The 57,467-nt window shown below is 63.1% G+C and carries 51 protein-coding genes and 1 pseudogene (2 of these 52 running past the window's edge); 33 read left to right on the plus strand and 19 right to left on the minus strand.

Translation table 11 applies throughout. The features are described 5' to 3' along the window. The 7 genes in view from tagH to ABIA96_RS11640 are tightly spaced (at most 48 nt apart) and all read left to right on the plus strand, a layout consistent with a single transcriptional unit that may run on beyond the window. A protein-coding gene (gene tagH, locus ABIA96_RS11610; protein WP_354137189.1) for a type VI secretion system-associated FHA domain protein TagH crosses the window boundary here: on the plus strand, positions 1–1,043 show its 3' portion. Its footprint begins 322 nt before the window's first position; the window shows 1,043 of its 1,365 coding nt (coding positions 323–1,365); the start codon falls outside the window, past its left edge; it ends in the stop codon at positions 1,041–1,043. A 48-nt stretch (positions 1,044–1,091) separates the two neighbouring features. After that, complete coding sequence (gene tssK, locus ABIA96_RS11615) at positions 1,092–2,429, plus strand: type VI secretion system baseplate subunit TssK (RefSeq protein WP_354137190.1); 1,338 nt, start codon at positions 1,092–1,094, stop codon at positions 2,427–2,429. Then, positions 2,426–3,955 (plus strand): type VI secretion system protein TssL, long form, encoded by a 1,530-nt coding sequence (gene tssL, locus ABIA96_RS11620; protein ID WP_354137191.1) that lies wholly within the window; start codon positions 2,426–2,428, stop codon positions 3,953–3,955. Before tssK ends, tssL begins: the two co-directional genes overlap by 4 nt. 41 nt (positions 3,956–3,996) lie before the next feature. Next, on the plus strand, positions 3,997–7,542 hold the full coding sequence (tssM, locus tag ABIA96_RS11625; RefSeq protein WP_354137192.1) for a type VI secretion system membrane subunit TssM: 3,546 nt from the start codon (positions 3,997–3,999) through the stop codon (positions 7,540–7,542). Beyond that, positions 7,539–8,240 (plus strand): type VI secretion system-associated protein TagF, encoded by a 702-nt coding sequence (tagF, locus tag ABIA96_RS11630; protein WP_354137193.1) that lies wholly within the window; start codon positions 7,539–7,541, stop codon positions 8,238–8,240. Before tssM ends, tagF begins: the two co-directional genes overlap by 4 nt. Before the next feature lie 6 nt (positions 8,241–8,246). Then, a complete protein-coding gene (locus tag ABIA96_RS11635) occupies positions 8,247–9,023 on the plus strand; it encodes a PP2C family protein-serine/threonine phosphatase (RefSeq protein ID WP_354137194.1) in 777 nt (258 codons plus the stop codon). After that, entirely contained in the window at positions 9,020–10,825 is a 1,806-nt protein-coding gene (locus tag ABIA96_RS11640) for a serine/threonine-protein kinase (protein ID WP_354137195.1), read from the plus strand. The genes ABIA96_RS11635 and ABIA96_RS11640 overlap by 4 nt, the downstream gene beginning before the upstream one ends. A gap of 111 nt (positions 10,826–10,936) precedes the next feature. Here ABIA96_RS11640 and ABIA96_RS11645 read toward each other — a convergent pair whose 3' ends face one another. Then, a complete protein-coding gene (locus tag ABIA96_RS11645) occupies positions 10,937–11,965 on the minus strand; it encodes a DUF4424 domain-containing protein (RefSeq protein WP_354137196.1) in 1,029 nt (342 codons plus the stop codon). A 51-nt stretch (positions 11,966–12,016) separates the two neighbouring features. Continuing rightward, complete coding sequence (locus ABIA96_RS11650) at positions 12,017–12,298, minus strand: hypothetical protein (protein WP_354137197.1); 282 nt, start codon at positions 12,296–12,298, stop codon at positions 12,017–12,019. 158 nt (positions 12,299–12,456) lie between these two features. Here ABIA96_RS11650 and ABIA96_RS11655 point away from each other — a divergent pair, with 158 nt between their 5' ends. From ABIA96_RS11655 to ABIA96_RS11665, 3 genes are all read left to right on the plus strand, one after another. Further along, a complete protein-coding gene (locus ABIA96_RS11655; protein WP_354137198.1) occupies positions 12,457–14,220 on the plus strand; it encodes a hypothetical protein in 1,764 nt (587 codons plus the stop codon). 140 nt (positions 14,221–14,360) lie between these two features. After that, the gene (locus tag ABIA96_RS11660) at positions 14,361–16,163 is read left to right on the plus strand and encodes a caspase family protein (protein ID WP_354137199.1); all 1,803 of its coding nucleotides are present in this window, start codon (positions 14,361–14,363) and stop codon (positions 16,161–16,163) included. A 100-nt stretch (positions 16,164–16,263) separates the two neighbouring features. Next, positions 16,264–16,842: a DUF4384 domain-containing protein gene (locus ABIA96_RS11665; protein WP_354137200.1), complete on the plus strand. Its 579-nt coding sequence runs from the start codon at positions 16,264–16,266 to the stop codon at positions 16,840–16,842. Positions 16,843–16,861: 19 nt separating this feature from the next. Here the strand turns inward: ABIA96_RS11665 and ABIA96_RS11670 are convergent, their stop codons facing one another. The 4 genes from ABIA96_RS11670 to ABIA96_RS11685 form a co-directional block, all read right to left on the minus strand. Continuing rightward, positions 16,862–18,040, minus strand: coding sequence for a hypothetical protein (locus ABIA96_RS11670; protein WP_354137201.1), 1,179 nt, complete (start codon positions 18,038–18,040; stop codon positions 16,862–16,864). A 92-nt stretch (positions 18,041–18,132) separates the two neighbouring features. Then, on the minus strand, positions 18,133–19,161 hold the full coding sequence (locus ABIA96_RS11675; protein ID WP_354137202.1) for a hypothetical protein: 1,029 nt from the start codon (positions 19,159–19,161) through the stop codon (positions 18,133–18,135). A 38-nt stretch (positions 19,162–19,199) separates the two neighbouring features. Beyond that, complete coding sequence (locus tag ABIA96_RS11680) at positions 19,200–21,083, minus strand: caspase family protein (RefSeq protein ID WP_354137203.1); 1,884 nt, start codon at positions 21,081–21,083, stop codon at positions 19,200–19,202. A gap of 353 nt (positions 21,084–21,436) precedes the next feature. After that, positions 21,437–22,198: a methyltransferase family protein gene (locus ABIA96_RS11685; RefSeq protein WP_354137204.1), complete on the minus strand. Its 762-nt coding sequence runs from the start codon at positions 22,196–22,198 to the stop codon at positions 21,437–21,439. A 188-nt stretch (positions 22,199–22,386) separates the two neighbouring features. On the opposite strand from ABIA96_RS11685, the gene ABIA96_RS11690 reads away from it, so the two are divergent. The 3 genes from ABIA96_RS11690 to tenA all read left to right on the plus strand — a co-directional run bounded on the left by ABIA96_RS11690 (position 22,387) and on the right by tenA (position 25,809). Beyond that, positions 22,387–24,189, plus strand: a complete 1,803-nt coding sequence (locus tag ABIA96_RS11690; protein ID WP_354137665.1) for a caspase family protein — start codon at positions 22,387–22,389, stop codon at positions 24,187–24,189. A 20-nt stretch (positions 24,190–24,209) separates the two neighbouring features. Then, entirely contained in the window at positions 24,210–24,770 is a 561-nt protein-coding gene (locus ABIA96_RS11695; RefSeq protein WP_354137205.1) for a hypothetical protein, read from the plus strand. A 364-nt stretch (positions 24,771–25,134) separates the two neighbouring features. Further along, a complete protein-coding gene (tenA, locus tag ABIA96_RS11700) occupies positions 25,135–25,809 on the plus strand; it encodes a thiaminase II (RefSeq protein WP_354137666.1) in 675 nt (224 codons plus the stop codon). A gap of 894 nt (positions 25,810–26,703) precedes the next feature. Here the strand turns inward: tenA and ABIA96_RS11705 are convergent. From ABIA96_RS11705 to ABIA96_RS11735, 7 genes are all read right to left on the minus strand, one after another. Next, complete coding sequence (locus ABIA96_RS11705; protein ID WP_354137206.1) at positions 26,704–27,501, minus strand: carbohydrate ABC transporter permease; 798 nt, start codon at positions 27,499–27,501, stop codon at positions 26,704–26,706. After that, positions 27,498–28,376 (minus strand): carbohydrate ABC transporter permease, encoded by an 879-nt coding sequence (locus ABIA96_RS11710; protein ID WP_354137667.1) that lies wholly within the window; start codon positions 28,374–28,376, stop codon positions 27,498–27,500. The genes ABIA96_RS11705 and ABIA96_RS11710 overlap by 4 nt, the downstream gene beginning before the upstream one ends. 149 nt (positions 28,377–28,525) lie before the next feature. Continuing rightward, the gene (locus tag ABIA96_RS11715; RefSeq protein ID WP_354137207.1) at positions 28,526–28,876 is read right to left on the minus strand and encodes a hypothetical protein; all 351 of its coding nucleotides are present in this window, start codon (positions 28,874–28,876) and stop codon (positions 28,526–28,528) included. Between the two features lie 28 nt (positions 28,877–28,904). After that, positions 28,905–29,375 (minus strand): DUF302 domain-containing protein, encoded by a 471-nt coding sequence (locus tag ABIA96_RS11720; RefSeq protein WP_354137208.1) that lies wholly within the window; start codon positions 29,373–29,375, stop codon positions 28,905–28,907. A 10-nt stretch (positions 29,376–29,385) separates the two neighbouring features. Then, positions 29,386–29,934, minus strand: a complete 549-nt coding sequence (locus ABIA96_RS11725) for a c-type cytochrome (RefSeq protein WP_354137209.1) — start codon at positions 29,932–29,934, stop codon at positions 29,386–29,388. After that, on the minus strand, positions 29,921–31,147 hold the full coding sequence (gene soxC, locus ABIA96_RS11730) for a sulfite dehydrogenase (protein WP_354137210.1): 1,227 nt from the start codon (positions 31,145–31,147) through the stop codon (positions 29,921–29,923). The genes ABIA96_RS11725 and soxC overlap by 14 nt, the downstream gene beginning before the upstream one ends. A 174-nt stretch (positions 31,148–31,321) precedes the next feature. Then, the gene (locus ABIA96_RS11735; protein WP_354137211.1) at positions 31,322–31,660 is read right to left on the minus strand and encodes a carboxymuconolactone decarboxylase family protein; all 339 of its coding nucleotides are present in this window, start codon (positions 31,658–31,660) and stop codon (positions 31,322–31,324) included. A gap of 104 nt (positions 31,661–31,764) precedes the next feature. Here ABIA96_RS11735 and ABIA96_RS11740 point away from each other — a divergent pair, with 104 nt between their 5' ends. Continuing rightward, on the plus strand, positions 31,765–32,700 hold the full coding sequence (locus tag ABIA96_RS11740; RefSeq protein WP_354137212.1) for an AraC family transcriptional regulator: 936 nt from the start codon (positions 31,765–31,767) through the stop codon (positions 32,698–32,700). 78 nt (positions 32,701–32,778) lie between these two features. Here the strand turns inward: ABIA96_RS11740 and ABIA96_RS11745 are convergent, their stop codons facing one another. Beyond that, positions 32,779–34,569 (minus strand): peptide ABC transporter substrate-binding protein, encoded by a 1,791-nt coding sequence (locus tag ABIA96_RS11745; RefSeq protein ID WP_354137213.1) that lies wholly within the window; start codon positions 34,567–34,569, stop codon positions 32,779–32,781. Between the two features lie 102 nt (positions 34,570–34,671). Here ABIA96_RS11745 and ABIA96_RS11750 point away from each other — a divergent pair, with 102 nt between their 5' ends. Then, the gene (locus tag ABIA96_RS11750) at positions 34,672–35,451 is read left to right on the plus strand and encodes a hypothetical protein (RefSeq protein ID WP_354137214.1); all 780 of its coding nucleotides are present in this window, start codon (positions 34,672–34,674) and stop codon (positions 35,449–35,451) included. Positions 35,452–35,632: 181 nt separating this feature from the next. After that, complete coding sequence (locus ABIA96_RS11755) at positions 35,633–37,954, plus strand: molybdopterin guanine dinucleotide-containing S/N-oxide reductase (RefSeq protein ID WP_354137215.1); 2,322 nt, start codon at positions 35,633–35,635, stop codon at positions 37,952–37,954. A 20-nt stretch (positions 37,955–37,974) separates the two neighbouring features. Here the strand turns inward: ABIA96_RS11755 and ABIA96_RS11760 are convergent, their stop codons facing one another. From ABIA96_RS11760 to ABIA96_RS11775, 4 genes are read right to left on the minus strand one after another with little or no spacing between them, the layout of a single operon-like run. Further along, positions 37,975–38,859: a polysaccharide deacetylase family protein gene (locus tag ABIA96_RS11760; protein WP_354137216.1), complete on the minus strand. Its 885-nt coding sequence runs from the start codon at positions 38,857–38,859 to the stop codon at positions 37,975–37,977. A gap of 30 nt (positions 38,860–38,889) precedes the next feature. Next, positions 38,890–39,975: an LLM class flavin-dependent oxidoreductase gene (locus ABIA96_RS11765; RefSeq protein WP_354137217.1), complete on the minus strand. Its 1,086-nt coding sequence runs from the start codon at positions 39,973–39,975 to the stop codon at positions 38,890–38,892. Next, positions 39,972–40,613 (minus strand): FadR/GntR family transcriptional regulator, encoded by a 642-nt coding sequence (locus ABIA96_RS11770; RefSeq protein ID WP_354137218.1) that lies wholly within the window; start codon positions 40,611–40,613, stop codon positions 39,972–39,974. Before ABIA96_RS11770 ends, ABIA96_RS11765 begins: the two co-directional genes overlap by 4 nt. A gap of 27 nt (positions 40,614–40,640) precedes the next feature. Then, on the minus strand, positions 40,641–40,838 hold the full coding sequence (locus tag ABIA96_RS11775; protein WP_354137219.1) for a hypothetical protein: 198 nt from the start codon (positions 40,836–40,838) through the stop codon (positions 40,641–40,643). On the opposite strand from ABIA96_RS11775, the gene ABIA96_RS11780 reads away from it, so the two are divergent. The 10 genes from ABIA96_RS11780 to ABIA96_RS11825 all read left to right on the plus strand — a co-directional run bounded on the left by ABIA96_RS11780 (position 40,837) and on the right by ABIA96_RS11825 (position 49,486). After that, positions 40,837–41,964 (plus strand): zinc-dependent alcohol dehydrogenase, encoded by a 1,128-nt coding sequence (locus ABIA96_RS11780; RefSeq protein WP_354137220.1) that lies wholly within the window; start codon positions 40,837–40,839, stop codon positions 41,962–41,964. The two genes, ABIA96_RS11775 and ABIA96_RS11780, sit on opposite strands and share 2 nt — an antisense overlap. A 39-nt stretch (positions 41,965–42,003) precedes the next feature. Beyond that, positions 42,004–42,447, plus strand: coding sequence for a cupin domain-containing protein (locus ABIA96_RS11785; protein WP_354137221.1), 444 nt, complete (start codon positions 42,004–42,006; stop codon positions 42,445–42,447). Between the two features lie 31 nt (positions 42,448–42,478). After that, complete coding sequence (locus ABIA96_RS11790) at positions 42,479–43,462, plus strand: quinone oxidoreductase family protein (RefSeq protein WP_354137222.1); 984 nt, start codon at positions 42,479–42,481, stop codon at positions 43,460–43,462. 104 nt (positions 43,463–43,566) lie between these two features. Next, a complete protein-coding gene (locus ABIA96_RS11795; RefSeq protein WP_354137223.1) occupies positions 43,567–44,445 on the plus strand; it encodes a branched-chain amino acid ABC transporter permease in 879 nt (292 codons plus the stop codon). Continuing rightward, entirely contained in the window at positions 44,445–45,443 is a 999-nt protein-coding gene (locus ABIA96_RS11800) for a branched-chain amino acid ABC transporter permease (RefSeq protein WP_354137224.1), read from the plus strand. Before ABIA96_RS11795 ends, ABIA96_RS11800 begins: the two co-directional genes overlap by 1 nt. Beyond that, positions 45,440–46,204 carry an ABC transporter ATP-binding protein gene (locus ABIA96_RS11805; protein ID WP_354137225.1) on the plus strand — a complete coding sequence of 255 codons (765 nt, stop codon included), beginning with the start codon at positions 45,440–45,442 and terminating at the stop codon, positions 46,202–46,204. Before ABIA96_RS11800 ends, ABIA96_RS11805 begins: the two co-directional genes overlap by 4 nt. Then, positions 46,194–46,925: an ABC transporter ATP-binding protein gene (locus ABIA96_RS11810; protein ID WP_354137226.1), complete on the plus strand. Its 732-nt coding sequence runs from the start codon at positions 46,194–46,196 to the stop codon at positions 46,923–46,925. The genes ABIA96_RS11805 and ABIA96_RS11810 overlap by 11 nt, the downstream gene beginning before the upstream one ends. Positions 46,926–46,954: 29 nt before the next feature. Continuing rightward, positions 46,955–48,235 (plus strand): amino acid ABC transporter substrate-binding protein, encoded by a 1,281-nt coding sequence (locus tag ABIA96_RS11815; protein WP_354137227.1) that lies wholly within the window; start codon positions 46,955–46,957, stop codon positions 48,233–48,235. Positions 48,236–48,267: 32 nt separating this feature from the next. Then, positions 48,268–49,188 carry an NAD(P)-dependent oxidoreductase gene (locus ABIA96_RS11820; RefSeq protein WP_354137228.1) on the plus strand — a complete coding sequence of 307 codons (921 nt, stop codon included), beginning with the start codon at positions 48,268–48,270 and terminating at the stop codon, positions 49,186–49,188. A gap of 10 nt (positions 49,189–49,198) precedes the next feature. Next, positions 49,199–49,486: a DUF1330 domain-containing protein gene (locus tag ABIA96_RS11825; RefSeq protein WP_354137229.1), complete on the plus strand. Its 288-nt coding sequence runs from the start codon at positions 49,199–49,201 to the stop codon at positions 49,484–49,486. A gap of 44 nt (positions 49,487–49,530) precedes the next feature. Here the strand turns inward: ABIA96_RS11825 and ABIA96_RS11830 are convergent, their stop codons facing one another. Continuing rightward, on the minus strand, positions 49,531–50,106 hold the full coding sequence (locus tag ABIA96_RS11830) for a TetR/AcrR family transcriptional regulator (protein ID WP_354137230.1): 576 nt from the start codon (positions 50,104–50,106) through the stop codon (positions 49,531–49,533). Positions 50,107–50,253: 147 nt separating this feature from the next. Between ABIA96_RS11830 and ABIA96_RS11835 the strand changes: the two genes are divergently transcribed. The 7 genes and pseudogenes from ABIA96_RS11835 to ABIA96_RS11865 all read left to right on the plus strand — a co-directional run. After that, positions 50,254–51,690, plus strand: coding sequence for an MATE family efflux transporter (locus ABIA96_RS11835; protein WP_354137231.1), 1,437 nt, complete (start codon positions 50,254–50,256; stop codon positions 51,688–51,690). Between the two features lie 250 nt (positions 51,691–51,940). Then, positions 51,941–52,109, plus strand: a pseudogene (locus ABIA96_RS11840) (MetQ/NlpA family ABC transporter substrate-binding protein); the annotation flags it as partial. A gap of 135 nt (positions 52,110–52,244) precedes the next feature. Then, the gene (locus tag ABIA96_RS11845; RefSeq protein ID WP_354137232.1) at positions 52,245–53,279 is read left to right on the plus strand and encodes a putative FMN-dependent luciferase-like monooxygenase; all 1,035 of its coding nucleotides are present in this window, start codon (positions 52,245–52,247) and stop codon (positions 53,277–53,279) included. Between the two features lie 31 nt (positions 53,280–53,310). Continuing rightward, complete coding sequence (locus ABIA96_RS11850; protein ID WP_354137233.1) at positions 53,311–53,928, plus strand: CMD domain protein; 618 nt, start codon at positions 53,311–53,313, stop codon at positions 53,926–53,928. Further along, the gene (locus ABIA96_RS11855; protein WP_354137234.1) at positions 53,925–54,503 is read left to right on the plus strand and encodes an alkylhydroperoxidase domain protein; all 579 of its coding nucleotides are present in this window, start codon (positions 53,925–53,927) and stop codon (positions 54,501–54,503) included. Before ABIA96_RS11850 ends, ABIA96_RS11855 begins: the two co-directional genes overlap by 4 nt. 62 nt (positions 54,504–54,565) lie before the next feature. Continuing rightward, complete coding sequence (locus tag ABIA96_RS11860) at positions 54,566–55,723, plus strand: ABC transporter substrate-binding protein (protein ID WP_354137235.1); 1,158 nt, start codon at positions 54,566–54,568, stop codon at positions 55,721–55,723. 51 nt (positions 55,724–55,774) lie between these two features. Further along, positions 55,775–57,467, plus strand: the 5' portion of a protein-coding gene (locus ABIA96_RS11865) for an ABC transporter permease (RefSeq protein WP_354137236.1). The gene runs 131 nt beyond the window's last position; 1,693 of the gene's 1,824 nt are visible here — the first part of the coding sequence; its start codon is at positions 55,775–55,777; the stop codon falls past the right edge of the window.

The raw sequence follows: 57,467 nt of genomic DNA on the forward strand, positions 1-57,467 counted from the left end.
CGGGCGGGCATCCGCCGGACCGCGAGGCACAGCAGCACGCTCCTCTCGTACAGCAACATGCCGATTATCAGGAATTGTGGGCGGCCGATCGCGACGTACCGCCGCCCATCGATCCGCAGCAATTGAAGAAGCCGCGCGAGGCGGCGCGCCCCGTCAATCCGGAGTTTCTGGATTGGGCGGCGAGCGTCCCGTCGCCGGGTGTGGATCCCTTTCGACGTCCACCGCCGACGTCCCCGTACCAGCCTTCCGCGCAGGACGACATGAGCTGGGCCGACGGCCCGGTCGCGGCACCGAAAGCCCCCATCGAACCGCCGCCCGCGATGCCGACCCCGCGCCGGCCTTCGGTGTGGGCCGATGCTGAAGCCGCGCCCGTCCAGCCACCGCCACCACATGCCGAGCCGCCGCGCCCGGCGCAGGTGATGGACGAAGCGCCGGCGCCCGCCATGCCGGCCGGCGGCGCCGACTTCGCACGGCTGGTGGCACGCGCCGCCGGATTGCCCGACAATTTCTTTGCCAACAAGGCCGATGCCGAGCTCGCCGAACAGCTTGGTAGCATCTTGCGCATGACCGTGGACAATCTGATGGCGCTGCTGCAGGCGAGAACTCAGGCCAAGCAGCTGACGCGCAGCACCAGCCAAACCACCGTTCAGGCGATTGAGAACAACCCGCTGAAATTCTCGCCGACCTCGGAAGATGCAATGCGGATTTTGTTCGGGCCGAAGACGCGGAGCTATCTCGACGCGCAACGCGCCTTTGCGCAGGGCTTCAGCGACCTCAAGTCACATCAGTTGAAGACGTACATGGCGATGCAGCACGCTGTTCACGAGCTCATCACCGGCATCGATCCGACCCTCATTGCGCGCGAGCTCGAGCTTCAGCGCGGCGCCAAATCCTGGCTCGGCTCGAACAAGAGCAAATTGTGGGACGAGTTCATGACGCGCTGGAAGGCGCATCTCGGCCGCGACAACAGCGCGCCGATCGATACCTTTATGCTGCATTTCTCCGACTATTACGACCGCTCCGACAAGGGCGGTGCAAAGTGAACTTGCGGCGGCCGTGCGGTCGCCGACATTGCTAAAGTGGATGTAGGGATGTCTTGGTACAGCAAGGTTTTTTGGTCGGAAGGTCTGTTTCTGCGGCCGCACCATTTGCAGCAGAATGATCGCTATGTCGAACACTTGCTGGAAAAGCGCGTTCGCTACACGACGCCATACCCTTGGGGATTTGCCCAGCTCGAGATCGACACGGACCTCACTGAACAGAGTAAATTTGCGGTGCGCAACGCCTCCGGCGTCATGCCGGATGGCACGCCATTCGACATCCCAGCGGACAGCCCGATCCCGGACGCGATCGAGGTGCCGGATTCGGCTGCCGGCCAGATCGTCTGGCTGATGATGCCCATCGCCGCACCCAACACCCGCGAAGTGGACGAAGATCGGACCGACAGCGCCAGCCGCTATGTTCGCACTTCGGAGACTTTCATCGACTCGACCTCCATGCTGCGCATCGAGGAAGAGATCGACATCGCCTATCCGCGGTTGTCATTCGAATTGCGCAAGACCAGCAAGCCAGGATACATGGGCCTCGGCATCGCGCGCATTCTGGAGGTGCGCGACAAGAACGTGCTGTTCGACGACAAGTTCGTGCCGCCGATGCTGGTCTGCGCCGCACATCCGATCATCGACGGCTGGCTCAATCGCATCATTGGCTGGGTCGAAACCAAGCTCGATGAGCTCGCACGCTACGCGGTCGATCCATCGTCTGGTGGCGGATTGCAGAGCGTGGACTATCTGGTGCTGCAGGTCCTCAACCGCACCATTCCCGTGCTGACCCATTTCCAGCGCTCCGGAAGTGTCCATCCCGAACGGCTGTACGAGGAGTTGCTGAGGTTCGCCGGTGAGCTTGCGACGTTTGCCACGCCGGAACGCCGTGCACGCAACTATCGGGCATACGATCATGATGACCTCGAGAACATTTTCACCCCCCTGGTAAGCGACATTCAGGACTTCCTGAGCGCTCGGCTCGGCCGGAGGGCGATCCGCCTCGAGATCATCGAGCGTGCACAGAACGCATTCGTGTCGCCGATCCGCGATCGGGCGCTATTCCGGAATGCAACCTTGGTGCTCGAAGTTGCAGCACGGCGGCCGCTCGTGGAAATCCAGAACGATTTCCCGCATCTGTTCAAGGTCGGCCCGAACACCAAGATGAACGAGATCGTGCACGCCAACCTGCCGGGGTTGACATTGGTGCACTTGCCGACCCCGCCGCCGCACATCCGGGCAATCACCGATCACGTCTATTTCTATCTCGATCGCAAGTCGCCGCTGTGGCCCGAGTTCAGCACGGCGGCCTCGATCGGGATGCACTTCTCCGGCGACTGGCCGGAGCTTGAGCTGTACCTTTGGGCGATCCTGGAAGATAGGCCATGAGCGACAGGGACAAGCCGGTCAATCCTTTCGGTCGGGGCGAGCGGACGATCATCCGTCCCAATCCCGGCGGGAAGTTGCCGCCGGCGCCTGCCGCCCAGCCGCCGGCGGGAGAAGGGCCTGCAGCACGCCCTGCCTATTCGCCGTCGCCCGTGCCGTCTCCCGGCGCCGCGCCGTCGTCATCGTTTTCCCCGGTTCCGCAGGGCCCGAGCTACGCCGCCGCACCAACCAGCCATCCGTCGGAGGAATGGATATCGACCCCGACGCAACCCTCCGCGCAGCAAGCGATGCTGCCGCCCGGACCGCCTTTACGCATCGACGATCTGGTCGCGCCGAACGCCAATCCGGTGATGCGCGCCGCAGGGCCCTTGCTGCAACTGCTCGGCCGCTTGCGGGTGGCGCTCATGCGCGCATCATTCGCAAGTTTGATGGAACAAGTGGCCGATGCCATAAAATTCTTCGAGAAGGACATCCGTTCGGCGGGCATCTCCGAGCACCAGGCCAATACGGCGAAATATATCCTGTGCGCCACCGCCGACGATATCGTGCAGCATATCCCGACCGAGGAGCGCCACGTCTGGACGCAATACTCGATGTTGAGCCGGTTCTTTGGCGAGCGAGTGGGCGGTGTCCGCTTCTTCGAGATCCTGGACCATTTGAAGGTTGATCCGCTGGTCAATTATCCGGTGCTCGAACTGCAGCATGCCTGCCTCGCGCTCGGCTTCCAGGGCATTCACCGCACATCGACGGGTGGGCTTGCCAACCTCCAGGTGATCCAGCGCAACCTGTATGAAACGCTGCGCCGGGTCCGTCCCAAGACGATGAGCGACCTGTCGCCGAACTGGCGGGGGCAGGCGCTGGCGGCTCGCCGGCAGCGCCTCCGTGTTCCGGTTTGGCTGGTAGCCGCCGTGGTCGCCGCGCTGCTGACGGGCTCTTATTTCGTCTTGCGCACACTGCTGGCCGGCCGGTCAGAGAATGCCGCCGAGGTGGCGCTGGCCCTGCATCCCACCGATCCGATCGAGCTCAAACGCAAGGTGATCGCGCCGCCGCCACCGCCACCACCGCCTCCGCCACCACAGCCGGACCGCATCACCCAGTTGCAGCGCATCCGCAACGCGCTCGCCAAGGAGAATACCGCCTGCGCCATGACCGCGGACCAGACCGCGAGTTTCATCGTGATCAGGGTCTGTGACCTCGCACTGTTCTCGTCGGGCCAGGCCACCATCCTCGACGGCTTCAAGCCGATTGCGGTCCGGGTCGCTGCAACCCTCGACAAGGAGCCGGGACGAATCCGGGTTGTCGGCCATACCGACAGTTCGCCGATCCGCACCGTGCGCTTCCCGTCGAACTTCGAATTGTCGGTCGAGCGCGCCAAGGCGGTCGCCGCGGCGCTGAAGCCGGGCCTGGCCGATGGTTCACGTGTCGACGTCGAGGGCAAGGGCGCGGACGCGCCGATCGCTCCCAATACGACACCTGAAGGACGCGCCAAGAACCGGCGTGTCGAAATCTTTATTGAACGCAGCGAATAGCTGCCACCACAGCTCACGCTGTTTGCGACAGGTACCGGTCAATGCTCGCCAAGGATATTATCCGCATCATTCTTTACGGAGTTGGGCTCAGCTCGCTCGGCTGCGTGATCTATTTCGCCGGTCCCTTCATCGCATTTGGCGACTGGCACCCACTCGAGAACCACATTATCCGCCAAATCGCAATTCTGCTGCTCACCACGGCGGCGGCTGGCATCGGCGGCTTCAGCTACTTCAAGCGACGCAAGAACGCCGAGAAGATCGCCGACGGGATCAGCGCGTCCGATCAGCCTGTCAGCGACGAACCGGTGCTCAAAGAGCGCATGAAGGATGCACTCGCGACGCTGAAGACCGCAAGCGGAAACAAGTCGGGCTACCTCTACGATCTGCCCTGGTACGTCATCATCGGCCCCCCCGGCGCCGGCAAGACCACAGCGCTGGTGAATTCCGGGCTCAAATTTCCGCTCGCACGCGGAGCAACGCCGGCGGCGATCGCGGGGGTCGGCGGTACCCGCTACTGCGATTGGTGGTTTACCGAAGAGGCCGTGCTGATCGACACCGCCGGCCGCTACACGACCCAGGACTCCAACAGCAAGGCTGACAAGGAAAGCTGGCTGGCTTTTCTCGACATCCTGAAGAAGAGCAGGTCGCGCCAGCCGATCAACGGCGTTCTCGTCGCCATCAGTGTCGAGGATGTGCTGACGCTGCCGAAGCAGGAACTCGCGCTTCACGCCGACGCCGTCAGGATGCGCCTCCTCGAACTGCATCAGAGGCTCAAGGTCAGCTTCCCGGTCTATGCCCTCTTTACCAAGACCGATCTGGTTGCCGGCTTCACCGAATATTTCGCCTATCTCGGCGAGGCCGGTCGCCGTCAGGTCTGGGGCGCCACGTTCCAGACCGCCGACAAGACGCAGAATCTGGTGGGGCAGATTCCGGTCGAGTTTGACCGTCTGCTGGAGCGCCTGAGCGAGGAAACGCTCGATCGTCTGCAGGACGAACCGACGCCGCAACACCGCGTCCAATTGTTTGGCTTCCCCGCGCAGATGGCGCGCCTCAAGCCGCAGATCCACGACTTCCTCAACCAGATATTCGAACCGACGCGCTATCACGTCAATGCGAACCTGCGCGGGTTCTACTTCACCTCGGGTACCCAGCAGGGGACGCCGATCGACCAGTTGATCGGGTCGCTTGCGCGCACGTTCGGCGCCGAGGAGGTCGGTTCCGGATCCTATTCAGGAACGGGCAAGAGCTACTTCCTTGCCGATCTCATTTCCAAAGTCATCATCGGTGAGGCTGACTGGGTCTCGACTGATCGTGCTGCGGTCCGCCGCGCGCTGATCATCAAGACCGCAGCGCTGTCCTTGATCGGCCTTGTCTCGATCGGGCTGATCGCGGCGTGGCTGACGAGCTACAAGCGCAATTCCGACCTGATCGAGCAGAGCCTGCAGGTGGACAACGAATATGCAGCCGCCGGGGCGCCGCTCATCAAGCAGACGCTGATCGACGACCACGATCTCGACAAGGTGTTGCCGCTGCTCTATCGGCTGCGCAACGCGCCCGCAGGCTACGGATTGCGCAACGAGGCGGTGCCCCTGTCGGCCCGCTACGGCCTCAGCCAGCATGAACGCCTGCTGTCGCCCTCCAAGGCCGCCTATCACGCCGCGCTCGAACGCATGTTCCGGCCGCGCCTGCTGTATCGCCTGGAGGAGCAGCTCAATGCGCGCATCAACGAGCCCGCGTTCGTTTACGAGGCGCTCAAGGTCTACCTGATGCTCGGCGGCCTGCAGTCGCCGGACCGCGAGCTGATCCGCTCCTGGATGCAGCGCGACTGGCAGGACAACCTCTATCCCGGCGCAACCAACGCGGAAGGACGGCGCCTGCTCGATGAGAATCTCACCGCGATGTTCGACCTCGAGACGGACCAGCCGCCGCTTGTCCAGCTTGACGGCCGGCTGATCAAGCAGGCGCAGAACTCGCTCGCGCGCCTCAGTGTGTCGCAGCGCGCCTACGAGTTCCTGAAATCCGAGGCGCGGTCATCAACCGCAGGCGACTGGATCGCCGCCCGGCGCGGTGGCCCTGATATGGCCGTCGTGTTCGAAACCACGACGGGGCAGCCGCTGGACGCCGTGCGGGTGCCCCAGTTCTTTACGTATAACGGCTTCCAGCAAAACTTCGTCGCGAAACTGCCGGGATTGTCGGAGCGCATGAAGAAGGAGCGCTGGGTGCTGGGCGATGCCGGCCAGCAATCGGCCATCGACCAGCAGTACGACAACCTCGCCGGCGACCTCTTGAATATTTATTCCAACGAATTTGTCACGACGTGGCGAACCGCACTGGGCAGCTTGCGTCTGAAGAAACTGCTCGCCGACAAGCCGAAATACGAGGTGCTGAGGGCGCTTTCCGCGCCAACCTCACCGATGCGGCAAATCCTGGAATCGGTGCGCGACGAGACGGTGCTGACCAAGGAGCGGCCGAAGCCGGCCAACGCAGCGGCGCCCGCTGCGGCCGCGCCGGCACCGGCTCTTTTCACCAACGCCCAGGATGGACCGCCCGGGGCGACGATCGAAGCACAGTTCAAGCCCTATCATGCGGTGCTGGAGGGCGACAGCACGCACCGGCCGATCGACTCGACCATCGCCAACCTGAACGATATCGCGCAGAACCTGACGCTGATGGTCGAGAATCCACAATTGAACGCGCAGGCGACCGCTTCGCTTCAGACCGAGGTCGCTGCCCTGCGCAATAATGCCTCCCGCATGCCGTCGCCGTTCTCCGACATGCTGCGCGCGGCGGCTGCGGAGTTTGAAGGCAACATCGCAGCCTCGACCGCCGGACAGATTCTGCAGACGTTGCGCGATCAGGTTACGCCGGTTTGCCAGCAGACGGTGACCAATCGCTACCCGTTCGTCCGCGGTAGCAATCAGGAGGTTCCGCTCGCCGACTTCGCCAAGGTGTTCAGTCCGAACGGCGTCATGGACAAGTTCTTCACCCAGTACCTCGCGCCTTACGCCGACACCTCGAAATCGGACTGGGCCTGGCGAAAGGAAAGTCCCGTCGGACGATCGTTCTCCCCCGACACGCTGAAGCAGTTCCAGAATGCGGCCTATATCCGTGATGCTTTCTTCCAGACCGGCGGCAGTGTGCCGGCGGTATCGTTTGCGATCCGGCCGCCGGGCGCATCCGGACCCGGCGTGTCGGTGACGACGGAGATCGGCGGTACTACAATCGCGAGTCCGACCACGCCGGGCGCGCCGACCGCGTCGTCGATGTTCGGCGGCGCGCAACCTCCGCCGCCGCCACCGCAATCGCAAAGCAACCCACCGACCACCGTGCTCTGGCCGGGCCCATCGCCGCGGACCGCGATTTCGGTGAGCAACGATACCGGAGCGCCATCCATTCTCGAGCGCATCGGTCCCTGGTCGTTGTTCCGGATGCTGGAGGCGGGCTCTTTGGCTGTGAAGGCGGAAAGCGCCAGTGCGACTTTCATCGTTGCCGGGCGAGAGCTCAACTATCAGATTTCGACCGGATCGTTGCGCAATCCCCTGAAGCTGTCCGTGCTCCGCGAGTTTCGTTGCCCGACCGGAATATGACCATGCGTTGCGGGCTATTCGGCAAGATCTGCGCCAAACGCGATTTCATCGCGATCGCAACGCCGCGCAGCTTCCTGGAAGCCTGGGAGCCGTGGGTGCAGGCTGGGCTGTCTGCAAGCCGCCATCAGCTTGGCTCGGGCTGGCAGCAGGCCTTCCTCACTGCGCCGGTGTGGCGCTTCTGGCTCGGCGCTGCGATCTGCGGCACCACGGTGACAGGGGCGATCATGCCTTCGCTCGATGGGGTGGGGCGATACTATCCGTTGACGCTGCATGCGGTGAGCGACGAGATCGCCTTGTTGCCGCCGCCGGGCATCGACCCGCAGGATGAATGGTTCGCCAAGGCGGAGGCCTTTCTGCTCTCGACCCTGGATCGCGCCGCGACGTTCGAGCAGATCTCGGATTCGCTGGATCGTCTTGCGCTGCCGCGAGTACAGCCATCGCCCTCCAATGGATCGGACGTGACCGCATTGGGCGCAACGGGGGTGGGAGCGCTTTCAGACGTCGGCGCGTTCGCCCAGTCGTTCACCGCGCTTGCTGCCGCAAATCCGCAGATCCATGCCGCTGCCAGTTTCTGGTGGACCGCCGGTGGGGAGGGCTTTCCGTCAATGGCGCTGGCTTGTCGCGGATTGCCGGATCCGTTTCACTATTCCACGCTGCTGACCGGCGATCTCGGCCGTACAGAACCCGGGACCGGGTGACGCGCGATGGTGCAAGTCGCATCCTTGTTCGATGTTGGCAGCGTCACCCATGCTGGACGGGTGCGGACGCGTAACGAAGATTCCTGCCTGGTCCGGACCGATGTCGGCATGTGGGCGGTCGCAGACGGCATGGGTGGCCACGAGGCCGGCGATCTCGCGAGCCGCATCGTCGTGCAGTCGCTTGATGCAATAGGCATGACGGATTCCGCCGCCGACTTTCTGGCGGAGTGCGAGGAGCGGCTGTTCCGCGCGAACCAGCAGATACTGACGCTCAGCCGGGAACGTCAAGGCGCAACCGTCGGCACCACGGCGGCGGTTCTGCTCGTGCGCGACGGCTATTATGCCTGTATATGGGCAGGCGACAGCCGGGTCTACCTGATCAATCGCGGTGGCATCAACCAGGTGTCCCATGATCACAGCGAGCTGGAGGAACTTATTGCCGGTGGTGCGGTGTCGCGCGAGGACGTCAAGGACTGGCCGAGCAGTGCGATCACCCGGGCCGTCGGCGTCGCCGACGATCCGGAGTTCGAGGTCGTGACAGGTCCGGCCGAGCCGGAAGATGTCTTTGTGATCTGCAGCGACGGCCTGACCAGGCATGTGCAGGACGACGAGATCCTGCAGTATGCAGCCACGCAGCGCGCGCAGGCGGCTTGCGATGATATGCTTGCTTTGGCTCTGGACCGAGGAGGGCACGACAACGTGACGATCGTAGTGGTGCGGCTGCTGATGCCGCGATCCTCGGAGCCAACGAGAACGCCGCTGGATCGGGAGCCGCAAGCATGAACTCCAACGATCCGTTCCGGTCGAACTACCGCAGTGTGCCGCCTGGCACTCGGCTCAACGGTATCTACGAGATCGAAGCGGTGATCGGCGCGGGCGGGATGGGCGAGGTCTACAAGTGCCGTGAGATCCAGACCGGATCGCCGGTTGCGGTGAAGATGCTGTTGCCAGACATGGTCGAAAACGAGGCGGCGCTTGCGCTGTTCCGGCGCGAGGCGGCGGCACTCCACAATCTTCCGCACGATGCGATCGTTCGCTATTTCCTGTTCACGGTAGAGCCAGTACTGCAGCGGCCATATCTCGCGATGGAGTTCGTGAATGGCCGCTCGCTGTCGAACATGCTCGACGAGGGCCCGTTGACCTTCGAGGCGCTCGTGAAGCTGATGCAGCGCGTCGCGTCCGGGCTCGATGCCGCCCACGAGCATGGCATCATCCATCGCGACGTCTCTCCGGACAACATTATCGTCCCGCTCGATGATGTGAGGCGCGCCAAGATCATCGATTTCGGTATCGCGCGATCGACCCAGATGGGTGACAAGACCATCATCGGCTCCGGCTTTGCCGGCAAGGACAATTACGCATCGCCGGAACAGGTCGGGCTGTACGGCAACGAGGTTACCGCCAAATCCGACGTCTACAGCTTTGGCCTCGTGCTGTTTCATGCGCTGACCGGACAGAAGCTCGACATGGGCGGGAGCCAGTTTCAGCTGGTTGAAAAGCGCCGGCGCGTACCCGATCTCGGTGCGGTAGACATGCGCATCAGGCCCTTGCTGGAGCGGATGCTGCAGCCCGATCCGGCGTTGCGTCCAACCATGGCGGAAGTCGCCAACTGGACGCCGACCGGTTTGGCTCGCACATCCACCGCGCCGTTGTCCGGCTTCGATCCGTTGGCGCGGCCCGAAAGTGCCGCGCAGGTCCGACAGGACATGGCGCCATCGACCGCTCCAAGGTGGCGCATCCCCTGGCTCGGTGTGAGCGTGGCAGCGGTGCTGCTTGTGCTCGGCGGGAGCGGGTATGCTTTATTCGAGCTGGTCCGGTCGACGCCCGGCGTGCCGACTTTGCCGCCGCCTCCGAAGCTTTCGGGAACGATGTCGCCGACGAAGGTTGAACCCCCGCCAAAGCCCGAACGTCAGGAGCCGGCGAAGCTATTGCCACCGCCGACGGGGACACCCACTCAGCCCAGTGATGGGCCGGCGCGAGCCGACCGCATCCGCAAATACGTGGCCCAATATTCCGGCGGCGACTGCTTCTTCATCTTGCCGGTTGCGGTTAGTCAAACCGCCGCGGTGATCGAAGGCTTCGGTGCTTCGACGGCTCCGTTCGACACGTTCGACAAAGCGTTCCGGCGGGAGCAGGGATTTGAGGCGTCGGTTGGTGTCAGGCAGGTGACCGAGGCACAGTGCCCTGCCGTCAAGTTCCTGAGCCAGCTCGGGAGCGATCAGACGCGAGTGCCGCGTATCACCCTGTCGGCGACGGAGCTAAAGGGAGGCGAAACCCTCAATGGCACCATCGAGAACTTCGCGAACCGCGTAGTGGAGCTGCTCATGGTTTCGGACCGCGGCGAGGTGCAGAGCCTGTCCTACCTTTTGAGGCCGGGAATCGACTCGCTTTCGTTCACGCTCCCGACACCGCGCGCGAACGGTCCGCAACTGCTATTGGCTGTGGCCACGCCGCAGGTTCTTGACTCGTTGCGCCAGCCGAGACCGACGGCCGCTGATACATTCTTCCTGCAGGCGTTGAGCGATTCCCAGCGCAACCATGTGGCGATCACCGCGGCGGCACGCTACGTGTTGCTCACGAACTGATCAGCGCGCTCGGCGCATGATCCGGAAAAGGTTGAAGCAGTTTTCCGCTGGGATCATGCTCAATCAATGAGCTAAAAGCCGCGATGGCAGTTCATCCCAATTCATCGCGGTTTAGAATTTTCCGATCACCAGGATCTTCAGGTCGGTATCCGGTTTGAAGTCGCTTGCCGTATATTCAGACGTGCGCCCCGCAGGCGATGCCTTGAGCCGACCCTGACAGAAGCTGACCAGGCGGTCGCTGCCGCCGGCGTCGATGGTCAGCTTGAACGATCGGATCGGACCTGCCCAATTCGCGCCGGTCTTGAGCACGTATGATATGCGCCGCTCCTGCAGCTTCGCGCTATTGGCCTGGACGTCGCCTGCGCGCTTATCAAGCTCGGCGAGGAATGCATCCGTGACGCAATATTCCTTCCGATAACGCGCGACCTCCGGACCAAGCGCGCTGCTGCGGCGCAGGCCCGCGCGCAGGATAGTGTCTGCACTGGAGCCGACGCTCGGCCGGTACTGATGTTCAACGACAACGGTGCGCGCGGGCGGGAACACCTGCTGACGTACGGCGGAGGTCCTGGTGACCCAGCCGGGTGCATATTGCTGCCGACCGTTGTCGCTCATGCCGGCGGGCATCAAGAGCCCGTCGTCCACCAGCCGCGTCCGGATTGTTGCGGGCAGGTCGGCCACCCGGATCTCCCGGCTGCCGATGGGCAGCAGCGGCAGCTTGAACTGGCGGAGCTGAGCGCTGACATCCTTGTCGCCAATCATGGCGCGCTGATCGATGGTCAGTGGCGCCGGGCTGCCGTCGACCTTGGTCTCGAAGTCGACGAAGTTCACCGGGTCGTTCGACGGCAGGGCAATATTGTCGGCTTCCGAGAGGTCGATGTCAGGCAGCGGAAAGGCCACAGTCAGCGTAACCGCCTTGTTGGTGATGTTGGCGAATTGATAGCGAACGCTGACCTTGTCGAGCGCGATACGCAGATCCTCGCTCTCCATAGCCACATCGTTGGTGTGAACGAACTGCAGCCCGCCAATCGACAATTCGGCAGCCGAGTCGTTGGCCTGCGCCGGCCAGCCGGTTGCAACCATCAACGCGGCCATCAGGGCCCGTATCCAGAACGAAGGCCGGGGCGGCGGTTCATTCACCATGCTAGTCTCCATATGGCGTGGCAACATGTGCCGGTTCCGCCCGGCAATGGATCAGTCGAGGGCCTGGTAAAGCTCGCCCCATTCGGACTTCCAGACGCCGTCCGGATCCCACACCACGATCGCGAGCTTTACATCATTGGCGAGCCGGATCGCGCCGCGAAAGGCATCCTGGGCCGGCAACGGGGCGCTGACCTGGTCATTTGACAGCCGCCCGCCGCTCGCAGCCGCTGGCATCACGACCGATGCGGTGGCGCCGCCATTGTCGCGTTTCAGGACCAGCGTGATGGCGTCGGGCTGGACTTCGTTGACCTGTTCAAATCTGTTCCTTGTCATGAATTTGCACCGCAAGCTGAAGAATTCGGACTATCACCGTCCAGTGATAGAATTGAACGGGATCGAGATTGCTCACCACTAATTGACGCGCCGCACTAACGGCATCTCGGATTAGTCGGTCCGGCGCGACGATCGGTTCGGGGTACACTGAGGCGAATATGTTTCGTCGATTTTGCTGGACTTGGGTCTTCATCGCCGGTGCCGGCATTTTCGCCACCGCGGCGCACGCCGAGGATACTGTCGTGCGCAACTTCGCCGGCGGTTCGGCGCCCTCGATGGTAGGCATCGTTCCCGCCAGCGAGGACGTGGAACTGGGGGGGCCCCAAGCGCTCAGCGCCGACGGGCAGGGCAACCTGTTCGTGCTCGACCAGATCAACGGCCGCATTCTCCAGTTCGATCCCAAACAACCGAACTCCGCCCCGGACGTCCTGAAGATGCCGAAGGATGTCCAGCCGACCGACCTCGTCGTTCACAACGACGACATCATGGTTTGGGACGGCGGCGTGCGCACGTTGAAGGCAGCGGCGGGGCAGTCCACGCGTGGGCTCGGCGACGAGATCCAGCTCGAGGAGGTCTCAAGCCGCGGCGTGGACGATCAGGTCGCCGTCTCCGCCTTCGCCCAGATGGGGTCGCAGCCGCCAGGCAGTGCAACCGACCTACTCGACCAGAACACGCGCGCGGCCGTCATCAGGAAGGGGCGGCAGCCCGACCGGCAATACATCGCGTCCCGCAAGGGCTCGGTGATCGCCGACGTCATCCCGGACAAGGACAATTCGAGCGTACGGATCGAGATCCAGACCATGGTCACGAACGAGAGCATTGGCGCGCTCGGTCTGCGCGTGCGCGACCAGCTCGGCACGGTCGAATTTCTCGAGATTGACAACAGCGACCGCTTCTATGTGCTGGCCGAGGACATCCCACCGTCGGGGAAGAACGCCTCGACCTTCGTTGCACGCTATGCCGCAAATGGTCGTCTCGAGGGAATCTACGAACTGCCACTCGAGAACACCCCACTGACCAGGCGGTTCGTCACCGTCTCGGGTGATGGCGATGTCTATTTCCTGCGAACCAAGCCGGACGGTGTCGAAGTGGTTGGCGTTGGCTTCAAACCGCTAGGCAACGTGTCGGTCATCGACGTGCGGCCGTCGCGTGCCTCAGCGAAGCCGGCCCCGGGCTCCAACGGCCGACCCAACAACGACGTTAAGTTCAGCGCGACTGCCGCGGTCCGGCCGTCCAATCGTCAGCAGGCGATCGAGACCGCGTTCGCATTCGAAGGCGTGCAGTGGAAGCTGACGCAGGCGAACTATGGCAACGATCCGGATAGCCAGTGCAGCGGATTCAACCGCGTTCGCCGGCCGTGGTATCTACAGGGCAAGGTGAACCAGGAAGTGCGCGGCGTACCCTATTGCTGGGGCTGCCACGGTTCGCTCGCAAACTTCCGGCAGCGGATCGAGAGCGGGACGCTGGCCGGCAACGTCTGCACCCGCAACGCGCCGCGGCCGGACGTGGCGGGCGTTGACTGTTCGGCGTTCGTCAGCGCCGCGTGGGGACTCTCGGTTCACTACACGACCGCCGCCATCCCGGCGATCGCGACGCCCGTGTCGAATCCGTGGGACCTCAAGCCCGGCGATGCGCTCAACAAGCCGGGCTCCCATGTGATGTTATTCCTGCGGTTCACGCCCGATCGCAAGGCGGAGGTGATGGAATCCTCGACCGGTGGATGCAACGGACGCGTCTGCCGCAACGTCTATCCGTTGGCGAGCTTGCTAGCACGTGGCTACAATCCGGTCCGTTTCCGTGCCTTCGCGGATGACCAGGCGACGGTTTCGGCGGATGCCTATCAAGAGGACGATGCGCCGACGGGGCGCAAATCGACGGCTGCCAAAGCCGCGACCAACAAGCCAGCGACCAGGAAGCGCTGAACCCGCGGTGTCCTCGGCGCTACAGATGATTGTGAACTGCTGCCCGCTGGCTGGCGTTTCGAACGCCAGGACGGCGGGCCACCGCCTCGATCCGACAGTCTGGTTCCGGGGCGGCCTGCATGACGTCGAGGTGGATCAGGATGCGAAGCTCCAGAGGATTTGACCACAGGTTCGGCCGCTTGTGCGTCGCCATCGCGCTCGCCGCGATGATCGGCCTGCCGCTGCACCATGCTCGGGCGGCGGAAGCGCTTTCCATCAGCAATCCGGATGGCGGGGCCGTGCGTGCGCTCGTGATCGGCATTGATGATTATCAACACGTCCGCAAGCTGAAGGGGGCGGTCGCCGACGCCGCCGATATCGTGTCCAGCCTGAAGACGATGGGGGTTGGCGACGTCGTCGAGCTGGCCAATGCCCAAGCGGACAGGGCGAGCGTGCTGCGCGAAATCAGCGCGATGGTGGAGCGGACAAGGAACAACGATCTCGTCTTTCTGTCGATCGCTGGCCACGGCACGCAGGAGCCGGAGCGCATCAAGGGCTCGGAGCCGGACGGCATGGAGAACGTGTTCCTGCTGCCAGGCTTCGAAACCACGCCGACTGGATCGGTCGAACGTATTCTGGGGAGCGAGTTCAACCACTTCATCCGGCAGTTCGTACTGCGCGGTGCGAAAGTGATTTTCGTCGCGGACACCTGCCACGGAGGCGGAATGGTGCGCGATATCGATCCGCGGGCTGAGGAGATGAGTTTTCGCCAGGTGCCGCGCTATACGCTGCTGGTCGATGAATTGAAACCGGTGTCGGACAGCAACGATCCGAAGTCCGAGCTCGATCTCGATCACACCGCGTTCCTGGCCGCCGTTGATCGCAATACCAAGGCCCCGGAAGTGCGAATCCCCGGCATCGATGGCCTCCGCGGGGCTCTCAGCTACGCGGTGGCGCGGGCCGTAGAGGGCAGCGCGGACATCAATCACGATGGCAAGGTGACACTCAGGGAGCTCTTCGCCAACGTCCGCCAGGTGGTCTATCAGCTTTCAGACCAGCGCCAGAACATCGTGACGATATCGTCACCCGCGCAGGCGCCGGAGACGGACGTCGCCTTCGAACTGACGCGCGGCGTGGTGCTCATTCAGGGGCCGGCCGCGAGAACCGCCACTGCTCAGGCTACGGTTTCCGCCGATGGGAAGGCGCTCCCCGCACCGGTTGCCACGACCAAGACTCCGACGGCGCCAACCCTTGCCGCCGCGCCCAATTCAGCTCCCGGCAATCCAGTTCCGACCGGCACCGCGCTCGCCGGCACCGCACCGGCGCCCTTCCGCCTTTCAACGCCAATCCGCTTGGCGGCGCTCGACGGCAAGATGAGCTATTTCTCGGGCGTGAGCACGAAGGATGTCACCGTACAGGCGGTTCAGCCGACGGATAATCCCGACTTGATCTGGGACCCCGTGTCTCATGACGTGATCGCCTGGGGCGATGTGGTCGCCTACGGGATGGACGTGGCCAATTTGCCGACAGTCGTGGATCGCACCGCGGCCATCCGCGAGCTCAAGCGAATTGCGACTCGTTCGCCCCAGACGATGCGTATTTGGCCGGACGATCGACAGCAGCGCGCCGGCCAGACCATCGAAGTTGAACTGTCCGACGTCGCGGCGAGGGCGCTGTTGCTGTTCAATGTGTCAGGCGATGGAACCATCCAGATGTTGTATCCCGTGGGTACGGATGCGCCGTTGGCCAAATCGCCGAGCTTGCGGCTGCCGCTCAAGGTGGGCGAGCCTTTTGGCGCCGAACAGATTGTCGCGGTAACCTCGCAGCAGCGCATGTCCGACCTTGAGACCGTCCTGATCCAGCTCAATCGGCGTCGTGCGTCGGGGCAACTGATCAAGAGTCTCGAGCGTTACCTGCCAGCGGACGCGCGGATCGCCTCGATCGGCTTCTTCAGTGCTCCCTGACGGTTTGACCGGGGGAGCCATGTCGCCATCGGAGCCGATCCGCCGCGAGCGAATATACCTTGCGTTGCTGCTCCTGCTGATGGGAGGGCCCGCGCACTCAGTGCCGTTGCCCACAGAATCCCCGCATGCAAGCGCGGCGATCGCTTCATCGCTTTGGCGCATCCAGGTCACGCGCGGACAGACCAGTGCGGTGCAGAGCAATTCCGCGAACGTGTCCCTCGAGATCCTGCCGGGTCCGACGGTCGAGGTCGGCGGCAAGGTATCGTTCGGCGTAACTTCCAGGAAAAAGGGCTATCTCATTCTGGTCGATGTGGATGCGGAAGGACGGATGTCCCAGATCTTTCCGACTCCCGAGTTGGTGGAGCAGTCGGACGAACGCGACATCAATCTTGTCAAGCCCGGCGTCCAGTTCATAGTGCCGACGCCAGCAGCGCGGCAACGTGGCTTCGAGTATGTCGTCGCACCGCCGACCGGCTCGGCTATCATGGTTGCGATCCTCAGTGAGCGGCGTGTGCAGTTGCTCGATTTGCCGGATCTTCCGCGCAAGCTGCAGAGCCAGGCCGACGCCTTGAGCTACCTGGCGGCCTGGACCAGCGAGTTGCGTGTGCCGGATAGCGGCAACGGAAGACTGGTGTCGAACAATTGGTCGCTGGACGTCAAATCCTATTCCATCAAGTAAGCCGGGGCCGTCGACTGGTTCAGAATTTGAAACCGAGCGAGAGCGTGCCGGACGTTTCCATCTTGCCGTCAACCGAGCAGCTGCCGTTGAGCGCGATGCTGACACGCCCGAACTTCGCGACGTCGACGCTGACTCCGACGCGGGAGAAATCGGTTGGCGAACTCGGGATCATGAAGTTCACGTTGTCGAGCGCCCAGAACGGCAGCTTGCCCTGCAAGTCAGTTTTCCAGAGCAGCTCGACAAAAATATGCCGCAGCGCGTCCGGATCGACGATGATGGTACCTTTGCTGTCCCTGACGACAAAGCCCATCTCGTCGATGTGAAAGTTGCAGATCCGCTTCGAGACGGCACAATGCACCGAGGTGAGATCAGGCAGGTTCATTGAATCGCCGAACCGAGCCGATGCCTTGGGATCGATCGCAGGCCCGGTTCGCAGGTCGGTCGTCGCAACCGGTCTTTCCTCCGGAAATGTCTGCCAGATTTGACGAAAGCCGATGCCCTCGGTTGCCAGGAACGAGGCATTGCCGAAGAAATGACCGCGGCCGGATCGTTCTCCACGGAAAAAGACACTGTTGCCGGCGGGATATTTCAGATTCGTCAACACATCGAGAAGCCGGTTGTGATCCTTGGCGACGAAATTGATGCCGTCGAGCACGAGCCGTCCTGCCTCCAGGTGCGAACCGATGTGCTCGTCGAGATCGACACCGAGACCCTCCACCCGCCGGTAGATCTTCCTGAACACCTCGGTGTCTCTCGCGGTAACGACCCGGGCCCGTCGCAGCGCGTCGAGACGCCGCTCATCGTCTTTCTCCAGAATGTAGATCCGGCACAGCCCGGGCCGGTCGATCGCAATGTCGAGATGCACGTGCGGAGCTTTGCCGGTCTGCGTGAAGCCGACGCTCTTGACCCCTGCTTTCAGCCTCGGGTCATAACCTGGCATGTCGATCTGGTCCGAGCCCAGCCGCGGCGCCTTGCCGGCGGCGTCGAGCAATTGCCGCCAGTTGTCGCACATGAAGTCGAAGCCAAGCGGATTCCAGTACGGTACAAGGTCGTGGATCTTGTAGAAGCCGTACAGCTGAATGCCGGCTTCGTGCAGCTTCAGCGCGACCTTGTTCATGTCCGCCCGCATCGCGGCGCGGTCCTGGCCCGTGTTGCCGGCCTTTGGTGCGGTGTTCGGGTCGAAGGGGCTGCCCGTCATCTGCGAAGGTCTCCTCGCGTCACCACGGCGGAAGCTAACAGCTGGCCGGTTGGCCGGCTAGTCCGTGATCGGCCGCAGCCGTTCCCGCAAATCTACAGCTTGCTCAGCCGGCCGTAGAAACCGCCCCGGGCGATCATGTAATGAATGTCTTTCGGAAAAGGAAAAGCGTCGCGAACGTTTGAGATCGCCTTTTTCAGGAATTCACCGTGATGCGAGGCGGGCTTGTGGCCCAGGGGAGCCTGGTCGGCGACCTGCGGAATCATGAAGCGGTCCACGTAAGCTGGATCCAGATCATTGACCCTGACCATCTGCCCGAAGGCTGGAAATGCGTCATAGTGACCCACGCTCACATTGAGGTTCTTGAGAGCAGGGCGCGATGACGGAGCACGATCGCCATCGAGTGTTGCCAGTCCGCGTCCAATCAAATCCAGCTTCACCGATTGCGAAAGCGTCGACGGACCGTAGACGATTTCGAGTGCGCAGGTGCTCTGCCCAGACAACCATTGGTACCAGAACGTCGCGTCATCGGGCTGTGCCATCGCGCCATAGAGGCAGTCAAATCCCCAGCAGGCCGACAGGTTCGGCTGATACTTTCCGAGGCTTCCGACCAGATTGCGCATGCCGTTCCCTCCGCCAGAATGGCAGGCGATGATGAGCTTGCCGATCTGGAACTGGGGTACGGTCTGCGAGCCAGGCTTGGTCCCAAAGCCGGAACTGGTTCCGAGAGCAGGAGCCAGCCACTTGGCAAGAGCCCCGAGTATTTCGTCGAGGTAGCGTTCGCCCCATTTGGCAGAGGCCAGATCCTTGACGCTGTAGTTGCCGGCGAAGCTTTCGCCGACGGCATATTCGTAGCCCAGGAATGGCGCGATAAGCACAACGTCCCTGCCGGAATCCCGGACCTGTTCGCGCAAGCGCGCGGGATCGTTGCGGAACAGGTATTCATGATCCCTGACGTAGAATCCATGCAGCCAGAGCACGACATCGAACTTGGTGGCGGTCGTGAGGTGCTTCGGCGGGAGATAGACCGCCGTCGGCCTCATGCCGGGCGCCTGCCGTTTGGTGAAGAGGGTCACACCTGGAAAGGTGCCGATATCCTTCTGCTCCAGTTCGCACGTTGTCACTCGGATCGCTCCGCTTCGGGCACCTCTTCTGCGGCGCGCTAGTTGCAGACCTCGACATTTCCACCATTGCCGGCGGTACCGCCGTCGCCGCCACGATATTCGATGTGACAGCCACGATTGACCTGACGGCACAGAAGCCGGTCGCAATAGATCTGGCCACTGCTTCCCTTGGCCGTCGCCTGCCGCCGTGGCACGCGAGCCTCCGCGGCCGGAGCGAGCTTTTCGCGGGCCGGCCGATCCGCGCGGGTCGGGCGCTCGTCCGTTCTACGGCTTGCAACGGGTTTCTTGCCGCGCCGTTTCTCGCATTCATTGCTGTCGTTGAGGAACGAACCTTCGGCGCAAGTGATCTTGCTGCACTGGTCGCCGTCGGCTCGGTAGCCGTGGTCGCAGATCATAGGACAGATCCGCGACGGCCGGAGCTTGATCGCGTCGAGCACATCGAGACTGGCAAGCTTGGTGTCGAATTTGGTCCCCGCTTGCCGGTTGAAGAGCGCCAGCGAGCGCTGCGAAGCCGCATTCCATTCCCCATCGACGGCACCCGTGAAGCATCCGACGCGGCTCAACTCGCTCTGTACCGACCTGGCAAGATCGGCTTGAGGGATATCGGCCCTGGCCGGATCGACTTGGTGCGGCCCGTCGGTCAGGGCAGCGATTTTTGCGTTCGTGTCGTTCTGGACGGACTCAGCCGCCGGAGGCGAACCAACTGCGAGGGAATTCTCGGTCGCGGACCTCGGGGTGAGTGCAGCGATGATCGATGCCTCGGAGGCGGCCCGCTTCCGCTCGGCATCAGTCGCTTGCTGCTGCGCCACCTGCTTGGTCGTTTCGGCGGCAATACGGGCGTTCTCCGCAGCCTTCAGGTCTGCGGCCGCCTTTTCCTGGTCGGTGCGCTGGGCGCCTTCGGAAGCCAGCCGAACGCGCTGCTGTTCGGCCTGCCGCGCTTTCTCGGTCGCCGCAATCCGTGCGTCCTCCGCCTCGATCTGGTTGAGCTGAAGCTTTGCCAGACTGGCGTAATACCCGTCGGGATGCTGGCTCAGGAATACGCCCAGGGCGGCCTTGTTGTTGAGTAGCAACGCCAGTTCATAGTCACGGCGGACCTCGGACTGGGGATTAGCCGCCGCAGGCGTCGGTTCCTCTGCCTTGGCACCAGGCACGAGAGCAACGTCCTCGCCGCCCAACGAGCCGTAGACGTAAGGCTCCTGCCGGTTTCCTGTGGCTTGCAGGACGTCGTCGCGGACAAAGCCGAAGACCCTGCGCAGGTCGAGGCCCGGCTTTGCGATGTACTTGACCAGAGCCGCCGCGTACGGGCTGTTCTTGCTGTTGCCGTCGAGCGCCGTCAACCCGGCCTTTGCGGCGAAGGCGATCAGCGTATTGGACACGGTGGGCTCGACCCTGGCGAGCCCGCGGCTGATCGATCGTGAGGCGACCGTTCGCTTCATGGTATCGGCAAAAGGATTGTTGCGGCACGCATCGACGATCACGACCCGTAGCTGTCTCGCAGGCTCGATCGCCAGCAGCACACGGTCGAGCGAGAACGCCTCGTCGTAAATGTCCGTATCGCGTTCGAGCCTTGCATCGGTCGGGATCAGATAGTTTGTGCCATCGATCTCGATCCCGTGGCCTGCGTAGTAGACGAGAGCAATGTCGGCGTCGCGTACTTGATCAGCGAAATCCCTCAAGGCTCGCTTCATGTCTGTCGCGGAGAGATTGAGCCTCGAGTCGACCACGTCAAACCCTGCCGCTTTCAACGTCGCTGCGATGGCGGCGGCGTCGTTGGCGGGGTTGGGAAGCAGGGGTGCGTTTTGATAGGTCGAGTTGCCGATCACCAAGGCCACGCGCTTCGTCGCGGAAGCGGGCTCAGCAGTCAGGACCAGCAAGGCGCCGAGGAGAAGGGCGAATAATCTGATTTGCGTACAAAAGCTCATGGCGCAACGTCCAGCATCAGCCGAGAGGGGAGCGTCAACGAAGATGGCCGCGCAGAATGCTTAAAAAGGAGCTCTCGGCGGCCGCTTGTCTCCGTCCAGGAGCAGTCTCGAGCCCGATCCATTCCTAATGTTGTCGCGTATTTCAGTGAATGCGTTCAAAGGCCTGGGACGATTGTCGGGCCGGGCACGTTGGGCATGGTTGGCGCTTACAGGGGGCGTTTTTGTAATTTAACATACTGATATTTATTGATTTTTCGATCTTCTGCGATGGCTTCGTTGAAGCGCAGGAGGGCTAGGCTTGGCTGGGATCGAAGTTCCGCTGGCGGCACATCAAGCGGAAGTGAAATCCGGTGTTAGACCTGCGGATCGATAGCTTTGGTCGCAAGCTCTTCGCCGGCTTGATTGGCCGATCGCCGAGGTCGTGCAGGGATCAGAAAAGGAGTTGCAGCGGCGTAGGCGGCATATTCCGGAAATGCCTGCCTCAGGATCCGCTCTTCGTTGATCATCCGTCGGCATTGGCTCGTCACGACCATGATGGCGACGAGGACGGCAAGCGGTGAGAGGACCTGGAGTGTCATGCCGACCAGGGCAACCCCCTCGCAAAGATAGAGTGGATGCCGCACAATTCCATAAGGCCCTTCCGTCACCAGGCGCCTGGCCTCGGCCAGGATGCTGAACGATTTACCCAGCCAACGGAGCACCACGATACTGAGCGAGATACCCACCAGGATCAACGTCGTGGACACGGCCGACCAGATCGGTCCCAACTCAGCCTTCGGAAGAAACGCGAGCGCGATGCTCAAGAATGTGCCCAGCAAGGCTGAGACCCGCGTCTCAATGCCCTGCGACTTCATGATCGGCACCAGTCGGGTCACGGTTACCAGTGCGACGAGGCCGAGGAACAGGACGTTGGCAATTCTGGCGGCGACCGTCAGCAGGTCGTGGATATTGTCGGGCGGAAGCAGGCGAGGGACGCTGGCGGCGCCCACGAGCGCAGATCCGCCATAGACGATCACGACGGCTGCCTTGGCGGTCCAATCCGACCAGCGATTGACCTCGCGCCCGGCGATCCGTTTCCCGGCGATCCCAGCCTGGTCGAGTTTCGCGTCAATCACAGGAGTGATCCCGCTCGTTCGAAATCTGCCTCACTAAACGGCAGGCTTGCCGGGAGGTCAATCGACCGGGAGCGCAGTCATGCCGCCCCTTGTGGGTTCCACTTGCTGACAGAGAGGCGGTTTTGAACCGCCTCCATTGTGGCGACACAAATCATAGAGGAAGCTCCATTAGAAACAGTTGTACTGCAATGCATCTGCACGAATCTGTGACATTGCGCCGAATCCTGTTTTTCCTCGCTGTGCTGCTCGCCAGTCAGCCGGCCTGGGCGGAGAGCCGTGTTGCGCTCATTATCGGTAACTCCGCCTACAAAAACGCCGCACCGCTTGCCAATCCTGCCAATGACGCTGCGATCGTCGAGGAGACGCTGAAAAAAGCGGGCTTCGATGTCGTGCAGACCCGCAAGGATCTCCAGGCGACCGAAATGCGTCGGGCTCTGCGCGATTTTGCCGACGTGGCGCGCGACTCGGATGTTGCCCTTGTCTACTACGCCGGTCACGGCATTGAACTGGAGGGTACGAACTACCTGATCCCGACGGATGCGACGCTCGAGCGCGATACGGATGTGTACGACGAAGCCTTTTCGCTCGAGCGGGTGCTGCTGGCAATCGAGCCTGCACGCCAGCTGCGGCTCGTGATCCTCGACGCTTGCCGCAACAATCCTTTCGCCGACAAGATGAAGCGGACGGTCGGCTCGCGGGCCGTGAGCCGGGGCCTCGCCAGAATCGAGCCGGCGACATCGAATACACTCGTTGCCTTCGCCGCCAAGGCGGGTTCGACGGCGTCGGACGGCGGCAGCAAGAACAGCCCCTATGCCTCCGCGCTGGTGAAATATATCGGCGCTCCGGGCATGGATCTGCGCAGGGTCTTCGGCTTCGTCCGCGACGACGTGATGAAGGCCACCGGCAACAAGCAGGAGCCGTATGTGTACGGCACGCTTGGCGGTGACGATGTGCCGCTGGTACCAGGGCCCGCCAAGGAAGCGGTCGCCGCAGCGCCTCAACCAGCCGCGCCGCCGCTGCCCGCAACGCCAGCGCTTTCGGCACGTGCCGAAACTCGGCACGACTATGAACTCGCGCTGCAGATCGGCAATAAGGATGCGTTGAACTACTTCCTCGCCCAGTATCCGGACGGCTATTACGCAAATCTGGCCAAGCTGCAGCTCGCCAAGATCGATGCGGAAGACAAGCGCGTCGCCGCTGCCGAAAAGGCGCGCCAGGCCGAGCAGGAACAGGCGCGGCTTGTCAGTCAGGGTGCCCAGCAGACACAGCTGGCCAAGGCGGCCTCTGACCTGAGGGCAGCGCAGGACGCCCGTATCGAGGCGGAGAAGGCCAAAGAGACCGCTCAACAATTGGCAGCGCAAGCCGAGCAGCGGCGTCAGACTGCTGAAATTGCCGTCGCCGCGAGAATTGGTGCGCCGGCTGCGTCCGACTCGTCGCAAGAGGCCAAGCCGAATCCGGATGCAAAAGTGGCCGCGCTGCCGGCCCCACAGACGTCCGCGCCGACACCGCCACCCACTCCGCCGACGAAGGCCGAGCTTGCAAAATCGGTGCAGGCCGAGTTGCGCCGGGTTGGCTGCTTCAGCGGAGCGGCCGATGGTGACTGGGATCCCGCCTCACGGCGTTCGCTTGAATTGTTCAACAAGAACGCCGGCACCACGCTCGACGCCAAGGCCGCCAGTACTGAGGCGCTCGACGCAATCAAGCTCAAATCGGCGCGGGTTTGCCCGTTGGTTTGCGGATCCGGCCAGAAGCGCGACGGAGACCAATGCGTCAGGATCACCTGCGCTGCGGGTTACTTTCTGAATAACGACGATGAGTGCGAGAAGCAGAAGGCCCGTCAGGCGCCATCCGCAAGGGTCGCGCGCAGGAGCAGAGAACGTGAAGAGGCTCCGGCTCCGGCAAGGCCCTCGCGGCCGCCGAAGGCGGAGGCCAACTCGGGTGGTAGCGGCGGAGGTGGCGGCCCCGGCTTTATGCCGTTCTTCCTGCCCTGAAATATTTGGCAGCCTCGCGCATGTCCGTTCCGCTGAGACTTTATATCACGCCGTTTGCCGATAGAGGCGTTCTCGAGCCTGCGCAATGGGATTGCGACACGGCCAAGAAGGCGCTTGATGTCGTCAATACGATCTGGTCGAAGGCCAAGACCGCATTCGTGATCAGCGATTGCGTGATGGAAAGGCCGCTCGACATGGCAAAGAGCCGGCGCAGCAGCGACGAGGTCCTGCTGGGTGTTCTGGCGTCCCGGCATGACCCCGACAATGCGGTCCACATCTACCTCGTCAATTCTATTCCAAATCTGAATGCCGGCGGAGGCTCGTTTCCGAACGGCGCTCCCGAGCCGACGAGCTTCGTCCAGTGGTATGGCAATGACCACGCCAATGGACGCGCCTGGGCACACGAGCTTGGGCATCTGATGGAGCTCGATCATGTCGAGATCGACTATTCCAACGAGAAGCAGGCGGCGCAGCGCGTCAAGAACCTCATGGTGCCTGGATTGAGTGCGGGCAGCGATTTGACCAGCCAGCAGATCGGCACGGCCCAGGGGTCAAAGCTGGTCAAGAGATTTGGCGGTTAAGCCGCGTCCGAAGCTCCACGATGCAATTGATCCGCGCAGCGTCGTCGCTGTCTAAATCGGATAAGCGGGGCGGCCGCATTCAACGGGAAACGGGCTTGCGGGCAATCGCGCTTTTGGGGAGGCATGTATTGACTGACGTCGTCATGCGACGAATCCCCATTGCGCGAACTTGCGCACGAACGAAAAATGGACGTATCTGGTGCGGTTGTCGCGGTGCGAGCACTCAGGCCCAGCGACGGACGGCGAGCGAATTCCACACGGCATCGTGCCGGCTGATTGCGGTGGCCTGTTGAGATCAGCGTCTCAATGCACGCACATCGGAGGCAAGCAGAAGTGGTTCATGACAAGCCAGGCGGAGCATAACGTGAGTTTCTTGGAGCGTCTAAAGACAGAGGCTTCTGCTGAGTGGCGGGCCTACACTGAGCATCCCTTCACGAACGGACTGGCAGACGGCTCGCTCGCCGAAAGGGCGTTTCGTTGCTATCTCGCCCAGGATTATTTGTTCCTCGTCGAGTTCGCGCGCGCCTACGCGCTCTCGGTCTACAAATCGCCTAAGCTCGCCGACATGCGTGAAGCAGCTTCCGGCCTTTCGGCCATCCTTGATGTCGAGATGAACCTCCATGTGCGGCTCTGTGCCGGTTGGGGTCTGTCTCCGAGCGACCTTGAACAGACCTCTCCGGCGGTCGAGATGCTAGCCTATACTCGCTACGTGCTGGATGCCGGAATGCGCGGCGATCTGCTGGCGCTCAAGGTAGCGCTTGCCCCTTGCGTGATCGGGTACGCTGAGATCGCGAAGCGACTTGCTGCGCGACCCGATGCGAACGCTGCGACGAATCCCTATCGCGTATGGATCGCCGAGTACGCCGGCGCGGCATACCAAGAGGTCGCGGCGAAAGCGGGAGCGCACTTGGAGCGTCTCGCCGACCTCTACGCCACGCCGGCCCGCGAGGCAGAGTTGATTGCCATCTTCAAGGAAGCCAGCCGACTTGAGGCAGATTTCTGGGAGATGGGCTGGCGCGCGGGCCAGCGTGTCGAATAGCCATTTGATAACTGGCAGGCTCATAGCCTGAAGGCGGCCAAGTCGAAAATAATTGTATGTCGACTGGGGCACTTAGTTAGCCCGTCGGGCAAAACACCCTCCACCTCGTCAACCCCTCCTCACAAAAATATTCCACTTTATCGAAATTCGGAAATGGCGTATGTGTTGCCCATCCCGGCTCATCCTTGAGGGGCGATCTCGAGTCGTCTTGTTCGCGAGCCGGGGATGCGGTGGACGCGGCAGCGTTGGGCGCGAGAGGTGCGGGCAGGGCGGGTAGTCCCTGTGAGCCCGAAACCGCGTGTCGACGAGCGGCGCTGTTAGGCTTCGTCTCGCCAGCATTCTCTAGGCAATGTCGACAACGCCTGGAGATAATGCGGCGAACCGGCGGGCCGTGCGTACGGCAAAACCGTGTGGTCCAGGCCGTCGTTGCTACGGTCAAGCTTTCGCGGAGGTGTGGAGCGTCCAACCGGATCAACCACATCGTCAATTCGCGAAGCGAGGGAGGCCAGAAGGAACTCGGCTCCCGGGAGAGCACGGCATAAGCCGTCAAACCACTGCGCAGGGAAGGCCGAGTGATTGGCACCACCTGTATGCTGCTGTGCGGTTTTCCTGCGCTACCTTTCGCGCAGCGGACCGCGGGTGCGAGGTCAGCACCCGGCCTTCCCTGCGCCCTCTTGGTTCTGGAGGGTGGAAGATTGGGCAAAGCTCGGGCGAATTGCGCCGCGAGAATGCGAAGGTGTGTCTGCGATTCAAAAAGAGAACTGGATAAGCGGGGCTGCTGCTTCATACTCCGTCATTGCGAGGAGCCCTTGCGACGAAGCAATCCAGAGCCTCTCCGCGGAAAGACTCTGGATTGCTTCGCTGCGCTCGCAATGACGAGCGGAGAAAGTGTGCTCACGTTCGGATCACAAAACCCTTGGCGAGATGATTCCGCACGAAATAGATCATCGCAATCCCCGGCACGAGCGCAATCACCGTCATGGACATGACGAGGCCGAAATCGGTGCGGAATCCGAACAGCGCGTTGATGGCCATGGTGATCGGCTTGCCGCCGGTCGTGGTCAGGATGCGGGCCAGCACCACCTCCACCCAGGAGAAGATGAAGCAGAAGAATGCGGTGACGCCGATGCCCGGCGCAATCGCGGGAATGAGATGGCGGACAAAGAAGCTGACGAGCGAATGGCCGTCGAGAAATGCCGTCTCGTCGAATTCGCGCGGCACCGAGGCGATAAAGCCCTCCAGGATCCAGATCGAGATCGGAATATTGAAGACGCAGTGAACCAGTGCGATGCCGACCGGATTGTTCTCGAGGCCTATTTGCGCGAACAGCACGAAGATCGGCAGCGACAGCACGACGGTCGGGGTGATGCGGAGCACCAGCAGCACGAAGAACAGCTGACGATCGCCGACGAAACTATAGCGTGCGAACGCGTAAGCCGCCGGCAATCCGACGCCGAGACACAGCGCAACGTTCAACACGACATAGATGATGGAGTTGAGGATCGATTGCTTCAGGACCGGCGAATGCAGGATGTTCTGGTAGTTGACGAGGCTGAAATGCCCTTCCGCAATCCCGGTGCGCGGCAGCGTCGAGACGAAGCTGGTGATGATCGTCTGCGCCAGCGGCACCATGATGAAGGCGCTGACCAATGCAAACAGGGCGATCCGCCCGCCGGATGACAGCGACCTCACACGACCGGCTCCATCGCGACGGGCGCGCGCGTGCTCGTGACAGCCTTGAAGGTCCATGCGACCGTCATGACGATCAGGAAATAGACGATCGAGCGGGCGGCGGACGGGCCGTAGTTGAACGACTGGATTTCCTCGCCGAGGTCGAGGCTGAGAAAGGCGGTGGCGCTATCGGGGCCGCCGGCATTGATGCGGAAGGCCTCGATATAGATCATGAAGCTGTCCATGAAACGAAGCAGAACGGCCATCGACAGCACCGTTTTCATTTTCGGCAGCTGAATGAAGCGAAACACCTGCCATGGCGAGGCGGCGTCGATCGCTGCGGCCTGATAGTAGGCGGGCGGAATGCTGGAGATGCCGGCATAGGCGAGCACGACGACCAGCCCGAGCCAATGCCAGGTGTCCATCACCACCAGCACGATCCAGGTGTGCAGGGCATTGAACTTGTAGTCGAAGCCGACACCCAGCCATCCCAGCATGCGGCCGGCGAGGCCTGCACTGGGATTGATAAAGTTGAGCCAGATTACCGGAATCATGTTCCAGGGCACCACGAGCGGCACGGTGATCAGAACAAGGACGGTGCTGACGACGAAGCGATGCGATCGTTGCAGCAGCAGCGCGATCCAGATGCCGAGCGGCAACTGGATCGACAGCACGATGGCCGAGAACAGGAAGCTTCGCGCGAGACTCGCGTAGAATCGCTCTGAGGTGACGATGTTCCGGTACCAGTCGAGGCCGACCCAATAGGGATTGCTCAGGCTGAACAGGTCCTGGAAGGAATAATTGGTGACGGCGACCAGCGGGAGGATTCCGACGAAGGTCACGATGACCAGCGCAGGAAGGACCAGGAACCAGGCTCTGTTGTCGGTGGGCTTCATCTCGAACGATTGCAACGGGGACAGTCCGGGCACGAAAAAAGGCCTCGATTGACACCGAGGCCTTCCCAGCATTCCGGATCAACGCTCAAATAGCCCGTCAATTGGGTCAAGTCCAAGAGACGGCAGCGCAGCCCAGTTCCGCGCGGCGATCATGTGTCGTTACGCGTCGCCGCGGGTGGGTAGCGCGGGCCGCGTTCGTCGTCCGGCTTGCTCTCCGGGCCGTCCTCCGATTCTGGGATCAGCAACACCGGCTCGTCATAGCCTTTGCGGCTGCTGTAGAACACCAGCGCCATCAGGCCGGCGCCGACGATCAACGAGAACACGACGCCGAACACCAGCGCGATATAGCCCGATGCCGGCACGCTGGTTTCGGTGCTGGTCCAGCCGAGATAGCCGAGAATGCAGGCGGCGGCGAGAAGTGCGCACAGCACCGCGATGACGACCCATCTGGTGAGCTTGCCGTCTCCGGCACTGGATGGCTGATTATCGGTGCTGGTCATGGGCCTCTCCTCGATCGTGCGCGTCGCGCTATGGCATGGTGGCCTTGGTCGCGATCGCATGCAACGCTCCCGTCAGAGCAGCGACGACGGCCTTGCCCGGCTCGCCGATGCCGTGACGGCCCGCGAGATAGGCCGGATCATTGTAGGACAGCCAGGTCGCGCCCTGGTCGTCTTGCCAGACCAGGGCCTTCAGCGGCAGGTCGATGCCGGCAGTCTGCGCCTGCTGCATCAGGGGCGTGCCGCCCTTGGCGTTGCCGAAGATGAGGAGATCAGTCGGCCGCAGCTTCATGTCGACGGCGGCCGCACCCGCGGCGTGATCGACATGGGCAAACACCGTGAGGCCCTTGGCCTTCACCTCGGCCTCGAGCCGCTGCATCGTGTCCGCAGGTCCAAAATTGCTCTTGATGGTGATGAGTCCGTCCGCGGCCATTGCGTGTGCCTCCCATGAACATATCGCTGCAACCAGAGCGATGATCTTGACCAGTGCCGGAAGCCTCATGATCGCGCGCTCAGTGTTTGCCAAACAGCTTCGCCGGATCGAATTCAGGCTCCGGAATGAAGCCGTCGCGATTGGGCATCTTGATCTTCGGCAAGGAGTCCTTGTCGACCTTGCCGTCCGCCGCGACGATGCCGTTGAGGCTCAGGATGTAGGCGGTGACGGCGTAGGTCTCGTCGGTGCTGAGCGAACCCGGCGTCGGATAGGGCATCGCGCGATGGATATAGTCGAACAGCGTCGTCGCATAGGGCCAGAAGCTGCCGACGGTCTTGACCGGCATGTTGGAGGCGAGCGTGCCCTGTCCGCCGGCGAGACGATCCTTGATGCCGCCCTGGCCGTTCTCACCATGACAGGCCGAGCAATAGTCCGAAAACACCTGCTTGCCCTGCGCCACCGTGCCGCTGCCATCGGGCAGGCCCTTGCCATCAGGTCCGACGTCGATGTCCCATAGCTTGATCTCCTCAGGCGTCGCCGGCCGTCCGAAATCGAAGGCAAACGCAGGGGAAGCGAGCACGCCCAGCGCGAGCACGCCTGCGAGAAGAGGCTTGTTATGCGAGGACATTGCGGACCCTCCCGGCCTCGTCGATGCTCCAGGTCTGCTGGGCGTTGTAGTGAAACAGCGCGTTGGTCCCCATCGCGGCGATGAAGGATCGCCGGTCCGGCTGAACATTGCCCTGGTCGTCGGTCGAGCGGCTCACGATCTTGGTCGGCTTGCCGTCCCAGACCCAATCCATCTGGAAACGCACCTGGGCCTTGGACAGCACCGGCTGGCTCAATTGCGCATGCATCCAGGTCTTCGCGCCGTCGGTCGAAATCTCGACCCCGGCGATTTTGCCATGGCCGCTCCAGGCGAGACCGGAGATCCGGTTGTAGCCCGGCTGGATCTGCATCATGCCGGAGGGCTGGGTGATCACGGAGTTGGTGTCCATCCGCAACTGGAACTGACGTGCCTTGCCGTTGGCGAGCAGCTGGGTGTAGCGCGCCGTCTCCCAGCGCGTCATCCAGGGCGCGTTGCCGAATTTGAGGCGGCGCAGCCATTTGATGTTGAGATTGCCTTCGAAGCCCGGCATCACCAGCCGCATCGGAAAACCATGCGCGGGCCGCAACGGTTCGCCGTTTTGGCCATAGGCCACGAAGGCCTCGTTCACGATCTCGTCGGTGAGGGGAATGCTGCGGTCGACGCCGGCGCCGTCGCCGCCTTCGGCCAGCATCCAGGTCGAGCCCTTGTCCTTGGCGACGAGGTCGATCAGGAATTTGAGCGGCACGCCGGTCCATTCATTGGTGCTGACCGAGCCATGCGTGTTCTGCACCGTGATATCGGGATCGGCCTTTTTCCAGTTCTCCCAGCCATTGCCGGTGCACTCGATAAAGACCACGCGCGACACCGATGGCATCCGCTTGAGATCGTCGACGCTGAAAACAAGCGGCTTCGAGACCATGCCGTGGATGAGCAACCGGTGTTGTGCGGGATCGATATCGGGCACGCCGGAATGGCTGCGTTCGTAATGCAGGTCGGTTGGCGTGATGTTGCCGACCAGCTTCTGATGCGGTGTCTTGGAATTGATGGCATCGCCGGGGTCGATGTTGCGCTTGCCGGGTGTGGATTCCGGAATGCGATCGATCTTGGCGAAACGGGATCGTTCGCTGTGAGCGCTCAGATCAGCGCCGGGGCCGCGATCGGGGACGTCAGCCAGCGATTCCGCATTCGCCGCCTCGGTCGCGGCCACGCCCAAAATGCCCGCCGACAGGCCTCCCACGAAGCCACGGCGCGACATATTCGCAGGCCATGGCAATACATCAACTGGCGATTTGGATGTCATGCGATCCCCCGCTGGTAATCGTGTTGTCTGAAAACCTTGGTCGCCTTCATGTCGTGACATTTAGCGAACGCTGCGAAGATTGCTCGTTAGGTTGTGTTAGAAGGAATGAGCGTCAGCCAAAGCGTTCGTTCACGCGTCCCTGAAGGCTTCATGCGCGCGGGTCGAGTAGACCAGTGCGGCGCCGGCGTTGACCGAGATCGCGGTGCCGAGCGCCTCGGCAAGCTCGCCTTCGGTCGCGCCGTGCTTCTTCGCTTCGGCGGCATGGACAGTGATACAGCCGTCGCAACGCAGGCTGATGGCGACCGCGAGCGCGATCAGCTCGCGTGTCTTGGCATCAAGGTGTGCCGTCTTGGCGCCGGCGCCGCTCAGGGTCGCATAGCCCTTGATCGTGTCGGGCGACAGCTTTCCGATTTCGCCGACGCCGGCGACAACCTGGCGGCGGTAGTTGTTCCAGTCAAGCATTGCCATGTTAACCTCCATTGGCGTCTCGCGCTGTAATGTGTCTGCGCCTGCCGATCCGGGAAATGGCCGGGCGGCTCGACGTCATGTCCGGGCGGATCAAGGGGTGCCAAATGTCGGAGGCTGATGCAGCCGAACTGTTGAATGCGATGGTGCCGCTGTTCAGGATCCGCCCCGTGATCGACGATTCCTGCCGATTTGGCGGCAGCTGGGAGTCGCTGCACGCACCGAACGGCAGGGGATGGGCGCAATTCCACATGGTGACGCGCGGCTCCTGCGTGGTCGAGCGGCCGGGCCTGAGCGCGCAAAGGCTGGAGGCCGGCGACATTCTCTTGCTGCCGCACGGAGACAGTCACATGGTGCGAAGCGAGGTGGAGGGTGTTGCGCGAAAAGTCTCGACCGATGTCCGAAACGGCGTCCGCCGGCGCGCGACGATCGATGCTGCGGTCGATACCGAGCTCCTCTGCGGCCGCTTCCTGTTCGAGACCTCGGATGAAAACCCGCTGATCGCAGCCCTTCCCGACGAGATCATCCTGCGCACCGCGGGAGAGCCGCTGCTGGAAAGATTTCGGCGCCTGTTGCTCGACATCCGCGAAGAGCTGGACGCGGCGCGAGTTGGGTCCGAGATGGTCGCTGCCGATCTCGCGAGGGCCCTGTTCGTCATGATGCTTCGCGACCATCTGACGGACCAGGCTTCCGGAAATGGGACGCTCTCGCTCTTGCAGGACCGCGCGACGGCCCGTGTCGTACTGGCGATCCTTGGCGATCTCGCCCGCGACTGGACACTCGACGAGATGGCTGCGGTCGCAATCGCCTCGCGGGCGACGTTGGTGCGCGCCTTTCAGAAGCGCGCAGGAATCGCTCCGATGACGTTCCTGTCCGATCTGAGATTGGCGGTCGCGCGCAAACGGCTGGCTGGTACGTCCGATCCGATCGCGAAGATCGCCGATGAGGTCGGGTACGCGTCTGAAAGTGCCCTCAGCAAAGCCATCATGCGCAAATATGGCATGCGCCCCGGTGCGCTGAGACTAGCGGTACCGGATTCGTAGGATGGGTAGAGCACTTGCGAAACCCATCATGCTTCATCATCGCGAGAGCGCGATGGGTTTCGCTTCGCTCTATCCATCCTACGTGCTCCGATACCAGCTCGCCACATTCCACGTCGTGACATCCCAGCCAGAGATGTCGACCATCAGGTTGTTGACGCTGCCGCCGACGATGTTGCGCGACAGCAGCGGCACCAGGATGTTGGCCTCGCAGAATATCTCGTTGACCTTGATCAGCAGCGCGGCGCGCTTGACCGGATCCAGCTCACCCTGCGCGGCCTTATAGGCCTTGTCGGCCTCCGGATCGGACCAGCGCGAGATGTTGCGTCCCAGCCATTTGTTGTCCTTGGTCGCGATCTCCCACGACACGCACTGGTTCAGGAATCGCTCCGGATCGGGCTGCGGCTGCGTCGTGTTATACATCTCCATATCGGCGTAGAGTTTGGAGTAGGTGTCGAGGTTGCCGACATCGGACGAAAAGAACACCGATGCGACGACGGCTTTGATTTCGATCTCGATGCCGGCCTTCTGGCAGGCCTGCTTGATGATGGCCTGCGTCTTCTGCCGTGGTGCGTTGATCGAGGTCTGGAACACGTATTTGAGCTTCTTTCCGTCCTTCTCGCGGATGCCGTCCGCGCCCGGCTTCCAGCCGGCTTCGTCCAGAATCTTGACCGCCTTATCGATATCGAATGCGTAGTTCAGCTTACTCGATTTGAACTGCGCGGGCTGGTTGACGAAGCTTGCGGTCGCAACGCCGCCGCGGCCGTAGATGAATTTCTGAATGCCGTCGCGGTCGATCAGCAGGTTGAACGCGCGGCGCACGGCCGGATCGGACAGCGTCGGATGCTTGGTCTTGGCATTGGACCGCTCGCCATCGACCTCGGTCCACGGGTCCGTCGTGTTGAGGATGATGAACTCGACATTGCCGGAGAGCGTGACGTCGACCTTGCCCTTGCCGCTGGCCTCCATGCGTTTGAGGACCTCGTCCTCCACCTGCAGATTCCAGGCATAGTCGTATTCGCCGGTCTGCAGCACCGCACGCGCCGCCGAGACGGCGTCGCCGCCGCCCTTGACCTCGAGCGTATCGAAATAGGGCTGGTTCTTGACGTGATAGTCGGGATTGCGCTCGGCCCGGATCATGTCGCCCGGCTTGAACTCGATGAATTTGTACGGGCCGGTGCCCACCGGCTTCAGATTGCCCGGCGCCTCGCGCGACCTTGCGCCGGCATAGTCGCCAAAATGATGCTTTGGCAGGATCTGCCCGACCGAACCGACGAAGGGGTCGGCCCAGAACGGGGTCGGCGCCTTGAAGATCACCTTGACGGTGTGGTCGTCGATCTTCTCGACCCTGATATCCTTGTAGGATCCCGTGGTGTAGGCGGCCGTGGCGAGATCGGCGGCGTAGCTCCAGGTGAAGACCACGTCGTCGGCGGTGAACGGCTTGCCATCATGCCATTTGACGCCCTGCTTTAGTTTCCAGATCACGCTGGTGCCATCCGCCGCGATGCCGCCGTTCTGCTTGGTCGGCACCTCGGCGGCAAGGCATGGGATAAGGTTGCCGTCCGCGTCCCAACCGGCGAGCGGCTCGAAGAAGATGCGCGAGGCAATCTGATCCTTGGTGCCGATCGCGAAATGTGGATTAAGTAGCGTCGGGGCCTGCCATAGCAGGATCTTGAGCGGACCGCCGCCGCCAGCCTTGGTCGGCTTGTACTGCAGCGTTGCGTCCGCCATCGCCACGTCGTTCCAGAGCAGCATCTGGACCGCGACCGGTGCGGTGATTCCGACCGCGGCCATTGTCCGGACGAACGAGCGTCGCGACAGTGTGCCTTGCTTCACATCCACGATTGCCTTGTAAATATCGTTCTCGTTCATCGGATGACCTCCACCACGAAAAGTCGTCACTGGCCCTGACCCATCATGTTTGATCATGGACGAGGGGACAATGCCGGGAGAGGAGGAACAACCTGCGACGAAATGGCGAGCGCGCGTACTGCAAAGCGGCATGCCCATGGTGACCAGGATTTCGCGGTGATGGGCAGCTTCTGCCGGGGCACATTTGCCGGCGTAACCGAGTTACCGACCGGCTTTCTCGATAAGTCATTGATAGCAATGATGCTCTCGGCTGGCACGCTCATTGCTTGCGGAACGTGCGTTCGCAATGACAGTGGAGTTTCGCGTATGAGCGGCGGCAGCATGAGCAGCATCAGTGGTGGAAGCGCGACGAGTTCGTCGTCAGCCACCGGCCAATCGAAATCGGCGGATGGTTCGCAAGGAGACGGCTCGACCTTCGCTTCGCTGATGCATGACGGCACGCCCTACGACGAGGTCAAGGTCAACCTGCCGAACGGCATGTCGGTCGGCATCGTTCACTTCGGTGGCGGCGGCTTCGACAGCAGTGCGCTCAAATCCATCGAGGATTTCGTGCAGAGGATGGCGAGCCAGCAAACGGCCGGAGGGACGTCTGAAACGTCGACCTCCAATACCGATCCATCGCAGAACAACGACACCCCCGACACGATCGGTCTCGACAAGATTCATGTCGACCTCCCGAACGGACTCTCGTTCGACGTGATTCATTCCTCTGGCAATCAGGCATCGGACAGCGCTGCCGTGATGAAGGAGCTCACCGAAGCCGCCGAGGAACTCACCGAGTCCCTCGCGCAGTATTCACCAGCATCGATGGCCACGTCCGCTTATGCCGCGCAACAGGCGGCGTCATCCGATCGCACGAGCCAGGTCGACGCCCGGAGCTGAGCTCGGCGCGCCGGTTGAGGGAAACGCACCGCAGGCCGCCGTGCGATCTGCGGGATGCGGCCATGCGCGCGGTTCCACACGTCGGTAATCCGTTGCCCTGCACGCGCGTGCCTCACTATATTGGCTCCATGATTGCGACCGGGGCCGCCTGCACGGCGCGTCCTGCGATGAGGGCCACGCGATGGATGATACGATTGGATTCCCCGACCCCGGCCTCGATTTGTCAGATGGCTTCAAGCCGCACACCTCGCATTGGGGCGTGTTTTCCGCACGCAGCGGCGAGGCCGGACTGGAGGTGAGGGCCTATGCGGGTGATCCGGATCCGAACGGCATCATCGACAATTTTCCGGGCGCCTTGCGCCATCAGGCGCGCATTGCTCAGCCCGCCATCCGCCGCGGCTGGCTCGAGCGTGGGCCTTGCCCCGATAGCAGGCGCGGCCGCGACGAGTTCGTCACCGTCAGTTGGGAGAAGGCGCTCGACCTGCTCGGCGACGAGCTGGCGCGCATTCGCGATACGCGCGGCCCCGGCGCCGTGTTCGGCGGCTCTTATGGCTGGTCGAGCGCGGGCCGCCTCCATCACGCGCAGAGCCAGGTGCATCGCTTCCTCAACATCGCGATGGGCGGCTATGTCCGCTCGGTGAATTCCTATTCCTCGGGCGCATCCTCGGTGCTGCTCCCGCAGATCATGGCGGGCTACGAGGATATCACCAAGCGCAATGTCACCTGGGAGCAGATCGCGGCCGAGACCGAGATCGTGCTCGCGTTCGGCGGCATGGCGCTGAAGAACTCGATGGTGGCCGGCGGCTCGATCAGCAAGCATGTCGAGCGCGGCGCGATGGAAGCGGCTCGAAAGCGCGGCTGCGAGTTCATCTTGATGAGCCCGCTGCGCGACGACCTACCTGTCGAAGCCGGCGCGGAATGGATGACATGCATCCCCGGTACCGACACCGCGCTGATGCTCGGGATCGTCCACACGTTGGTCGCGGAAGACCTGCACGACCAGGCCTTCCTCGACCGCTACACCGAGGGATGGCCGATGTTCCTGCGCTATCTCACCGGGGAGAGCGACGGACAGGCCAAGGACGCTGCATGGGCCGCCGCGATCTGCGGCGTCGATGCGAATACGATCCGCAAGCTGGCACGGCGCCTGGCCGGCAAGCGCGCGCTCATCACCGTCTCGCATTCGCTGCAGCGCGCCGAACATGGCGAGCAGCCGGTATGGATGGGCATGGTGCTGGCGGCGGCGCTTGGCCAGATCGGTCTTCCCGGCGGCGGCTACGCCTATTCGTTGGGCGCGATCGGCTATTACGGCCGCCGCGTCAACGACGTGCCGGGGCCGACGCTCGGGCAGGGCCGTAACGGCGTCCGTGATTTCATTCCGGTGGCGCGCATTGCCGATATGCTGCTCAATCCCGGTAGCACCTATCGCTACAATGGCGAGACGCGCATCTATCCGGACATCCGCCTGGTCTATTGGGCCGGCGGCAATCCGTTCCACCATCACCAGGACATCAATCGCCTGCGCAAGGCATTCGCGAAAGTCGATACGCTCGTCGTGCACGAGCTCGCCTGGACTGCGACCGCGCGCCACGCCGACATCGTGCTGCCCTCGACCATGACGCTCGAGCGCGAGGATATCGGCTATTCCACCAACGATCCGCTGATGGTTGCGATGCACCGGATCGCCGAGCCGTTTGGGCTCGCGCGCGACGACTACGATATCTTCGCTGACCTCGCCGATCGCCTGGGCGCCCGCGAGCCCTTCACCGAGGGTCGCACCTCGCGAGAGTGGCTGGAGCATCTCTACGAGCCGACCCGCGCCTCACTCGCCAAGCGCGGCCTCGAAGCCCCGAGCTTCGAGGAATTCTGGCAGCGCGGCAGCCTCGTCGTGCCGCAACAGCCCGACGACGGCGGCAGGCTGCGCAGCTTCCGCGACGATCCGGTCGCGCACGCTCTGCCGACGCCGAGCGGGCGCATCGAGATTTACTCCGCGAAGATTGCGGGCCATGGTGATGCGGATTGCCCGGGTCATCCGGTCTGGCTCGAGAAGAGCGATATGCCCAGGCCCGGAGCGCCGTGCTTCCTTGTCGCCAACCAGCCGGTGACGCGCCTGCACAGCCAGCTCGACTTCGGTGGGCACTCGCTCGCAGCAAAACATCGCGGCCGCGAGGTCGCGCGCATGAATCCGCGCGACGCCGATGCCCGCAGCATCGCGGATGGCGACATCATCCGCCTGTTTAACGAACGCGGCGCATGCTTGGCCGCGGTGCATGTTACCGACGGCGTCGCGCCAGGTGTCGTGCAACTACCAACCGGCGCCTGGTACGACCCGATGGACCCGGAAGACGAGGCACCGCTCTGCGTTCACGGCAATCCGAACGTGCTCACCCGCGACATCGGCACCTCATCCTTCGCGCAAGGCTGCACCGGCCAGCTGACGGTGGTGGAGGTGGAGAAGTTCACCGGCAATCTGCCGCCGATCCGGGCGTTCGATCCGGTGTAGCCGACGCAAGTCATTGTCGTCTACCCGCGCGCGATCCGCGTCATCTCCGCGCGATACCAGTCGCCGATCTCGCTCGCGGTCATCAACGCGACGCCATCGTGCCCGATGACATAGTCGAGCAGCTGTTCGAGATATTTGATCCGGTGCGGAACGCCTGTGATGTAGGGATGGATCGAGATCGCCATCACCCGCGCATTGTCGGCGCCTTCGAGATAGAGCCGGTCGAACTGATCGATGCCACGCTTCAGAAACTGGTCGGACGGCAAATGCTGGAGCGCGTGGACGACGATGTCATTGGTCTCGACCGTATAGGGGATCGTCGTGATCATGCCGTGCGGCGTCGCGATGTCCTGTGGCAGATCGTCGATCACCCAATCCGCGACATATTCGATGCCGTTGAGGCGCAGCAGGTCGAGCGTGTCCTCGGTCTCGGTCAGGCCTGGGCTCTCCCACGAGCGTGGCGCGCGCCCGGTGAAGTTTGCAATGGTCTCAACCGCGCGCTTGATCTCATCGGCCTGGTCGGGAAGGCGGTGCATCGGTCCCTGCATGAAGCCGTGGCCCATGAATTCGAACCCGGCCTCGCGCGCGGCGGAGGCAACGCGCGGATAAGCGTTGCAGACATCGGCATTGGCAGCCAGCGTGACCTTCATGTTGCGATCCGTCAGCGCCTTGAACTGGCGCCAGAAGCCGGCCCGCATGCCGTATTCGTGCCAGGACCAGTTCGGCACGTCGGGCAGCAGCGGCTGTCCCATCGGTGGACTCAACACGACGCGCGGCATCGCGTTCTCGATCCGCCATTCCTCGACATTGAGGATCACCCAAACCGCGAGGCGCTTGCCGTTCGGCAGCGTCAGCTTCGGTCGGTCGATCAGAGCCTGATAGGGAATGCGGTCACTGAGGGCCATCGCGAGCCTCCTGTCGGCTGAGAGCTGAAATCATCGTCTGCCTGCGGTGACGCGCGGCATCACCTGCTCGGCCATCAAAATCATCGAGCGGCGTCCGAACTCGCGGTCACGCCAGTCCTTGCCCGCATAGAGCAGCGTGCCGAACTCGCCGACCTCCTCCTGAAACGCCAGGATCCGGTCGGCGACGCTGTCGGGCGTGCCATAGATGATGAGCTTCTCGCAGACGGATTCGAGCGTGACCTCGTCATCCGGCTGGTCGCGCCGCGTCTTGAACAGCTCGATGCGGCCGTTCCGCTTCAGCTTGGTGAAGAGCGAGCGGTAGTAGTACACGTAAGGACTGTCGGGATCGGTGGCGTAAGCCTTGGCGGTCGCCATGTCGTTCGCCACAAACACGCTCTTCGCAACGCGCCAATTGCCGGAATCGACCGTCCTGCCGACACGCTCGCAGCCCTCGACATATTTAGGCCAGTGGCTCTTCACCCACTTCGGCATCAGGAAGTTGGCCGAGATCGGATCCCAGCCGCGCGCGGCCGCCTCGGTGACGCCTTTCGAGAACGGCGCGACGGCGGTGACGACGATCGGCGGATGCGGCCGCTGCAAGGGCTGCGCGATGAAACCCTGACCGATGTCGGCCATCAGCGTCTTCTCCGTCGTGATGTTCCAGAACTGGCCTTGGATATTGTAGGGCGGCTCGCTCGCCCAGATTTGCAGCACCTGGTTGATCGCCTCGAGGAACATGGCGTTGCGGTCGCATTCGAGCGTGCCGAACAACTCCGCGTCCGAAAGCAGGCCGCCCGGGCTGATGCCGAAGATCAGCCGCCCATCGAGCATGTGATCCAGCATCGCGATGGTGGCGGCGACGGTGGCCGGATGGACGTTCGGCATGTTGACGGTGCCGGTGCCGAGCTTGATCTGCTTAGTCGCCGCCGCAATCCAGGCCAGGAAGGCGATGCATGAGGTGATGTTCTCGGCCTGGTCGGTGACGTGCTCGCCGACATAGGCCTCGCTGAAACCGAGCTCGTCGGCGAGCAGGAACGCCTCTCGATCCTCCTGAAGGGACTGTCGCCAGTCCTTGTCCAGCGGATGGATCGGCATCGTGAAGAAGCCCAGTTTCATGGCGTTCCCATCAGCTTGTCCACGGTGGTCCGCAAATGCCGGCGCATCGCCTCCATCGCGCGGATGCGGTCGCGCTGCTCGATCGCATCGATCAGCGTGTCATGCTCGGCAAAGGAAGAGTAGTCCTCCGGCGGACGCTCCGGCCTGGTGTCGAGCCAGCGCCACACCACCGCGCGACGGACATCGTCGACCGTTTGATGGATCGCCGACAGCAGCGGATTTCCGGTCGCCTCCGCGATCAGGCGGTGCAGCCGCCCATCCAGCGTCTCGTAATCCTTCCACGTCTCGGCCTCGCGCATCTGCCGCGCCAGCACGCGCATGCCTTCGATATGCTTGAAGGTTGCGTTGACGGCGGCGAGGCTGGCGATCTCCGGCTCCAGCACGAGCCTCGCCTCCATCGCGTTGCGCGGGCTGGTGCTGTCGCGCAGCGCGTCGAGATTGGCCGAGCCGTTGTCCACGGGCGCACGGATGAATGTGCCGCGGCCGACCTCGCGTGAGAGGCGGCCGTCCAGCTCGAGCCGCGCGAGCGCCTTGCGGATCTCATTGCGCGAAACGCCGAACTGCGCCGCGAGTTGTCGCTCCGGAGGAAGGCGCGTGCCGGGGCCACCCTCAGTCAATCGAGCCAACAAATCGAACACCGGTCTAATCCTCTGCCGCAACCAATATCAACCAATCTCCATTTCACGCGCATTGCGTTCACAAATGCAAGACCAAAACGACAGCGATGAAGATTTGGCGTTGACAGCGCCGGATTTGAACGCGAGGCTACAACCAATCAAAAGGCCAATTGTAAAATTGGTTGACCAATAGGCGAGGATCGTTGCGATGGTCGAGTCTGCCAGCGTTCGCACGTCAACCGACATGCCGATTCCTCCCACGATGAAGGCCTGGGTGCTGGGCGACCCCGGCCATCTGCGCCTCAGCGAAAAGCCGGTGCCGATGCCGAAGCGCGCGGAGGTGCTCGTGCGCATCGATGCAGTTGCCATCTGCGCAACGGATCTGGAGATCATCGAGCACGGCACACCGGCGCTGATCCAGGGCGGACCGCCCTTCAACAAGAACTTTACGCCCGGCCATGAGTACATGGGGACGGTCGCTGCACTCGGCCCCGGCGTCGACGAATACAGGATCGGCGAGCGCGTCACGGTCGAGATCCATGCCGGCTGCGGCCAGTGCAAGCGCTGCCGGCAGGGCATGTACACCTCCTGCCACAACTACGGCCTGAACTACGGCGATGTCGACAAGGGCCATCGCGCCAACGGCTTCACCACCGACGGCGGCTTTGCCGAATATGCCGTCAACCACATCAACACGCTATCGCGCGTGCCCGACGACATGAGCGACGAGGAGGCGACGCTCGTCGTTACCGCCGGCACATCGATGTACGGCCTCACCGAACTCGGCGGCCTCGTCGCCGGCGAGAGCGTGGTCGTCACCGGGCCGGGCCCGATTGGCCTGCTAGCGGTGGCGGTTGCGAAGGCGCTCGGCGCTGATCCGGTGATCCTGTCGGGCACCCGTGACGCACGCCTTGCCATCGGCACCAAGCTCGGCGCCGATCGCGTCGTCAACGTGCGCAACGAGGATCTCGTCACCGTCGTGAAGGATATGACGGGCCGCGGCGCCGACTATGTCGTCGAATGCGCCGGCACCGATACGGCGATCAACGAAGCCGCCAAGATGGTCAATCGCGGCGGCAAGATCTGCCTCGCCGCGTTTCCGCACGAGCCGGTGCTCGCCGACATCGGCGCGCTCGTGAAGAACAATATTTACGTCTACGGCATTCGCGGCGAAGGCAAGAGCGCCACGCACCGCGCCATGGCGTTGATGGCCGCCAAACGGTTCGACGCCACGCTGATCCACACCCACACGTTCCCGCTCACGGATCTGCCAACGGCACTGCACTACGCTCGCAATCGCGTCGACGACGCCATCAAGGTCGTGATCAAGACGCGCGGCGCTGTTAGCCAGATCAAGAAGGCCGTAGCCTGATAAGCAAGATCAATAGACGTCTATGGAAGGAACCGGCCCATGTCAGACTCAAATCCCCGCGTACACTGGTCCGCCGAGCTGCAGCGTGAATTCGAAGAAGGGCGCAACAGCGGTTGCGTCGGCAGCGTGCTGGTCTCGGAGACCGATCGCGTGCGCGTCTGGCACCTGTCGATTGCGCCGGGCAAGCGCTGCGGCTTCCATCGCCACGTGCTGACCTATTTCTGGACGGCGCACAATCCGGGCAAGGCGCGCGGCTATTTCGAGGATGGCCGCATCGTCGATGTCGAGCACTACAAGGGCGAGACCAGCCATCTCGCCTTCGGCGCCGGCGAGTACATGGTGCATGCAGTCGAGAACATCGGCACCACGGACCTGCTGTTCACCACTGTCGAATTCCTCGACAGCGCCAACAAACCGCTGACGGTGCCCGACAGCGTGCGGCTGGCGATTCCGCAAGGCGCTGACATCAAGATGGCATCATAGCCGGGCAGGATCGGCAGACAGGAATTTTTGTATGAGTACGAAAGCCAAGGCAATTCGTATGGCCGCACAAGGCGGACCGGATGTCCTGAAATTGGAAACGGTCGAGCTGGCCGCGCCGGGCAAGGGCGAGGTGCTGATGCGGCAGACCGCCATCGGCCTTAACTTCATCGACGTCTATTTCCGCGACGGTTCCTATGCGCTGGATTTGCCGGCCGGCCTCGGTGCGGAAGCCGCTGGCGTGGTCGAGGCCGTTGGCGAGGGTGTGACGGAGTTCAAAGGCGGTGACCGCGTCGCTTATGGCGGCTCGGCGCCGGGCGCCTATGCGACCCATCGCCTGATGCCGGCCGCACGGCTCGTCCCCATTCCACAAGCCGTGAGTGACGAGGCTGCGGCGGCCGTGCTGATGAAGGGCATGACGGCGGAGTACCTTTTGAACCGCTGCGTTGCGGTCAAACCCGGGCAGCAGGTCCTGTTCTACGCGGCATCGGGCGGAGTCGGCCTGATCGCCGGCCAATGGGGCAAGCATCTCGGGGCCCGCATGATCGGAGTCACCAGCGGCGGAAAGAAAGCGGAGCTCGCACTCGCGCACGGCTACGATGCCGTCATCGACCGCACGAACGAACGCATTCCCGAGCGGGTGAAGGCGCTGACCGGCGGCAAGGGCGTCGCGATTGCCTATGATTCCGTCGGCAAGGATAGTTTTGAGGCCACGCTCGCCTCGCTCGCCCCGCGCGGGTTCTTCGTCACTTTCGGTGCGACGACGGGCGCGCCGCCGCCGCTCGAGGCGGCATTGCTCCAGAAGAACGGATCTCTCTATTACACGCGGCCGACGCTTGCGACCTACATCGCTGCGCGCGAGGATCTGGTAGCATCGGCCGCTGCCGTGTTCGACCTCGTCGGCAGGGGCGTGATCAAGCCGATGATCGGGCGTCGCTATGCACTGTCCGAGGCGGCGGCGGCCCATCGCGATCTCGAAGCGGGATCAACCCAGGGGTCGTCGCTGTTGATGCCCTGACTTTATCGACGGAGGCGGCAAGCTCCCGCCTCCCAGTGACCCCGCAGATCAACCAGAACAATAATTTCGGTTGGGTACGTCAACAGGAGGAGGGCCGGCAGCGGATGGGACAATACGCAGGACTATTGCTCGATTCGATCGTGTCCGGCGTTTTGGTCGGGGGCTTCTACGCCGCCATGGCCGTGGGCATCTCGATCGCGTTCGGCATGCTCGGCATCAGCAATATCGCCCATCCGGCGCTCATTCTGCTCGGTTCGTTCATCGTCTATGTCTTGAACTCCCAGTTCGGCCTGGATCCGATTCTGGTCGGCGTGCTCGCGACCGTTCCGTTCTACTTTCTTGGTACGTTGCTCTACACCGCCTATGAGTTCGCTTTCGAGCGGCGCGGCACGCAATTGATCCGCGGCTTGGCTTTCTTCTTCGGCCTGCTGTTCATCACGGAGGTCGCCCTTCAGCTGATCTTCGGCGTCGACTATCGCCTGGTCGAGGCGCCCTATATCGGGCCGTCCTATAATTTCGGACCGATTTCGCTGCCGGTCCGGATGCTGATTCCGTTCCTGGCCTCCGTCCTGCTCCTGATCGGCCTGCAACTGTTTTTCGCACGGACCTTCACCGGGCGCGCCATCATGGCGGTGGCGCAAGACAAGTTCGCGCTGCAGCTGATGGGCGCCGCGCCCGTTCGCATCAAACGGATCGCCTTTGGCCTCTCGACCGCCACCGCGGCGATGGCCGGCGCCTTCCTCATCATTCTCCAGCCGGTCGAGCCTTCGATGGGACGCGACTATATCGGGCGGATTTTTGCGATCTGCGTTCTCGGCGGCATCGGCTCGCTGCCGGGCACCTTCATCGCGGCCGTGATCGTGGGCGTGGCGGAGAGCATTACGGCGACGTTCTACGGTCCGTCATGGTCGCCCGCGATCGCATTCGGATTCCTCCTGATTGCGCTCGTGGTCAGGCCCGCCGGCCTGTTCGGGAGAGCTTGATGTCGAACGGGCGCTTCATCCTGCTCGCCTGCCTGGTCGGCGTCGCACTGGTCGCAGCCAGCTCGTTCGTGACTAACGAGTACTATGTGTTCGCAGCGTACTTCGTCCTCCAATACGTCGTACTGGCGACAGCCTGGAACATCCTCGGCGGCTATGTCGGCTACGTCAATTTCGGCACGACGGCGTTTCTGGCCATCGGCCTTTACAGCGCCGCCGCTATGAACAAATGGCTCGACCTGCCGATTCCGGTGCTCATCCCTATTGCAGGTGTGCTCTGCGGCGCCGTCGGCCTTGCCATGGGCTATCTCACGATCCGGCTGCGCGGCGTCTATTTCACCATCGCGACGCTGGCGCTCTCGGTCGTGGTCCAGACCTTCATCACCAACTGGGACTATGTCGGCGGATCGCGCGGCATCTACATCATGCGGCCAACCGACGTTCCGGTGTTCGGCAGCTATGTCGCTTATCTCTTCTTCCTGATGACCGTACTTGCGGTCGTGGCCGTCATTACGGCGCGCGTGATCGAGCGCTCGACCTTCGGCTTCGGCCTGGCCGCCATTCGCGACGACGAAACGGCGGCCGCTGCATCCGGCGTTCCGGTGCTGCGGCTGAAGCTGGTCGCCGCCGCCATCAGCGGCGCCTTGATGGGTATGGCCGGCGCGCCGTTGCCGTTCTATTTGACCTATGTCGAACCGACCTCTTCGTTCAGCCTCGCCTATACCGTGAACAGCGTCGCGATGCCGCTGGTCGGAGGCACCACGAGCTGGCTCGGGCCGGTAATCGGCGCGGTTCTGCTCGGCACCATGCAACAGGCCATGACGGTGCTGATCTCGTCGTCCGTCAATCTGCTCGTGGTCGGCGTGCTGCTCGTGATCTTCGTCATCGCCGCGCCAAACGGAATCTTGGGACTGATCCGGTCTCTACGCGGCAAGAAGGTGGACCCGGAGACCAACCCGCTCGCCGCGATGCTCGTGACCGAGAAGCGGAGCAGTCAATGATGATGGAGGCGAGCGCGGCCACGGCGAACGGATTGATCCTTAATGCGCGCGGCATCACCAAGCGTTTTGGCGGCTTCGTCGCCCTGAACAATGTCGACCTCGCCGTGCGGCCCGGCGAGCGGCTAGGCCTGATCGGCCCCAATGGCTCGGGCAAGAGTACGCTAACCAACTGCCTGTGCGGCGCGCTGAAGACGGACGGCGGCTCGATATCGTTCGCGGGCAGGGCGATCGACAATCTCTCGTCCTATCAGCGTGCGCGGCTCGGGCTTGGCCGTAGCTTCCAGCTGCCGCGACCGTTCCACAGCCTGTCGCTGCTCGACAATCTTCGCATCCCGCTGGTCTATGCGGTGAATGCGCGCGGCGGCACCCATCTGACCGAGCAACAGATCCGCGCGCGCAGCACCGAGCTGCTCGGCGAGTTCGGCCTCGGCGGCAAGCTGCATCGCCTGCCGGGCGATCTGACCCAGGTCGAGATGCGCAAGCTCGAACTGGCGCGCGCCATGGCGACGGATCCGACGCTGCTGGTGTCGGACGAGGCTCTGGCTGGCCTGTCGCATTCGGAGGTGGACGAGATCCTGGCGCTACTGCTCGCGCTCAACAAGCGCGGGGTCGCCGTGATCTTCATCGAACATATTATGCGCGCGGTGATGGCGTTCTCGGAGCGACTGGTTGTGCTCGTCGCCGGCGAGAAGATCGCGGACGGCGCGCCGAAGGACGTCATCGCCGACGAGCGGGTGATAGGGGCGTATCTTGGCCAGTAGCATTCGCATCGACAACATCAATGCCGGCTACGGAGCGGTTCGTGTCCTCCACAACGTGTCACTGAACGTTGGCGCGCGTGAGACGGTGATCTTGCTCGGCACCAACGGCAACGGCAAGAGCACGCTGATCAAGACCATCATGGGCGCGGTGCGGCCGATGTCGGGCCGTATCGTCGCGACCATCGACGGCAAGGATCACGACCTCATCGGCAAAGAGACCGAGGAGATCATCGACCTCGGCGTAGCGCTGGTGCCGGAGGGACGGCGGCTTTTTCCGCGCCTGACGGTCGCGGAGAATCTGCTGCTCGGCGCCTACCGTCCGACAGCGCGAGCGCGGCTGAAGGAGAACATGGCCTATTGCTACGAGGCGTTCCCGCGGCTCGCGGAACGCCGAGCGCAGCTCGCCGGCACGATGAGCGGTGGCGAGCAGCAGATGCTCGCGCTGGGGCGCGCGCTGATGTCGGCACCGAGCATTTTGATCGTCGACGAGCCTTCGGTGGGTTTAGCCCCGCTGTTCGTCAGCCGCACCATCGACATGATCGCGCAGCTGAAGGAGCGCTACCATCTGACTGTGCTGATGGCGGAGCAGAATTTCACACAAGCCATGCGGATCGCCGACAAGGGCTACGTCATCGTCCACGGCGAAATCGCGTTCCGGGGCGAAAGCCCCGAGGAGATGCAGCGGAGCGACCTGATACGACAGCACTATCTCGGCATGTAAAACTCAAAACATAAAACAGGGAGGACGACGTGAGGATTTTTCGGCTGACTGGCTTGAGGGGCGTCGCATTGGCGCTCTCGACAATGATTGCGGCGCTCTATCTGTCCAGCGATACGGCGCGCGCGGCTGACCCGATCAAGATTGGCTTCGGCATACAATTGACCGGACCGCTCGCCGGCAACGGCAAGGCGGCGCTGCTCGGCGCGCAGATTTGGGCCGACGAGGTCAACAAGGCCGGCGGTCTGCTTGGCCGGTCGGTCGAGCTCGTGCCTTATGACGACCAGAGCAATCCCGGCCTCGTGCCCGGCATCTATTCCAAGCTGCTCGATGTCGACAAGGTCGATCTGCTGCTGTCGAACAACACCAACCAGACCGCGCCGGCGATGCCGACGATCATCCAGCACAAGCGGTTGATCATGGGCATGTTCGCGCTCGCCATTAACGAGCAGTTCAAATATCCCGGCTATTTCCAGATCCAGCCCTATGGACCGAACGGCAAGGACTCGTTGACCCGCGGCTTCTTCGAGAATGCGATGGCGATGGACCCGAAGCCGACCACTGTGGCGCTGGTCGGCGCTGATGCGGAATTCTCAAAGAATGCGCTGGAAGGCGCCCGCATGCAGGCCAAGCGGCTCGGCCTCACCGTCGTCTACGACAAGGTCTATCCGCCGACGACGGTGAATTTTACGCCGGTGCTGAAGGCGCTGCAGGCGACGTCGCCGGACCTGGTGTTTGTCGCATCTTATCCGTCCGACACGGTCGGCATCATCCGCACCGCGCACGAGATCAATCTCGAGCCAAAGGTGTTCGGGGGCGCCATGGTCGGCACCCAATATGCCGCGATCAAGCAGCAGCTTGGCGAGGCGCTGAATGGCATCGTCTCCTTCGAGCAGTACATCCCCGAGCCGACCGTCAAATTCCCGGGGATCGAGGACATGCTGAAGAAGTACCAGGCCAAGGCGGCGGAGGTCGGCGTCGACGCGCTCGGCTATTACGTTCCGGCGTTCGTCTATTCCGCGCTCCAGGTTCTCGGCGAAGCCGTAACCAAGACGGGGGGCGTCGATCAGCAGAAGCTGATCAATTATATCCACGCCAACACGTTCCAGACCGTGGTCGGTGACATCACCTTCGGGCCCGATGGTGAGTGGGTCGAGCCACGCATGTTCGCGGTGCAGTTCCGCAATATCAAGGGCAACGACATTCAGCAGTTCACTCAGGCCGGCAAGGAAGTGATCATCTTCCCGCCGAAGTACAAGTCCGGCGGCCTGGTTTATCCCTTCATCAAGGCCCAGAAGGCCGCGCAGAACTGAATCAACCGTTCAAAAAGAAGAAACGAGAATTCATGACTGAAACGATCGGCATGCTTGGCATCGGGATCATGGGCTCCGCCATGGCGGGGAACCTGATCAAGGCCGGCTTTGCCGTGGTTGGCTACGATCCCGTGCCGGCGGCACGGGATCGTCTTTCCGATATGGGCGGCCAGGCGCTGTCGTCGCCGAAGGATGTGGTTGAGGCCGCCACGATCAGCTTTGCTTCGCTGCCGAGTGCGGCAGCTCTCGCGGAGGCCGTTGCAGGCGTCGCCCGCGCGGGTGGCTCCGGGCAGATTCTGATTGAGTGTTCGACGCTGCCGCTCTCCGCCAAGCGTGAGGCGTTCGCTGCGATGGAGGGTGCTGGCAAGGTCTTGCTCGATTGCCCCGTAAGCGGCACCGGTGCGCAGGCTGCGACCGGCGATTTGGTGGTCCTCGGTAGCGGCGACGAGCAGGCGTTCGCGCACTGCGCGGCGGCGTTCGCCGGGATGTCGCGGCGGCAGGTCTATCTCGGCCGGTTCGGCACCGGCAGCATCATGAAATACATCGCCAATCATCTGGTGACGATCCACAATGCCGCTGCGGCAGAGGCGATCCTGCTCGGCATGAAGGCCGGGATTGATCCCGGCCTGGTTTACGATACGCTCGTCGACAGCGCGGCGACGTCACGCATGTTCCAGATGCGCGGCCCGCTGATGCGCGACGAGAACTACGACAATCCGACCGCGGCCATTCGCACGCATCTGAAGGATCTCTCAATCATCTCGGGCTTCGCCGCCGAGCTCGGATGTGCGCTGCCGGTCTACTCAGCGGCCGAACAACTCTATCACGCGGGCGAGGCGCTCGGCTTTGCGGCGCGCGATACTGCCTCGATCTGCGCCGTGCTCGAGCACATGAACGGCTTTGACCGTCATTGCGGCGCCGATGCGTCCACCAATTCGTCCTCCCAATCGTAAAGGAATAGCCATGTCTGCCTATTGGTGCGCACGTGTTCACGTGACCGATCCCGAAACCTACGGGAAGTATGCCGCTCTCGCCGGGCCTGCGATCGAGAAGCACGGCGGCGTGTTTCTCGCGCGCGGCGGCAAGCAGGTGATCCTCGAAGGCGGCAATTACGAACGCAGCATCGTCGCGCGCTTCCCGAGCCTGGATGCTGCAGTGAAATGCTACAACTCGCCCGAATATTCGGAGGCGCTCAAGTACACCGTCGGGACTGCAGAGCGCCACATGGTGGCGGTCGAGGGACTTGATTAGGCTGTCTTGAAGGAAACAGGACCGTCGCCTGACATTCGAATGCGTCAGCGTTCATTCGCGATGGCAATCGCAGCTTCGACCGCATTCTCCAGGATATCGAGGGACAATTTCCTGTCGTTGACCGCGCGCGCCAATTGCAGAGCGCCGACCATCGTCGCATAGATCGTGATCGCCTTGGCCCGCCGATCCTTCGCGGAGCCGTGCCTAATCTGCTCCGTCATCAGCACGATGATGTCGGCGACCTTCCCGGTGAAGGCATCGCGTGTCGGCTTTGGATGCCGCGCGATCTCGGCGACCAGCGCGGCGATCGGGCAGCCGGTGCCGACGCGGTCGCGATGCCGCGTCGAAAGATAGTGGCGGATCATGGTTTCGAGCGCGCCGCCGTTTTTCAGATTGGCCTTGTGCCGCTCTTCGCGCCTTGTGAGCGCATCGGTCAGCACCTCCCGCACCAGTTCCTCCTTGGAGGCGAAGTGCGAGTAGAAGGCGCCGTTGGTGAGGCCCGCCTCCGACATGATGCCGGCGAGGCCGACGGCGGCTATTCCGCTCTCACGAAACTGGGCTGAGGCGACATCGAGAATGTGGCGACGGGTCTCGTTCTTGTGTCCCTTGTCGTAGCGCATGGGCCTCAACTCCCTCCCGCGAGCCAGTCGGCCACAGGATCGTGAGTGATTGTCTATTGCATTACAATCATAATAATGAATTATGATCATAATGCAATGGCCATATGCCCCGGGGCGTCGGCCTTCCGGAACAACAGGACCGTAAGAATGTCAGTCGAGGATGTCGCCGCATTGCCCTTGCCCGCCACAGGGGCCGTCGCGCGCCCGGCGCCGCCGATCCGTCCCGCGGCGACGTCCAGCGCGAGCGACCAGCGGCGTGCCGCGCTCCTGACTGCGCCGATCCTGCCGACCTTGCTCAGGCTTGCGCTGCCGACAGTCACCGTCCTGGTGGCGCAGACCGCGGTCAACATCGCGGAGGCCTATTATGTCGGCTATCTCGGCACGGACGCGTTGGCCGGTGCCGCACTGGTGTTTCCGATCTTCATGTTGATGACCATGATGTCGAACGGCGGGTTCGGCTCCGGCGTCGCTTCGTCGGTGGCGCGTGCGGTGGGTGCCGGCCGCCGTGAAGATGCGGATGCGGCACTGTTCCATGCCATCGTGCTGGCGATCATCGCGGGCGCGCTATTCACGCTGGGGGTGCACTTCGGCGGCCCGGCGCTGTTCCGCGCCCTCGGCGGACGCGACGGCGCGCTCGATGCCGCCATCACATATTCCAGCTATTTGTTCGCAGGCGCGATTCCCGTCTGGATCGTCAATCTCCAGGCGGCGGCGCTACGCGGCTCCGGCAACGTCAAGGTGCCTGCGCTGGTCACACTGATCGGTGCTATCGTGACCATTCCCGTCTCGCCACTGCTGATCTTCGGCTTCGGACCCGTGCCAAGCCTCGGCATCGGCGGCGCCGGCATTGCCTTCGGTCTCTACTACGGCGCGGCGATGCTGTTCCTGCTGCGCTACATGTCCACGGGCGCATCTGGCCTGAGATTGCACATCGTGCCGTTGCGCGCAAAAATCTTTGGCGACATGCTGAAGGTCGGCATCCCCACCGCGTTCAATGCCGTGCTGACCAACCTGACCGTCATCCTCGTCACCGGCGCGGTCGGCTTGTTCGGCACCTCGGCGCTGGCCGGCTACGGCATCGCCTCGCGGCTCGACTACATCATGATCCCGCTGCTGTTCGGCATCAGCACGGCGACACTGACCATGGTCGGCGTCAACATGGGTGCAGGTCAGGCCGCGCGGGCGCAGAGGATCGGCTGGGTCAGCGGCGCCGCCGGCATGATCATGACCGGCTCGATCGGCCTGCTGGTCGCGATCTTCCCGATGGCCTGGCTGCAACTCTTCAGTCACGACGCCGAGGTCGTGAACGAAGGCATGGCGTACCTCCGCATCGTCGGCCCAGCCTATGCGGCGCTGGGTTTTGGCTTCGTGACGTCGTTCGCAGCACAGGGCGCGGGTCGGGCGATGGGCCCGCTCGCCTCCGGAGTCGCGCGCATCCTGATCGCAGCCGGCGGCGGCTGGATTGCGGTTGCGTATTTCGACGCGGGAATGGCCGGGCTTGCCGCGATGGTCACGGTGTCGCTCGCCGCTTACGCTGTGATCTCCGTGCTGATCATGGTCTCGCCGTCGACCTGGGGCGCCTAGTAAGGGCTTGCGCGCGGCCTGCATCTGCCTCAATTTGCGTTCGTTTCCCATTTTGCGGCGAACGGAGAAGCGTTGCCCGCCGCGGGCGGTCAATATGGATTTTCATTTCATTGATTTCGTCCGGCGGAGAAGCGAATACGGTTCCAGTCATTGCCGGTGAGTTCTGGAGACCAAGATGTCGTTTCGTCCCGCTTTGATCCTCGCAACTGCGCTGGCCGCATGGTCGGCCGCAGCATCAGCCGAGACCATCAAAACGATCCTGCGCGAGGACCCCAAGGGCCCCTATGTCAACCTGATCGCGGTGCGGGCCGCCGACAAGGACAAGCCCCTGGGTCAAGATCGTGGTCGACAGCTCTCACACGCCCGAGGTGAAGGAGTTCATCCTGACCAAGTTCAAGGGCGCGGTATTGCCGAGCTAGTAGGCAATCTGCCTAGCCTGGGGCCAGCGCAGGGGGCCGATCCTGGCGGGCAGCCTTGCGCATTGCCCGCTTGTCTCGGGCCCTCGCAACCGACATCATTGGGGGCCGTGGCCATCCTCGTCCGACTGGGGTCGTATGAAACGCTTTGCAAACCTGAAACGCCTGGGATTTTTCACGCGGCTTCTTGATGAAGCCCCGCCCGCGGAGCGGTATCGTGTCGCCGCCGAGCAGATCGTGCGCGCCGAGAAGGCAGGTCTCGATTCCGCGTGGATCGCGCAGCATCATTTCCACGAGCGCGAGGGTGGCCTGCCGTCGCCTTTCACCTTCCTCGGCTATGTCGCAGCTCAAACCTCGCGCATTCGTCTCGGCACCGGCATCGTCACCTTGCCGCTGGAGAGCGCGGTGCGGGTGGCAGAGGATGCCGCCGTGCTCGATCTGCTCTGCAATGGCCGCTTCGAGCTCGGTGTCGGCACCGGTGGCAACCCGTCCGCCTTCGCCGCCTTCGGCCTCGACGGCACCCAGCGCAACGAGATATTTGCGCGCAATCTGGAGGTCGTCCGCGCGGCGCTGACCGGCAAGCCGCTCGACGGCGGCGACACGCTCTACCCGCAGCGGCCGCAATTGGACAAGCGCATCTGGCAGGCGACATTCTCGGTGGCAGGCGGCGCGCGCGCCGGCAAAGCCGGCGACGGCCTGCTGCTCTCGCGCACCCAGCCCCGGACCAAGGACGCGCCAAACGCCACGCTCGCCGAGATCCAGAACCCGATCATCGAAGCTTATCTCGCGGCGCTGCCGCCGGGCGCTGAACCACGCATCATGGCATCGCGCAGCGTGTTCGTCGCCGACGATCATCGCGAGGCGCTGCGGCTGGCAGACATCGGGCTGCGTCGCGCATTGCCGCAATTCATGAAGGGCGGTCATCTGCCTCCGGGCGAGACGCTCGAGGAGATGATCACGGCGTTCGACACCCATGTCGGCGGGGCCGACGAGGTCATTGCTTCGCTGCGCACCGACGCGACGCTGGAGCGAGTGACCGATCTGGTGTTCCAGGTCCATTCGGTCGATGCGCCGCACCCCTACGTCCTGCGCTCGATCGAGCTGGTGGCCGACAAGGTCGCGCCTGCGCTGGGCTGGACCCGGACGGCGCCCGAAGTGGCCCTGGCAGGCTAGTCGGGATTTTTGGATTGCATGAGGCCTTATGATGAGTACGCCTGACATCATCGACACGCTCGCCGGGATCAAGCCGGGATCGGCTCTGGACGCCATCCGCGCACGGCGTCTGCAGGCGCGCGACAATGCGCAGAAGAGCTACCTTTCTTTGTTCGAGCCGATCGACGCCGGCGATGTCTCGCTGCTCGAACGGGCCGCGGTTGCGGCCTTCGTGACCGGGCTCCATGGCGAGTCCCCTGTCGCGACCTTCTATCGCGAGAAGCTTGCGGCGAGCGCGGGTGGTCCGGCTCTGCTTGAAGCGATCGATGCCGAGATCGCGCGGGGCAAGACTTCGGGCCCATATGGCTCCTTTCCGGCCGGTCCGTTGTCGGTCGAGAATACCGCCGGCCTGATTTATCGCGTGAGTGCGGCGAGCAAGTCCGGGCTCGGCCCCCGGCTCGCAGCGGCATTCGAGCATGCGCATCTCCTGGTGTTCCGGCCGCGCGATGCGGCATCGAGCGATATGAAGGCGCTGCTTGCCGCCGGCTGGTCGAACACCGGCATCGTCACCTTCTCCCAACTCGTCGCGTTCCTGTCGTTTCAGGTGCGGGTCGTCAGCGGCTTGCGTACGCTCGCAGCAGTGAACGCAAGAGAGGAGACTGCATCATGAGCGCCACCGTCAATCCGCCCGTTGTCTTCACGCAGGATGAGCTCGGCTGGGTCTCCTGGATCGAGCCGTTGCCCGAGGCCGATCTCACCGAACGGCATTTCGCCGGGCTCGTCGATCGCGCCCGCGCCAAGTCGGAATATTTCCGCCTGCTGGTGCGCGATCCCGAGGTGCTGGAGGCCCGCACCAAGACCGACAAGGACATCTTCTACAACGTCGCCGACGGCCTGCCACGCGCCGAGCGCGAACTCGCGGCGGCCGCGACTTCGCGCTACAACGGCTGCATCTATTGCGCCTCGGTGCATGCGCGTTTTGCCAGCACCTATTCCAAACGCCGTGACGACGTGCAGCGCCTGCTCGACGAAGGTGTCAGTGCCGAACTCGGCGAGCGCTGGAACGCCGTGGTCAAGGCATCGGTGGCGCTGGCATCAACGCCGATCGGATTCGGTCCCGACAATATCGCGGAGTTGCGCCGCGCGGGCCTCGACGACGCGGAGATCGTCGATGTCATCAACGGCGCGTCATTCTTCAACTGGGCGAACCGGCTGATGCTGTCGCTCGGCGAGCCCTCGAACTAGGCAACTTCACTGGCATAGAACTTGCCATTTATTTTGTAACATCTGACTGGATGGAGCCGTGCATGAGCAACATCAATCGCCGAACCCTGGTCAAGGGCTCGCTTGCCGCAGCAATAGCGGGAACGGCGCTTTCACGCGCTGCCTTCGCTGACACAGCCGAGCCGATCCTGCTCGGCGTCAGTGGTCCCCTCACGGGACCGAACGCGCAATATGGCACGCAATGGAAGCAGGGCTTTGATCTTGCGCTCGACGATATCCTGGCCGGCGGCGGCATCAACGGCCGCAAGCTCGCCTACAGTTTCGAGGACAGCCAGAGCGATCCGCGCCAGTCGGTGGCGATCGCGCAGAAGTTCGTCTCCGATCCCCGCATCGTGCTTGAGCTCGGCGATTTCTCCAGTCCCGCGTCGATGGCGGCATCGCCGATCTATCAGCGCGGCGGTCTCGTGCAGTTCGGCTTCACCAACTCGCATCCCGATTTTACCAAGGGCGGTGACTTCATGTGGAGCACGTCGGTCAGCCAGGCCGACGAGCAGCCGCTGCTGGCGGCCTATGCCGTGAAGAAGCTTGGCCTCAAGAAGCTTGCGGTGCTGCACCTCAACACCGATTGGGGCCGCACCAGCCGCGATTATTTCGTCAACGCCGCCAAGGAGTATGGCGCGGAGATCGCTGTCACCGAAGGCTATATCGCCGAGGAGCGCGACTTCCGCTCCACGCTGGTCCGCGTGCGCGACGCCAATCCGGACGGGCTGATCCTGATCTCCTATTACTCGGACGGAGCGCTGATCGCGCGCCAGGCGCGTCAGGTCGGGCTGAAGCAGGTGATCTGCGCCGCAAGCTCGGTCTACTCGCCGAAATTCCTCGAGCTCGGCGGTGACGCCGTCGAGGACGTCCATGTCGGCACGCGCTACTTCCCTGAGGACCCGCGGCCCGAGGTGCAGAAGTTCATCACGGGCTTCAAGAAGAAGTACAATGGGCTCGAGCCAGACGCGTTCAACGCCTACGCCTATGACGCGATGAACATGGCGGCTGCCGTGGTGAGGATCGGCGGCACCGATCGGCGTGCCATCCGCGACGCCTTCACCAAGGTCAAAGACGTCCCGAGCGTCATCTTCGGCACAGCGACGTTCGACGTCGCAACCCGCCGCGTCAAGGGCGCGATGAATGCCGAGCTCGTCGTACGCAAGGGCCAGTTTGCGCTTTGGGACGGCAAGCCGACCTGACATGATGGCCGGAGTCATTGCTCCGGCCTTTCTCCCTCATAGGACCATCGCGTGTCTTCCTGGCTCGACTATACCATCAATGGGCTGATCGTTGGTAATGTCTACGCCCTCGTTGCAGTCGGGCTCGCGCTGATCTTCGGCGTCAGCCGGCTGATCAATTTTGCGCAGGGATCAATCTATCTCGTCGGCGCCTATATCGGTTGGGTCGCCGTGGTGCAGCTGCACACACCGCTGCCGCTCACCATCATCTTCGTCGCGGTGGTAGCCGCGCTGGTCGGGCTGATCATCGAACGGTTCGGTCTGCGCCCACTCCAGAATTCCGTACGCATCGCGCCGCTGCTGGCAACGATCGGGATCAGCTTCGTACTCGATCAGCTGGTGATGCTGACCTTCTCGCCCAATCCGCGCGCGCTGCCAAGCCAGTTGCCGGACGTGCGCTTCCAGGTCGGCGGCGGCACGATCGGACCGCTTGATCTCCTCATCGCCGGCGTCGGCATCTCCAGCGCGCTGCTGCTGTTTGTGTTCCTGCGCTACAGCAAGCTCGGCTGGGCGGTGCGTGCCGCCTCGCAGGACCGCGATGCCGCGATGCAGATGGGGGTCGACGTCAACCGCGTCAATCAGACGGTGTTCGGCATCGCGGCTGCGCTCGGCGGTGTCTCCGGCCTGCTGGTCGGGATGTACTACAACCAGATCGACACCGCGATGAGCTTGCAGGCGACGCTCAAGGGCGTCGTGGCCGAAGTGGTCGGCGGCGCCGGCAACGTGCCCGGCGCCGTGGTCGGCAGCCTGCTGCTGGGATTGGTCGAGAGCTACGGTGTCGCCGTGTTCGGCACCAGCTATCGCAACCTGTTCGCATTCCTCCTGCTGGTCGTCGTGCTGGTGCTGCGGCCGAACGGCCTGTTCGCAAGTGCCCGGCAGGCGCCGCCCGAGCCGCTCACCGGCACCTTTATTGCGCCGAGCCGGCCGGTGCGCATTCCGCGCTGGGCTCTGCTGGCCGCTATCGCCTTGTTCGCGATCCTGCCGCTGCTGCCGGTGTCATTCTACATGCTTCAGACCCTGATCAACGCCTGGCTGCTCGGCATGCTCGCGCTGAGCCTCACGCTGGTTGCGGGCACGATCGGCCAGGTCTCGCTGGGGCACGCCGCGCTGCTCGCGATCGGCGCCTATACTTCCGCGCTGCTGTCGCTGACCTTTGCAGTCCCCGTTGGCATTGCGATCATTGCTGGCGGCCTGATGAGCGCCGCGCTCGGCACGATCCTGATCTCGCCGTCGTTCCGCCTGCGCGGGCACTATGTGTCCATCGCAACGCTCGCGATCGGCGAGATCGTGTCGCTGGTGATTCTGAACTGGGAGAGCGTGACGCGCGGCCCCATCGGCATCTCCGGCATCCCGCCACTGTCGCTGTTCGGCTACGAGCTGGTGAGCCCGACATCGGTGTACTGGTTCAGCTTTGCGGTTATGGTCGTGCTGGCGCTGCTCCAGTCGCGTCTGCTCGGCTCGCATCTCGGCCGCAGCTTTCGCGCCATCCGCGACGACGATATCGCCGCACGCGCCTATGGCCTCAGCCTGAACCGCTACAAGTCGCTCGCCTTCATCTTCGGTGGGTTCGCGGCCGGCGTCAGCGGCGGCATCGCTGCGCATCTCTATTCCTACATCAACCATGAAACCTTCAACACGCAGCAATCCATTCTGGCGTTGACCGTCGTGATCCTCGGAGGTCTTGGTAATGTCGTCGGCGCCGTGG

Source organism: Bradyrhizobium sp. LB11.1 (assembly GCF_040549385.1).
In the GTDB taxonomy this organism is placed as follows: domain Bacteria; phylum Pseudomonadota; class Alphaproteobacteria; order Rhizobiales; family Xanthobacteraceae; genus Bradyrhizobium.

What these genes read in the sequence shown, in the direction of transcription:
- tssK (WP_354137190.1), top strand. Translation starts at nt 1,092, where the DNA reads ATGTCTTGGTACAGCAAGGTTTTTTGGTCGGAAGGTCTGTTTCTGCGG.
- tssL (WP_354137191.1), top strand. Translation starts at nt 2,426, where the DNA reads ATGAGCGACAGGGACAAGCCGGTCAATCCTTTCGGTCGGGGCGAGCGG.
- tssM (WP_354137192.1), top strand. Translation starts at nt 3,997, where the DNA reads ATGCTCGCCAAGGATATTATCCGCATCATTCTTTACGGAGTTGGGCTC.
- tagF (WP_354137193.1), top strand. Translation starts at nt 7,539, where the DNA reads ATGACCATGCGTTGCGGGCTATTCGGCAAGATCTGCGCCAAACGCGAT.
- ABIA96_RS11635 (WP_354137194.1), top strand. Translation starts at nt 8,247, where the DNA reads ATGGTGCAAGTCGCATCCTTGTTCGATGTTGGCAGCGTCACCCATGCT.
- ABIA96_RS11640 (WP_354137195.1), top strand. Translation starts at nt 9,020, where the DNA reads ATGAACTCCAACGATCCGTTCCGGTCGAACTACCGCAGTGTGCCGCCT.
- ABIA96_RS11645 (WP_354137196.1), bottom strand. Translation starts at nt 11,965, where the DNA reads ATGGTGAATGAACCGCCGCCCCGGCCTTCGTTCTGGATACGGGCCCTG.
- ABIA96_RS11650 (WP_354137197.1), bottom strand. Translation starts at nt 12,298, where the DNA reads ATGACAAGGAACAGATTTGAACAGGTCAACGAAGTCCAGCCCGACGCC.
- ABIA96_RS11655 (WP_354137198.1), top strand. Translation starts at nt 12,457, where the DNA reads ATGTTTCGTCGATTTTGCTGGACTTGGGTCTTCATCGCCGGTGCCGGC.
- ABIA96_RS11660 (WP_354137199.1), top strand. Translation starts at nt 14,361, where the DNA reads ATGCGAAGCTCCAGAGGATTTGACCACAGGTTCGGCCGCTTGTGCGTC.
- ABIA96_RS11670 (WP_354137201.1), bottom strand. Translation starts at nt 18,040, where the DNA reads ATGACGGGCAGCCCCTTCGACCCGAACACCGCACCAAAGGCCGGCAAC.
- ABIA96_RS11680 (WP_354137203.1), bottom strand. Translation starts at nt 21,083, where the DNA reads ATGAGCTTTTGTACGCAAATCAGATTATTCGCCCTTCTCCTCGGCGCC.
- ABIA96_RS11690 (WP_354137665.1), top strand. Translation starts at nt 22,387, where the DNA reads ATGCATCTGCACGAATCTGTGACATTGCGCCGAATCCTGTTTTTCCTC.
- ABIA96_RS11695 (WP_354137205.1), top strand. Translation starts at nt 24,210, where the DNA reads ATGTCCGTTCCGCTGAGACTTTATATCACGCCGTTTGCCGATAGAGGC.
- ABIA96_RS11710 (WP_354137667.1), bottom strand. Translation starts at nt 28,376, where the DNA reads ATGAAGCCCACCGACAACAGAGCCTGGTTCCTGGTCCTTCCTGCGCTG.
- ABIA96_RS11715 (WP_354137207.1), bottom strand. Translation starts at nt 28,876, where the DNA reads ATGACCAGCACCGATAATCAGCCATCCAGTGCCGGAGACGGCAAGCTC.
- ABIA96_RS11720 (WP_354137208.1), bottom strand. Translation starts at nt 29,375, where the DNA reads ATGAGGCTTCCGGCACTGGTCAAGATCATCGCTCTGGTTGCAGCGATA.
- ABIA96_RS11725 (WP_354137209.1), bottom strand. Translation starts at nt 29,934, where the DNA reads ATGTCCTCGCATAACAAGCCTCTTCTCGCAGGCGTGCTCGCGCTGGGC.
- soxC (WP_354137210.1), bottom strand. Translation starts at nt 31,147, where the DNA reads ATGTCGCGCCGTGGCTTCGTGGGAGGCCTGTCGGCGGGCATTTTGGGC.
- ABIA96_RS11735 (WP_354137211.1), bottom strand. Translation starts at nt 31,660, where the DNA reads ATGGCAATGCTTGACTGGAACAACTACCGCCGCCAGGTTGTCGCCGGC.
- ABIA96_RS11740 (WP_354137212.1), top strand. Translation starts at nt 31,765, where the DNA reads ATGTCGGAGGCTGATGCAGCCGAACTGTTGAATGCGATGGTGCCGCTG.
- ABIA96_RS11745 (WP_354137213.1), bottom strand. Translation starts at nt 34,569, where the DNA reads ATGAACGAGAACGATATTTACAAGGCAATCGTGGATGTGAAGCAAGGC.
- ABIA96_RS11750 (WP_354137214.1), top strand. Translation starts at nt 34,672, where the DNA reads ATGGCGAGCGCGCGTACTGCAAAGCGGCATGCCCATGGTGACCAGGAT.
- ABIA96_RS11755 (WP_354137215.1), top strand. Translation starts at nt 35,633, where the DNA reads ATGGATGATACGATTGGATTCCCCGACCCCGGCCTCGATTTGTCAGAT.
- ABIA96_RS11760 (WP_354137216.1), bottom strand. Translation starts at nt 38,859, where the DNA reads ATGGCCCTCAGTGACCGCATTCCCTATCAGGCTCTGATCGACCGACCG.
- ABIA96_RS11765 (WP_354137217.1), bottom strand. Translation starts at nt 39,975, where the DNA reads ATGAAACTGGGCTTCTTCACGATGCCGATCCATCCGCTGGACAAGGAC.
- ABIA96_RS11780 (WP_354137220.1), top strand. Translation starts at nt 40,837, where the DNA reads ATGCCGATTCCTCCCACGATGAAGGCCTGGGTGCTGGGCGACCCCGGC.
- ABIA96_RS11775 (WP_354137219.1), bottom strand. Translation starts at nt 40,838, where the DNA reads ATGTCGGTTGACGTGCGAACGCTGGCAGACTCGACCATCGCAACGATC.
- ABIA96_RS11785 (WP_354137221.1), top strand. Translation starts at nt 42,004, where the DNA reads ATGTCAGACTCAAATCCCCGCGTACACTGGTCCGCCGAGCTGCAGCGT.
- ABIA96_RS11790 (WP_354137222.1), top strand. Translation starts at nt 42,479, where the DNA reads ATGAGTACGAAAGCCAAGGCAATTCGTATGGCCGCACAAGGCGGACCG.
- ABIA96_RS11795 (WP_354137223.1), top strand. Translation starts at nt 43,567, where the DNA reads ATGGGACAATACGCAGGACTATTGCTCGATTCGATCGTGTCCGGCGTT.
- ABIA96_RS11800 (WP_354137224.1), top strand. Translation starts at nt 44,445, where the DNA reads ATGTCGAACGGGCGCTTCATCCTGCTCGCCTGCCTGGTCGGCGTCGCA.
- ABIA96_RS11805 (WP_354137225.1), top strand. Translation starts at nt 45,440, where the DNA reads ATGATGATGGAGGCGAGCGCGGCCACGGCGAACGGATTGATCCTTAAT.
- ABIA96_RS11820 (WP_354137228.1), top strand. Translation starts at nt 48,268, where the DNA reads ATGACTGAAACGATCGGCATGCTTGGCATCGGGATCATGGGCTCCGCC.
- ABIA96_RS11825 (WP_354137229.1), top strand. Translation starts at nt 49,199, where the DNA reads ATGTCTGCCTATTGGTGCGCACGTGTTCACGTGACCGATCCCGAAACC.
- ABIA96_RS11830 (WP_354137230.1), bottom strand. Translation starts at nt 50,106, where the DNA reads ATGCGCTACGACAAGGGACACAAGAACGAGACCCGTCGCCACATTCTC.
- ABIA96_RS11835 (WP_354137231.1), top strand. Translation starts at nt 50,254, where the DNA reads ATGTCAGTCGAGGATGTCGCCGCATTGCCCTTGCCCGCCACAGGGGCC.
- ABIA96_RS11845 (WP_354137232.1), top strand. Translation starts at nt 52,245, where the DNA reads ATGAAACGCTTTGCAAACCTGAAACGCCTGGGATTTTTCACGCGGCTT.
- ABIA96_RS11850 (WP_354137233.1), top strand. Translation starts at nt 53,311, where the DNA reads ATGAGTACGCCTGACATCATCGACACGCTCGCCGGGATCAAGCCGGGA.
- ABIA96_RS11855 (WP_354137234.1), top strand. Translation starts at nt 53,925, where the DNA reads ATGAGCGCCACCGTCAATCCGCCCGTTGTCTTCACGCAGGATGAGCTC.
- ABIA96_RS11860 (WP_354137235.1), top strand. Translation starts at nt 54,566, where the DNA reads ATGAGCAACATCAATCGCCGAACCCTGGTCAAGGGCTCGCTTGCCGCA.